The organism is Streptomyces sp. NPDC024555 (assembly GCF_055559335.1).
Genome location: NZ_JBVHKV010000009.1, coordinates 1 through 56521 on the forward strand (window position 1 = coordinate 1; position 56521 = coordinate 56521).

General features: G+C 71.7%; 51 protein-coding genes. 23 read left to right on the forward strand and 28 right to left on the reverse strand.

Annotated features, from left to right (window positions below; all coding sequences use genetic code 11):
* Nucleotides 1-160: 160 nt before the first annotated feature.
* Complete coding sequence (locus tag ACZ4FH_RS16815; RefSeq protein ID WP_467305391.1) at nt 161-1687, reverse strand: ricin-type beta-trefoil lectin domain protein; 1527 nt, start codon at nt 1685-1687, stop codon at nt 161-163.
* 114 nt (nt 1688-1801) lie between these two features.
* On the opposite strand from ACZ4FH_RS16815, the gene ACZ4FH_RS16820 reads away from it, so the two are divergent.
* The 4 genes from ACZ4FH_RS16820 (at nt 1802) to ACZ4FH_RS16835 (ending at nt 7856) form a co-directional block, all read left to right on the forward strand.
* Nucleotides 1802-3205 (forward strand): class II fumarate hydratase, encoded by a 1404-nt coding sequence (locus ACZ4FH_RS16820; RefSeq protein ID WP_467305393.1) that lies wholly within the window; start codon nt 1802-1804, stop codon nt 3203-3205.
* A 45-nt stretch (nt 3206-3250) separates the two neighbouring features.
* Nucleotides 3251-3970: a cytidylyl-2-hydroxypropylphosphonate hydrolase gene (fomD, locus tag ACZ4FH_RS16825; protein ID WP_467305394.1), complete on the forward strand. Its 720-nt coding sequence runs from the start codon at nt 3251-3253 to the stop codon at nt 3968-3970.
* A 393-nt stretch (nt 3971-4363) separates the two neighbouring features.
* Nucleotides 4364-6268, forward strand: a complete 1905-nt coding sequence (locus ACZ4FH_RS16830; RefSeq protein WP_467305396.1) for a SpoIIE family protein phosphatase — start codon at nt 4364-4366, stop codon at nt 6266-6268.
* A 121-nt stretch (nt 6269-6389) separates the two neighbouring features.
* Nucleotides 6390-7856 (forward strand): catalase, encoded by a 1467-nt coding sequence (locus ACZ4FH_RS16835; protein WP_467305397.1) that lies wholly within the window; start codon nt 6390-6392, stop codon nt 7854-7856.
* 91 nt (nt 7857-7947) lie between these two features.
* Here the strand turns inward: ACZ4FH_RS16835 and ACZ4FH_RS16840 are convergent, their stop codons facing one another.
* Nucleotides 7948-10245, reverse strand: coding sequence for a transglycosylase domain-containing protein (locus ACZ4FH_RS16840; RefSeq protein ID WP_467305399.1), 2298 nt, complete (start codon nt 10243-10245; stop codon nt 7948-7950).
* A 221-nt stretch (nt 10246-10466) separates the two neighbouring features.
* Here ACZ4FH_RS16840 and ACZ4FH_RS16845 point away from each other — a divergent pair, with 221 nt between their 5' ends.
* The 5 genes from ACZ4FH_RS16845 (at nt 10467) to ACZ4FH_RS16865 (ending at nt 15402) form a co-directional block, all read left to right on the forward strand.
* A complete protein-coding gene (locus ACZ4FH_RS16845; RefSeq protein WP_383650456.1) occupies nt 10467-11438 on the forward strand; it encodes an SPFH domain-containing protein in 972 nt (323 codons plus the stop codon).
* A complete protein-coding gene (locus ACZ4FH_RS16850) occupies nt 11435-11713 on the forward strand; it encodes a type II toxin-antitoxin system antitoxin (protein ID WP_467305401.1) in 279 nt (92 codons plus the stop codon). The genes ACZ4FH_RS16845 and ACZ4FH_RS16850 overlap by 4 nt, the downstream gene beginning before the upstream one ends.
* Before the next feature lie 94 nt (nt 11714-11807).
* Nucleotides 11808-12332 carry a PadR family transcriptional regulator gene (locus tag ACZ4FH_RS16855; protein WP_467305403.1) on the forward strand — a complete coding sequence of 175 codons (525 nt, stop codon included), beginning with the start codon at nt 11808-11810 and terminating at the stop codon, nt 12330-12332.
* On the forward strand, nt 12329-13015 hold the full coding sequence (locus tag ACZ4FH_RS16860) for an ABC transporter ATP-binding protein (protein ID WP_467305405.1): 687 nt from the start codon (nt 12329-12331) through the stop codon (nt 13013-13015). Before ACZ4FH_RS16855 ends, ACZ4FH_RS16860 begins: the two co-directional genes overlap by 4 nt.
* The gene (locus ACZ4FH_RS16865; RefSeq protein WP_467305407.1) at nt 13012-15402 is read left to right on the forward strand and encodes an ABC transporter permease; all 2391 of its coding nucleotides are present in this window, start codon (nt 13012-13014) and stop codon (nt 15400-15402) included. Before ACZ4FH_RS16860 ends, ACZ4FH_RS16865 begins: the two co-directional genes overlap by 4 nt.
* A 30-nt stretch (nt 15403-15432) precedes the next feature.
* Here ACZ4FH_RS16865 and ACZ4FH_RS16870 read toward each other — a convergent pair whose 3' ends face one another.
* A complete protein-coding gene (locus ACZ4FH_RS16870) occupies nt 15433-16398 on the reverse strand; it encodes a hydrogen peroxide-inducible genes activator (RefSeq protein ID WP_467305408.1) in 966 nt (321 codons plus the stop codon).
* 132 nt (nt 16399-16530) lie between these two features.
* On the opposite strand from ACZ4FH_RS16870, the gene ACZ4FH_RS16875 reads away from it, so the two are divergent.
* Nucleotides 16531-17085 (forward strand): peroxiredoxin, encoded by a 555-nt coding sequence (locus ACZ4FH_RS16875; RefSeq protein WP_164636257.1) that lies wholly within the window; start codon nt 16531-16533, stop codon nt 17083-17085.
* A 12-nt stretch (nt 17086-17097) separates the two neighbouring features.
* A complete protein-coding gene (locus ACZ4FH_RS16880) occupies nt 17098-17631 on the forward strand; it encodes an alkyl hydroperoxide reductase (protein WP_385109898.1) in 534 nt (177 codons plus the stop codon).
* A gap of 75 nt (nt 17632-17706) precedes the next feature.
* On the opposite strand, the gene ACZ4FH_RS16885 is transcribed toward ACZ4FH_RS16880, so the two are convergent.
* The 4 genes from ACZ4FH_RS16885 to ACZ4FH_RS16900 all read right to left on the reverse strand — a co-directional run bounded on the left by ACZ4FH_RS16885 (nt 17707) and on the right by ACZ4FH_RS16900 (nt 22689).
* The gene (locus ACZ4FH_RS16885) at nt 17707-19089 is read right to left on the reverse strand and encodes an AI-2E family transporter (RefSeq protein WP_467305411.1); all 1383 of its coding nucleotides are present in this window, start codon (nt 19087-19089) and stop codon (nt 17707-17709) included.
* Between the two features lie 131 nt (nt 19090-19220).
* Nucleotides 19221-19922, reverse strand: coding sequence for an aggregation-promoting factor C-terminal-like domain-containing protein (locus ACZ4FH_RS16890; protein ID WP_383650435.1), 702 nt, complete (start codon nt 19920-19922; stop codon nt 19221-19223).
* Between the two features lie 389 nt (nt 19923-20311).
* A complete protein-coding gene (locus ACZ4FH_RS16895) occupies nt 20312-21634 on the reverse strand; it encodes a PhoH family protein (RefSeq protein WP_383650433.1) in 1323 nt (440 codons plus the stop codon).
* Nucleotides 21635-21927: 293 nt separating this feature from the next.
* Nucleotides 21928-22689, reverse strand: coding sequence for an isoprenyl transferase (locus ACZ4FH_RS16900; protein ID WP_467305413.1), 762 nt, complete (start codon nt 22687-22689; stop codon nt 21928-21930).
* Nucleotides 22690-22882: 193 nt separating this feature from the next.
* Between ACZ4FH_RS16900 and mgrA the strand changes: the two genes are divergently transcribed.
* Both mgrA and ACZ4FH_RS16910 read left to right on the forward strand, forming a co-directional pair.
* Nucleotides 22883-23923 carry an L-glyceraldehyde 3-phosphate reductase gene (gene mgrA, locus ACZ4FH_RS16905; protein WP_467305414.1) on the forward strand — a complete coding sequence of 347 codons (1041 nt, stop codon included), beginning with the start codon at nt 22883-22885 and terminating at the stop codon, nt 23921-23923.
* 380 nt (nt 23924-24303) lie between these two features.
* Nucleotides 24304-25458 (forward strand): winged helix DNA-binding domain-containing protein, encoded by a 1155-nt coding sequence (locus ACZ4FH_RS16910; RefSeq protein WP_467305415.1) that lies wholly within the window; start codon nt 24304-24306, stop codon nt 25456-25458.
* Between the two features lie 15 nt (nt 25459-25473).
* On the opposite strand, the gene ACZ4FH_RS16915 is transcribed toward ACZ4FH_RS16910, so the two are convergent.
* The 3 genes from ACZ4FH_RS16915 to ACZ4FH_RS16925 all read right to left on the reverse strand — a co-directional run bounded on the left by ACZ4FH_RS16915 (nt 25474) and on the right by ACZ4FH_RS16925 (nt 27772).
* Nucleotides 25474-25932: a hypothetical protein gene (locus ACZ4FH_RS16915; protein WP_467305416.1), complete on the reverse strand. Its 459-nt coding sequence runs from the start codon at nt 25930-25932 to the stop codon at nt 25474-25476.
* 63 nt (nt 25933-25995) lie between these two features.
* Nucleotides 25996-26838, reverse strand: coding sequence for a class I SAM-dependent methyltransferase (locus tag ACZ4FH_RS16920; RefSeq protein WP_467305417.1), 843 nt, complete (start codon nt 26836-26838; stop codon nt 25996-25998).
* Nucleotides 26839-26905: 67 nt separating this feature from the next.
* Nucleotides 26906-27772: a prepilin peptidase gene (locus tag ACZ4FH_RS16925; protein ID WP_467305418.1), complete on the reverse strand. Its 867-nt coding sequence runs from the start codon at nt 27770-27772 to the stop codon at nt 26906-26908.
* A 97-nt stretch (nt 27773-27869) separates the two neighbouring features.
* On the opposite strand from ACZ4FH_RS16925, the gene ACZ4FH_RS16930 reads away from it, so the two are divergent.
* From ACZ4FH_RS16930 to ACZ4FH_RS16940, 3 genes are all read left to right on the forward strand, one after another.
* Nucleotides 27870-28241: a DUF192 domain-containing protein gene (locus ACZ4FH_RS16930; RefSeq protein ID WP_467305419.1), complete on the forward strand. Its 372-nt coding sequence runs from the start codon at nt 27870-27872 to the stop codon at nt 28239-28241.
* 91 nt (nt 28242-28332) lie between these two features.
* The gene (locus ACZ4FH_RS16935; RefSeq protein WP_467305421.1) at nt 28333-29943 is read left to right on the forward strand and encodes a polymorphic toxin-type HINT domain-containing protein; all 1611 of its coding nucleotides are present in this window, start codon (nt 28333-28335) and stop codon (nt 29941-29943) included.
* Nucleotides 29944-29991: 48 nt separating this feature from the next.
* Nucleotides 29992-30519 (forward strand): hypothetical protein, encoded by a 528-nt coding sequence (locus ACZ4FH_RS16940; RefSeq protein WP_467305422.1) that lies wholly within the window; start codon nt 29992-29994, stop codon nt 30517-30519.
* Between the two features lie 104 nt (nt 30520-30623).
* Here the strand turns inward: ACZ4FH_RS16940 and ACZ4FH_RS16945 are convergent, their stop codons facing one another.
* Together ACZ4FH_RS16945 and ACZ4FH_RS16950 are read right to left on the reverse strand one after the other, a co-directional pair.
* Nucleotides 30624-31397: a hypothetical protein gene (locus tag ACZ4FH_RS16945; RefSeq protein WP_467305424.1), complete on the reverse strand. Its 774-nt coding sequence runs from the start codon at nt 31395-31397 to the stop codon at nt 30624-30626.
* Between the two features lie 134 nt (nt 31398-31531).
* A complete protein-coding gene (locus tag ACZ4FH_RS16950) occupies nt 31532-32737 on the reverse strand; it encodes a hypothetical protein (RefSeq protein WP_467305425.1) in 1206 nt (401 codons plus the stop codon).
* A 274-nt stretch (nt 32738-33011) separates the two neighbouring features.
* Between ACZ4FH_RS16950 and ACZ4FH_RS16955 the strand changes: the two genes are divergently transcribed.
* Nucleotides 33012-33626 carry a hypothetical protein gene (locus ACZ4FH_RS16955; RefSeq protein WP_467305427.1) on the forward strand — a complete coding sequence of 205 codons (615 nt, stop codon included), beginning with the start codon at nt 33012-33014 and terminating at the stop codon, nt 33624-33626.
* Nucleotides 33627-33804: 178 nt separating this feature from the next.
* On the opposite strand, the gene ACZ4FH_RS16960 is transcribed toward ACZ4FH_RS16955, so the two are convergent.
* Entirely contained in the window at nt 33805-34398 is a 594-nt protein-coding gene (locus ACZ4FH_RS16960) for a hypothetical protein (RefSeq protein WP_383650401.1), read from the reverse strand.
* Nucleotides 34399-34714: 316 nt separating this feature from the next.
* Here ACZ4FH_RS16960 and ACZ4FH_RS16965 point away from each other — a divergent pair, with 316 nt between their 5' ends.
* The 4 genes from ACZ4FH_RS16965 to ACZ4FH_RS16980 all read left to right on the forward strand — a co-directional run bounded on the left by ACZ4FH_RS16965 (nt 34715) and on the right by ACZ4FH_RS16980 (nt 38751).
* Nucleotides 34715-35218: a DinB family protein gene (locus ACZ4FH_RS16965; RefSeq protein ID WP_467305429.1), complete on the forward strand. Its 504-nt coding sequence runs from the start codon at nt 34715-34717 to the stop codon at nt 35216-35218.
* A 63-nt stretch (nt 35219-35281) separates the two neighbouring features.
* Nucleotides 35282-36079, forward strand: a complete 798-nt coding sequence (locus tag ACZ4FH_RS16970; RefSeq protein ID WP_467305430.1) for a tyrosine-protein phosphatase — start codon at nt 35282-35284, stop codon at nt 36077-36079.
* A 124-nt stretch (nt 36080-36203) separates the two neighbouring features.
* Complete coding sequence (locus ACZ4FH_RS16975; protein WP_467305431.1) at nt 36204-37178, forward strand: FG-GAP repeat domain-containing protein; 975 nt, start codon at nt 36204-36206, stop codon at nt 37176-37178.
* 493 nt (nt 37179-37671) lie between these two features.
* Nucleotides 37672-38751: a peptidoglycan recognition protein family protein gene (locus ACZ4FH_RS16980; protein ID WP_467305432.1), complete on the forward strand. Its 1080-nt coding sequence runs from the start codon at nt 37672-37674 to the stop codon at nt 38749-38751.
* A 156-nt stretch (nt 38752-38907) separates the two neighbouring features.
* Here ACZ4FH_RS16980 and ACZ4FH_RS16985 read toward each other — a convergent pair whose 3' ends face one another.
* From ACZ4FH_RS16985 to ACZ4FH_RS17055, 15 genes are all read right to left on the reverse strand, one after another.
* Complete coding sequence (locus ACZ4FH_RS16985; RefSeq protein WP_467305433.1) at nt 38908-39285, reverse strand: Imm1 family immunity protein; 378 nt, start codon at nt 39283-39285, stop codon at nt 38908-38910.
* A 104-nt stretch (nt 39286-39389) separates the two neighbouring features.
* Nucleotides 39390-40034 (reverse strand): OmpA family protein, encoded by a 645-nt coding sequence (locus ACZ4FH_RS16990; RefSeq protein ID WP_467305435.1) that lies wholly within the window; start codon nt 40032-40034, stop codon nt 39390-39392.
* Nucleotides 40034-40621 (reverse strand): hypothetical protein, encoded by a 588-nt coding sequence (locus ACZ4FH_RS16995; RefSeq protein ID WP_467305436.1) that lies wholly within the window; start codon nt 40619-40621, stop codon nt 40034-40036. The genes ACZ4FH_RS16990 and ACZ4FH_RS16995 overlap by 1 nt, the downstream gene beginning before the upstream one ends.
* Before the next feature lie 30 nt (nt 40622-40651).
* Nucleotides 40652-41263 carry a pilus assembly protein TadG-related protein gene (locus ACZ4FH_RS17000; RefSeq protein WP_467305437.1) on the reverse strand — a complete coding sequence of 204 codons (612 nt, stop codon included), beginning with the start codon at nt 41261-41263 and terminating at the stop codon, nt 40652-40654.
* Nucleotides 41260-41493 carry a hypothetical protein gene (locus tag ACZ4FH_RS17005; protein WP_467305439.1) on the reverse strand — a complete coding sequence of 78 codons (234 nt, stop codon included), beginning with the start codon at nt 41491-41493 and terminating at the stop codon, nt 41260-41262. The genes ACZ4FH_RS17000 and ACZ4FH_RS17005 overlap by 4 nt, the downstream gene beginning before the upstream one ends.
* A 203-nt stretch (nt 41494-41696) precedes the next feature.
* Nucleotides 41697-42770, reverse strand: a complete 1074-nt coding sequence (locus ACZ4FH_RS17010; RefSeq protein ID WP_467305440.1) for a response regulator — start codon at nt 42768-42770, stop codon at nt 41697-41699.
* Nucleotides 42771-42831: 61 nt separating this feature from the next.
* Nucleotides 42832-44193 (reverse strand): sensor histidine kinase, encoded by a 1362-nt coding sequence (locus ACZ4FH_RS17015; RefSeq protein ID WP_467305441.1) that lies wholly within the window; start codon nt 44191-44193, stop codon nt 42832-42834.
* A gap of 52 nt (nt 44194-44245) precedes the next feature.
* Nucleotides 44246-45133: a DUF5936 domain-containing protein gene (locus ACZ4FH_RS17020; RefSeq protein WP_467305442.1), complete on the reverse strand. Its 888-nt coding sequence runs from the start codon at nt 45131-45133 to the stop codon at nt 44246-44248.
* 28 nt (nt 45134-45161) lie between these two features.
* Nucleotides 45162-46100: a type II secretion system F family protein gene (locus ACZ4FH_RS17025; protein ID WP_467305444.1), complete on the reverse strand. Its 939-nt coding sequence runs from the start codon at nt 46098-46100 to the stop codon at nt 45162-45164.
* Nucleotides 46101-46158: 58 nt separating this feature from the next.
* Nucleotides 46159-47499 (reverse strand): CpaF family protein, encoded by a 1341-nt coding sequence (locus tag ACZ4FH_RS17030; RefSeq protein WP_467305445.1) that lies wholly within the window; start codon nt 47497-47499, stop codon nt 46159-46161.
* 34 nt (nt 47500-47533) lie between these two features.
* Entirely contained in the window at nt 47534-47938 is a 405-nt protein-coding gene (locus ACZ4FH_RS17035) for a TadE family protein (RefSeq protein ID WP_467305446.1), read from the reverse strand.
* 8 nt (nt 47939-47946) lie between these two features.
* On the reverse strand, nt 47947-48414 hold the full coding sequence (locus tag ACZ4FH_RS17040) for a TadE/TadG family type IV pilus assembly protein (RefSeq protein ID WP_467305447.1): 468 nt from the start codon (nt 48412-48414) through the stop codon (nt 47947-47949).
* Nucleotides 48415-48503: 89 nt separating this feature from the next.
* Nucleotides 48504-49751, reverse strand: a complete 1248-nt coding sequence (locus ACZ4FH_RS17045; protein WP_383650346.1) for a CpaE/TadZ family protein — start codon at nt 49749-49751, stop codon at nt 48504-48506.
* Nucleotides 49752-49758: 7 nt separating this feature from the next.
* Nucleotides 49759-50469, reverse strand: a complete 711-nt coding sequence (gene cpaB / locus ACZ4FH_RS17050) for a Flp pilus assembly protein CpaB (RefSeq protein WP_383650342.1) — start codon at nt 50467-50469, stop codon at nt 49759-49761.
* A 133-nt stretch (nt 50470-50602) separates the two neighbouring features.
* Complete coding sequence (locus ACZ4FH_RS17055) at nt 50603-51463, reverse strand: hypothetical protein (RefSeq protein WP_383650337.1); 861 nt, start codon at nt 51461-51463, stop codon at nt 50603-50605.
* A 743-nt stretch (nt 51464-52206) separates the two neighbouring features.
* Here ACZ4FH_RS17055 and ACZ4FH_RS17060 point away from each other — a divergent pair.
* Together ACZ4FH_RS17060 and ACZ4FH_RS17065 are read left to right on the forward strand one after the other, a co-directional pair.
* The gene (locus ACZ4FH_RS17060) at nt 52207-53874 is read left to right on the forward strand and encodes a chitinase (protein ID WP_467305787.1); all 1668 of its coding nucleotides are present in this window, start codon (nt 52207-52209) and stop codon (nt 53872-53874) included.
* A 274-nt stretch (nt 53875-54148) separates the two neighbouring features.
* Nucleotides 54149-56482, forward strand: a complete 2334-nt coding sequence (locus tag ACZ4FH_RS17065) for a serine/threonine-protein kinase (protein ID WP_467305448.1) — start codon at nt 54149-54151, stop codon at nt 56480-56482.
* Nucleotides 56483-56521 lie beyond the last annotated feature (39 nt).

Genomic DNA, 56521 nt, shown 5'->3' on the forward strand with positions numbered 1-56521 from the left:
CCCGCCCGCGGGGGCCGGGGCGGGGGGGGGGGGGGGGGGGGGGGGGGCCGCCCCCCGGGGGGGGGGGGGGGGGGGCCCGGGGGGCGTGGGGGCGGGGGGGGGGGGGGGGGGGGGGGGGGGCCCCCCCCCCCCCCCCCCCACGGTCGTACGAGCGGTGCGGTCACGCGAAGCGCTGCTGGGCACCTCCGTCGCAGGGCTGGAGGCGGAGCGGGTCGTGGGCGCCCGCCAGGGTCGCGCACAGCCCGGTCGCGGCGGCCGGGCGCAGGGTGCCGGACTGCCGGACGAACTGCTGGTTGGCCGCGCCCGAGCAGTTGTAGAGGATCAGCGCGGCGCCCGCCTTGTAGTCGGCGCCCGGGACGTCCAGGCAGCGGTCGTGACTCAGCTCCGTGCGCAGCGTCCGGGTGCCGGAGTCGTACCACCAGCCCTGGTTGCGTCCGCCGTGGCACTCCCAGCCGGTGACCCCGGTGTTGTTGCGGGTGACCGAGGCGGGGGCGTCCAGACAGCTGCCGGTCGCCTCACCGCGCACCGGCTTGAAGGCGTCGTCCCAGGCCAGCTGCTGGAGCACCGGCTGTCCGGTGCTCGCCGGGTCGGCGCAGCTCGCCTCGCGGACCCCGGCGTTGTAGATCTGGGTCAGGCAGGAGGCGAAGGCGCCGTGGCCGGCGGCGTTGGGGTGGAAGGACTGCCGGACGGAGTTGGAGTCCGGCGGGAAGTGCGAGAGGTCGATGTAGAGGCCGCGGGCCCAGGTCGACTCGCTGCACACCTCGTGGCCGTGGAAGAGCCGGGAGTTGTCCAGGTAGACCGCACCGGTGTCGGCGGCCGCCCTGCGCATGCCGCGTTCGAAGGCGGGGACGGCGACATTGCGGCCCCAGGCGGCGTCGGAGTCGTATCCGGCGCAGCCGCCGGGAAGCTTGCCGGGGTAGTTCGGGTTGTCGTAGAAGTCCGGGCCGATGGGGCTCGGGTAGCCCATGACGACGAGCTTGTAGTCGCCGTCCGCGTATCCGGCGCCGGTCATCACGGTGCGCAGGTCGCGGACGGTCTTCTCGACCTTGGGGACGAGCCCGTCGACACGGGCCTGCCAGCCGCCGTCGTACTTGGGCTCGCAGGTGCCCTGGGACAGCACCCAGCGGGTGACGCAGTCGGTCATGACCGGTCCGAACTGGAGGTCGTCGTTGGCGCCCGCGACCAGCACGATCATCTTGATGCGGGTGTTGCGCGCCTTGATGGCGAGGTTGTCGCTCTGCACCAGTTCGTCGGCGTACTGCTTGGAGCCGCCGATGACGATGTTGCCGGTGTACGCGCCGGAGCAGGAGACGTTGTACGTGACGTCGGCGGCGATGCCGGTGCGGTGGATGGCGGAGTCGGGTGAGCGGTGGCACCAGTTGTCGGGGCCGTTGGTGCCCGCCTCGTACGTGCCGACGCCCTCGCCGGAGATCTCGCTGTCGCCGAGCGAGATGAGCCCGGTCTTGCGCTGGGCGAGCGGCCGCTCGGCCGGGTCGCCGTACAGCCGGGTGGCCTCGGCGGCGCGGATGGCCTCCAGTTCGGGCGGCAGTGCGGTGGATGCGGTAGTGCTGGACGCGGGCTGTGCCGCTCCCGCCGGTCCGGCGGCGACGGTCATGCCGCCGAGTGCGGCCGCCATGGCCGCGGCGGCCGCGACGGTACAGCGGAGTCTGTGCCTGGTGCGCCTCATTGCGCCTCCCCGGGTTGTGGTTACCCCCGGTATTTACTGGTCGGTAGGCGACTTGGGAATACATGGAACAAGACAAGTGCTCATCTTTTTGGGCGACTTCAAGGAGATTGAACGATGACGGATCAGGGAACGGGCGAGGGCTACCGGATCGAGCACGACTCGATGGGCGAGGTCAGGGTGCCCGCGGACGCCAAGTGGCGGGCCCAGACGCAGCGGGCCGTGGAGAACTTCCCGGTCTCCGGACAGCGCCTGGAGCGGGCCCACATCGAGGCCCTGGCCCGCGTCAAGGCAGCCGCGGCCAAGGTCAACGCCGAGCTGAAGGTCCTCGACCCGGACATCGCGCGGGCGATCCAGGAGGCGGCGGCCGAGGTCGCCGAGGGCCGCTGGGACGCGCATTTCCCCGTCGACGTCTTCCAGACCGGCTCCGGTACCTCCTCGAACATGAACACCAATGAGGTGCTGGCCACCCTCGCCACCGAACGCCTCGGCCGCGAGGTCCACCCCAACGACCACGTCAACGCCTCGCAGTCCTCCAACGACGTCTTCCCGTCCTCCATCCACATCGCCGCCACCGCGGCCGTGACCGGCGACCTGGTCCCGGCCCTGGAGCATCTGGCGGCCGCCCTGGAACGCAAGGCCGCGGAGTTCGCCACCGTCGTGAAGTCCGGGCGCACCCATCTGATGGACGCCACCCCCGTCACCCTGGGCCAGGAGTTCGGCGGTTACGCGGCCCAGATCCGCTACGGCGTCGAGCGGCTGCGCGCCTCGCTGCCCCGCCTCGCCGAGCTCCCGCTGGGCGGCACCGCCGTGGGCACCGGCATCAACACCCCGCCCGGCTTCTCCGCCGCCGTGATCGCCGAGGTCGCGCGGGCCACGGGGCTGCCGCTCACCGAGGCCCGGGACCACTTCGAGGCGCAGGGCGCCCGGGACGGCCTGGTCGAGACCTCCGGACAGCTCCGCACGATCGCGGGCTCGCTGACCAAGATCTCCAACGATCTGCGCTGGATGGCCTCGGGCCCGCGCACCGGCCTCGCCGAGATCAGCCTCCCCGACCTCCAGCCGGGCTCCTCGATCATGCCGGGCAAGGTGAATCCGGTCATCCCCGAGGCCGTGCTGATGGTCGCCGCGCAGGTGACGGGGAACGACGCCACGGTGGCCGCCGCCGGGGCCGCCGGCAACTTCGAGCTGAACGTGATGCTCCCGGTCATGGCCAAGAACCTGCTGGAGTCCGTCCGGCTGCTGGCCAACGCCTCCCGGCTGCTCGCGGACCGCACGGTCGACGGGATCACCGCCCATGCCGAGCGGGCCCGGGAGTACGCCGAGTCCTCCCCGTCCGTCGTCACCCCGCTGAACAAGTACATCGGCTACGAGGAGGCCGCCAAGGTCGCCAAGCGCTCGCTGGCCGAACGCCGCACGATCCGCGAGGTGGTGCTGGACGCGGGCTACGTCGAACGCGGCGACCTCACCGTGGAACAGCTCGACGAGGCGCTCGACGTGCTGCGTATGACCCGTCCGTGACATGCGTCGCTGCGACCCGGGCGGCGGCCTCATTAGGATCTCTCCATGACAGGTACCGGCGAGACGCAGCACTGGGCCCCGGGTGATCAGATCCTGTGGCGCTACCGCGGCAACGGGCCTCGGCGGCACGGCCCGGACCTGGACCCGGTGCCCAATCCGGTGCACATCTGCCGACCGGTCACCGTCGTCCAGGACACCGACGAGCTGCTCGCCGTCTGGGTGGCGCCCGGCACCGAATGCGTGAAGCCGGTGCTGGCGGACGGCACCGACGTGCACGCCGAACCGCTCGCCACCCGGTACACCGCCCCGCGCACCACCGCCCGCACCCCCTGGCTGGGCAACGGGGTGCTCAAGCTGGCCCGGCCCGGCGAGCCCTGGTCGGTCTGGCTGTTCTGGGAGCGCTCCTGGCAGTTCCGCAGCTGGTACGTGAACCTGGAGGAGCCCCGGACCCGCTGGCGGGGCGGGATCGACTCCGAGGACCACTTCCTCGACATCTCGGTCTACCCGGACCGCAGCTGGCTCTGGCGCGACGAGGACGAGTTCGCCCAGGCCCAGCGGGCCGGGCTGATGACCCCTGACCAGGCCCGGCGGGTGCGGGCGGCGGGACGGGCCGCGGTCGGGGTGATCACCGACTGGGGGGCGCCGTTCCGCGACGGCTGGGAGGACTGGCGGCCCGATCCGGCCTGGCGGGTGCCGGAGCTGCCGGCCGACTGGGACCGGCTCCCCGATGACTGGGACCGCACCCCTTCCGCCATGCCGACATGAGACCCTTGATGCACCCCGCGGGGGCAAACGTAGGATCGTCCTCGGGAGCCACGCTCCGCCCCAACCCACGGGCGCGGGACGCGGCCTGACCGCAAGTCACCGAGTCGTCGCAGACATCGCACGCTTCATGAACCGCATCAGCCGTATGAGTCGCACGAGTTGCCCGACACCGCAGGAGCCACGACGAGGGGGTGGAGACGTGCTCGCTGTCCGACGCCCCGGCACCGGAAACGTTGTCATCGGCCCTCCCGGCCGGCGAACGGTTTCGGCCCCGCGTCCCGGGACACGGGAATCCGGCCGTTGTGACGGCCGCTCCCGCCGGGGCACAGTAGCGCCTCACGAGGCCGAACCCACTGCCTCATCCAACCGGCCCGGACGGACGGAATCCCACGCGTGACGGAGCAGCCCACCTCCCACGAAGGCCGGCAGCCGCTCGCTGCCCGGCCGCAGGAACGCACCCGGCCGCGACAGCGCGACGCCGCGGCCGCGCCCGCCCCTGCCACCGCGGCGATCCCGGCCCCGGCCAAGGGACCGAATCCGGCCCCGTCCGGACCGGCCCCCGACCCGCAGGCGGCGGCCCGTCGCGAGGGCGACCGGCTGCGCTTCGTGGGGGCCGCGACCCGGCGGATCGCCCGCGGCATAGACCTGGACGAGATCGTCCTGGGCCTGTGCCGCGCCAGCGTGCCGACGTTCTCCGACGCCATACTCGTCTATCTGCGCGATCCGCTCCCCGTCGGCGACGAGCGGCCCGTCAGCCCGTTCGTCCTGCGGCTGCGCCGCTCCGACCGGCTGCGGCTGAGCGACGAGGACACCGAGAGCCTGTCGGAGACCGAGCGGCTGCGGCCGCCCGCCGTCGATCCGCAGGGCGATCTGATCCCCGCCGCGGAGCTGTGCGAGGTGCTGGCCGGCGGCGCGCTGGCCGAGGTGCTGCGCGGAGTGCGGCCGGTCTTCGGCGACTCCGCCGCGGCCCGGGTCGCGCTGCCCGAGCTGCTGGGCGCCGACCGGGTCGTGCCCTCCGGGCACCGGGCCATCCTCGCGCCGCTGCGCGGCCGGCGCCGGGTGATCGGCGCGGCCGTCTTCCTGCGCGGCACCGAGCGCCCGCCCTTCGAGGCCAACGATCTGCTGGTCGCCGCCCAGCTGGCCACACACACCGCGCTCGGCATCGACAAGGCCGTGCTCTACGGCCGCGAGGCCTACATCGCGGACGAGCTCCAGCGCACCATGCTGCCCGACTCGCTCCCGCAGCCGACCGGTGTGCGGCTCGCCTCGCGCTACCTCCCGGCCGCCGAGACGGCCCGGGTCGGCGGCGACTGGTACGACGCGATCCCGCTGCCCGGCAGCCGGGTCGCCCTCGTCGTCGGCGATGTGATGGGCCACTCCATGACCTCCGCCGCGATCATGGGCCAGCTGCGCACCACCGCCCAGACCCTGGCCGGTCTCGACCTGCCGCCGCAGGAGGTCCTGCACCATCTGGACGAACAGGCGCAGCGGCTGGGCAGCGACCGCATGGCGACCTGCCTGTACGCGGTGTACGACCCCGTCGCGCACCGGATCACCATCGCCAACGCCGGCCATCCGCCGCCCGTGCTGCTGCACCTCGGGGGCCGGGCCGAGGTGCTGAAGGTGCCGCCCGGGGCCCCGATCGGGGTCGGCGGGGTGGACTTCGAGGCCGTGGAGCTGGACGCGCCCGCGGGCGCCACGCTGCTGCTCTACACCGACGGCCTGGTGGAGTCCCGGCTGCGGGACGTGTGGACCGGGATCGAGCAGCTGCGCGAGCGGCTGGCCGCCACGGCCCGGCTCACCGGTCCGGACCACTCGCCGCCGCTGGAGGCCCTCTGCGACGACGTGCTGGACATGCTCGGGCCGGGCGACCGGGACGACGACATCGCGCTGCTGGCCGCCCGGTTCGACGGGATCGCGCCCAGCGACGTGGCGTACTGGCATCTGGACCCGGAGGACTCGGCCCCGGGCCGGGCCCGCCGGCTGGCCCGCCGGGCGCTGAGCCGCTGGGGTCTGGACGAGCTGGCGGACTCGGTGGAGCTGCTGGTCAGCGAGGTGGTGACCAATGCCGTGCGGTACGCGGAGCGGCCGGTGACGCTGCGGCTGCTGCGGACCGACATGCTGCGCTGCGAGGTCGGCGACGACGCCCCGCAGCTGCCCCGGCAGCGGCGCGCCCGGGACATGGACGAGGGCGGCCGGGGGCTGTTCCTGGTCAACCGGCTGGCCCGGCGGTGGGGGGCGACCCGGCTGTCGACCGGCAAGGTCGTCTGGTTCGAGATGCCCGCCCGGGGGCAGTGACCACCGCCCCCGATCGCCGTCACCCTGAGTGACCGAAATGTTGCCGACCCTCCCGTCCCGGAGTTGACTTCAGTCGTGTGCCACGCGGCCTGACCGAAACCCCACCGACGGGAGGCGCCCGGTGACCGAGGAACCCAGGACCAAGAACACCGCCTACACCACGAACAACGCAGGGATTCCGGTGGAGAGCGACGAACACTCGCTCACCGTCGGCCCCGACGGGCCGATCCTGCTCCAGGACCACTACCTGATCGAGAAGATGGCCCAGTTCAACCGGGAGCGGGTCCCCGAACGGGTCGTGCACGCCAAGGGATCCGGCGCGTACGGCGTCTTCGAGGTGACCAACGACGTCAGCCAGTTCACCAAGGCCGACCTCTTCCAGCCGGGCAGGCGGACGGCCATGCTGGCCCGCTTCTCGACGGTCGCCGGGGAGCAGGGCTCCCCCGACACCTGGCGCGACCCGCGCGGCTTCGCGCTGAAGTTCTACACCGAGCACGGCAACTACGACATGGTCGGCAACAACACGCCGGTCTTCTTCGTCCGTGACCCGATGAAGTTCCAGGACTTCATCCGTTCGCAGAAGCGCCGCCCGGACAACGGGGTGCGCGACCACGACATGCAGTGGGACTTCTGGACACTGTCCCCGGAGAGCGCCCACCAGGTGACCTGGCTGATGGGCGACCGGGGCATCCCGAAGACGTACCGCCACATGGACGGCTTCAGCTCGCACACCTATCTCTGGGTGAACGCGGGCGGCGAGCGGTTCTGGGTGAAGTACCACTTCAAGACGGACCAGGGCATCGAGTTCTACACCCAGGACGAGGCCGACGCGATGGCCGGGACCGACGGGGACGTGCACCGCCGGGACCTGTTCGAGTCGATCAAGCGCGGCGACCACCCGAGCTGGACGCTCTCCGTCCAGGTCATGCCGTTCGACGACGCCCCGGACTACCGGTTCAACCCCTTCGATCTGACGAAGGTGTGGCCGCACGGCGACTACCCGCTGATCGAGGTCGGCCGGATGACGCTGAACGAGAACCCCGAGGACTTCTTCGTCCACATCGAGCAGGCGTCCTTCGAGCCGTCGAACCTGGTGCCCGGCATCGGCCCGTCGCCCGACAAGATGCTCCTCGGCCGGCTCTTCTCGTACCCGGACACCCACCGCTACCGGATCGGCCCGAACTACGCCCAGCTGCCGCCGAACCGGCCGCGCTCCGGGCGGAACTCGTACGCCAAGGACGGCCCGATGCGGTACGAGCCGTCGCGTACGGGCGCGGTCTACGCGCCGAACTCGTACGGCGGTCCGGAGGCCGACACCGCGCGGTTCGGCGAGCCGGCGGGCTGGGCCTCGGCGGGCGAGATGGTGCACGAGGCCTACACGCTGCGCCGGGACGACGACGACTGGGGCCAGGCGGGCACGTTGGTGCGCGAGGTCCTCGACGACGCGGCGCGCGAGCGGCTGGTGGCGAATATTTCCGGCCATCTGCTGGACGGGGTGAGCCGGCCGGTCCTGGAGCGGGCGTTCCAGTACTGGCGCCATGTGGACCGGGACCTCGGCGACCGGGTCGCGAAGAAGGTCGGCGGCTGACCGGCCGGAGCGGCGCGGACAGCCGGACGGGCGGGGTACGAGGAGTGGCCTCGTACCCCGCCCGTCGGGGTTTCCGGTGCGGTCCGGCCGGTCAGCCGGTCGCCGCGTCGCCGTTCTGCGGGCGGTCGTCGCCCGGTTTCAGCGGGGGTTCGGGGGAGTCCGAGGGCCCCGGTTCGGTCGACGGCTGGGTGGGCGGCTCGCTCGTCGCGTCACCGGTGGGACTGGCCGGCGGGGTGGAGGCGGGCGACTGGCTCTGTGTGGGCGGGGTGCTGGCCGGCGGGGTGTGTGAGGGGCTGTCGGACGGGGAGGCGTCGTCCGAGGGCGAGGTGGACGCGGACGGCGAGCTGGTGTCCGGTTCCGGGGAGACCGCGGCGCCCATGTCGGTGTCGAGGTCGAACTCGGTGGACCCGCCCATCGCCTTGGCGGTGTAGTCCGCCCAGATCCGGGCCGGGAAGCCGCCGCCGTTGACGCGGCCGCCGCCGCCCGCGCCCTTCAGGGTCACCTGGGCGCCCTTCTGGATCTTCTTGCCGTCGTCGTCGGTCCGCGCGAAGGCGGCCTCGCCGAAGAGGCCGACCGAGGTCACCAGGTCCGGGGTGTAGCCGGTGAACCAGGCGGACTTGTTGTCGTCCGAGGTTCCCGTCTTGCCGGCGATGTCCTGGTCGGACAGGCCCTCGGCACCGCGCACCGCGCGCTGGGCCGTACCGTCGTCGACCACACCGGTGAGCACGGAGGTCACGGAGTCCGCGGCCTGCCGACTGATCACCTGGTCGCCGATGGCGGCGGGCATCTTCACCGGGTCGTCGCCCTGGTGCACGGCCGACTTCACGATCTGCGGGGTGACCTTCTTGCCGTGGTTGTCGAGCGTGGCGTAGACCCCGGCCATGGCCAGCGGGCTGGCGCCCATGGAGCCCAGCGTCTGCGCGGGCACCGCCTCCAGCTTCTCCACGTCCATGCCGAGCTTGCCCGCGGTCTCCAGCACCTTGTCCATGCCGACGTCGACGCCCATCTGCGCGAAGACGGAGTTGATGGACTTGTTCATCGCGGTCTGGACGGTGACCGGGCCGTAGTCCTGGTCGTCCTCGTTCTCCGGGGCGAAGGCGATGTCGCTGCCCTCGACGGGCCGTTTGCTGGTGCCGTCGTAGCGGGTGCTCGCGGTGATCGGCTCCTCGTCCTGGGTCTCCGACTCCTGGTCGAGCGCGGCGGCCAGGATGACGGGCTTGAACGTGGAGGCGGGCTGGTAGTCCTTGCGCTCGGCGTTCGACACCCAGTGCTCGTTCTGGCCGCGCCCGCCGTACAGGGCGACCACCGCACCGCTCTTGCGGTCCACGGAGACCGCGCCGGCCTGGATGTCCTGGTCGAGCTTGCGCTTCTTGGTGTCGAGGCTGTCGTTCAGCTGGGTCTCGACCGACTTCTCCAGCTGCGCCTGCTTCTTCTTGTCGATGTTGACCGTGATGGTCCAGCCGCCCAGGTCGAACTGGTCGCGGGTGAGGCCGGTCTCCTTGAGCACGGCGTCACGGGCGGCCTCGACGATGTAGCCCTTCTGGCCGGAGATGCCGTTGCTGGGCCTGGGGTTCTTCGGGATGGGGAACTTGAGGCCGCGGCGCATGCTCGCGTCCAGCCAGTCCTCCTCCACCATGTTGTCCAGCACGTAGTTCCAGCGCTCCTGGACGAGTGCCTTGCCGCGCGGTCCGGCGACGGCCCAGTCGTACTGGCTGGGGGCCTGGAGCAGGGCGGCGAGGTAGGCGCCCTCGGCGACGTTCAGGTCCTTGGCGTCCTTGTTGTAGTACGCCTGCGCCGCGGCCTGGATGCCGTAGGCGCCCCGGCCGTAGTAGCTGGTGTTGATGTAGCCGGCCAGGATCTCCTTCTTGCCCTTCTTCTGGTCGACCTTGAGCGAGATCACCAGTTCCTTGAGCTTGCGGGTGACCGTCTGGTCCTGGTCCAGGTAGTAGTTCTTGACGTACTGCTGGGTGATGGTCGAGCCGCCCTGCTTGCCCTTGCCGGAGAGGGTGTTCAGCAGGCCGCGCGCGGTGCCTTTGAAGTCGACGCCCTTGTCCTGGTAGAAGGACTTGTTCTCGGCGGCGACGAAGGTCATCTGGACCTCCTTGGGCACCTGCGCGAGGTCGACGATCTCGCGGTTGACCTCGCCCGTCCTGGCCAGCAGGGTGCCGTCGGAGTACTTGTAGATATTGCTCTGCAGCTTGGCCTGGGCGTTGCCCTCGGGCACGTCCACGAGCATGTAGAGCACGGCGAAGGCGCCCATGGCCATGAGGCAGAGGGCGAACGCCGTCCCCAGCATCTTCTTCCAGGTGAAGAGTCCGCGTATGCCGCCGCTCCTCCCGGCCCGCCGCGCTCCGCGCCGCTGGGCTCGTCGCGCATCCGCTCGACCCATCGCTGTGTTGCTCCCGCTTCTCTGCTCACCGGATCAGCTCGGACCTGCCAGCTAACACCGTCGGGACGGTGAAAATGCGAGCGATCCCGCATTTTCCGGACGTGACAATCAGCACCCGTCCTCAAGGGAACCGACTCATGAGAGGTGCGCAGGGTTGCGAGAACCGTTAATGTGTAATCACATTGCTAGCGAACGGCTAGCCACCTGAAACGGGGGATTCCATGACCGGTCCGCTCAACCCCGACACGCCCGACACCTCTCCCGCCGACCTCGCCCCGGATGCGCCCGAGATGCCGGAACCGCAGGTCCGCGAGGTTCCGGCGCACAGCATCCCCGGCGGCCTCGGTCTGCTGCTGACCGTGATCGGCGTGGTCGTCGGCGTCTTCCTCGCGATCATCGGCGGGGTCATCGGGTCGAACGGGAGCAACGCCGTGGGCATCCCGGTGTGCGTGCTCGGCATCCTGCTCGCCCTCGCCTCGTTCTTCTGCATGGGCGGCGTGAAGATGGTCGCACCGGGCGAGGCCCGGGTGATCCAGCTCTTCGGCCGGTACGTGGGCACGATCCGCGCCGACGGTCTGCGCTGGGTCAACCCGCTGACCTCCAGCCGGAAGATCTCCACCCGGGTCCGCAACCACGAGACCGCGGTCCTCAAGGTGAACGACGCGTACGGCAACCCGATCGAGCTGGCCGCGATCGTGGTCTGGAAGGTCGAGGACACCGCCCAGGCGCTCTTCGAGGTCGACGACTTCCTGGAGTTCGTCGCCACCCAGACCGAGTCCGCCGTCCGGCACATCGCCCTGGAGTACCCGTACGACGCCCACGAGGAGGGCGGCCTCTCGCTCCGGGGCAACGCCGAGGAGATCACCGAGAAGCTGGCCGCCGAGCTGACCGCCCGGGTGCAGGCCGCCGGGGTCCGGATCATCGAGTCCCGCTTCAGCCACCTCGCGTACGCCCCCGAGATCGCCTCCGCGATGCTCCAGCGCCAGCAGGCCGGGGCGGTCGTGGCGGCCCGTCAGCAGATCGTCGAGGGCGCGGTCGGCATGGTCGAGATGGCGCTCACCCGCATCGCCGAGCAGGACATCGTCGAGCTGGACTCCGAGCGCAAGGCGGCCATGGTGAGCAACCTCATGGTGGTGCTGTGCGGCGACCGGGCGGCGCAGCCGGTCCTCAACACGGGCACGCTCTACCAGTGACCGACCAGCCCCCGCGGCGCCCCGCGCCGCCGTCCGGGCCGCAGCGGCGCAAGCAGATGCTGCTGCGGCTGGACCCGGCGGTGCACGACGCGCTGGCCCGCTGGGCCTCGGACGAACTGCGCAGCGCCAACGCGCAGATCGAGTTCCTGCTGCGGCGGGCGCTCGCCGAGGCCGGCCGGCTCCCCGGCGGCGCGGCACCGATCGCGCGCCGGGGCCGTCCGCCGAAGCGTCCGGAGCCGGAGCCCCCGGACCGGGAGGCCCCCGGCCGGGACTGAGCCGACGCGGAGGCCGGACGGCTCCCGCCGGGGCCGTCCGGCCTCCGCCCCTCGGTATACATGGCAGGTATACACACGGTGTACAGTCCTCCCCATGTCTATCGGCCACACCCTGCTCGGGCTCCTTGAGTCCGGGCCCCGCCACGGTTACGACCTCAAGCGGACCTTCGACGAGAAGTTCGGGCACGACCGCCCCCTGCACTACGGGCAGGTCTACTCGACGATGTCCCGGCTCCTGAAGAACGGCCTCGTCGAGGTCGACGGCGTGGAGACCGACGGCGGCCCGGAACGCAAGCGCTACGCCATCACCGACGCCGGGATCACCGATGTCGCCACCTGGCTCGCCCAGCCCGAGAAGCCGGAACCGTACCTCCAGTCGACCCTGTACACCAAGGTCGTCCTGGCCATGCTCACCGGCCGGAACGCGGCCGACGTGCTCGACGCCCAGCGCTCCGAGCACCTGCGTCTGATGCGCATCCTCACCGACCGCAAGCGCAAGGGCGATCTGGCCGACCAGCTGATCTGCGACCACGCGCTGTTCCATCTGGAAGCCGATCTGCGCTGGCTGGAACTGACCGCGGCCCGGCTGGGCCAGCTCCAGAAGGTGGTGGCCCCGTGATTCCCGACGGCTCCCTGCTCAGCGCCCGCGATCTGCGCAAGACCTACGGCTCGACCCCCGCGCTCGACGGGGCCTCGTTCTCCGTCCACCCCGGTGAGGTCGTCGCCGTGATGGGCCCCTCCGGCTCCGGCAAGTCCACCCTGCTGCACTGCCTGGCCGGGATCATCACCCCGGACTCCGGCACCATCACCTACGCCGGCCGTGAGCTGTCCGCGCTCTCCGACGCCGAGCGCAGCGCCCTGCGCCGCAGCGACTTCGGCTTCGTCTTCCAGTTCGGCCAGCTCGTCCCCGAGCTGACCTGCGTGGAGAACGTCGCCCTGCCGCTGCGGCTGAACGGCACCCGCCGCAGGACCGCCGAGCGCACCGCCCTGGAGTGGATGGAGCGCCTGGAGGTCGACACCATCGGCGACAAGCGCCCCGGCGAGGTCTCCGGCGGCCAGGGCCAGCGGGTCGCCGTGGCCCGCGCGCTCGCCGCCTCCCCGAAGGTGATCTTCGCGGACGAGCCGACCGGCGCCCTGGACTCCCTCAACGGCGAACGCGTCATGCAGCTGCTCACCGACGCCGCCCGCTCCGCCAACGTGGCCGTGGTCCTGGTGACCCACGAGGCCCGTGTCGCCGCCTACTCGGACCGTGACATCACCGTCCGCGACGGCCGCGCCCTCGATCTGGAGCACACCGGATGACCCTGCTCGACCGGTCCCGGACCACCACCCCCACGGCCCCGGAGCCCCCCACCCGTGTCCCCGTGGTGCTGCGCGACCTCTGGCTCGGCATCCGCTTCGCCGCCGGCGGCGGACGCGAGGGCTGGATACGCACCCTGCTCACCGGACTCGGCGTGGGCCTGGGCGTGGCCCTGCTGCTCACCGCCGCCTCCGTACCGCACATGCTGGACGAGCGCTCCGCCCGCGACCAGGCCCGCTCCGAGACGAGGATCTCGGAGTCCCCGGACGCCCAGGCGAAGAAGTCGGACACCTCCGTGCTGCGGATCGAGGCCAGCACCGAGTACCACGACCGCTCGATCACCGGCTTCCTGATGCGCGCCGACGGCGCCCGTCCGGTCGTCCCGCCGGGCGTCCGCGCCTTCCCCGCCCCCGGCACGATGGTGGTCTCCCCCGCCCTCCGCACGCTCCTGGACGACCCGGGCAACAAGCTGCTCAGGGAACGGCTGCCGTACGAGGTGACCGGCACGATCTCCCAGGCGGGCCTGCGCTCACCGGGCGAGCTGTGGTTCTACGCCGGCAGCGACACCCTGACCGGGGCGGCGGGCGGCCACCGGATCTCCGGCTACGGCAACCCCGGCCCCTCCGACCCGATGCCGCCGATCCTCATCGTGCTGAGCATCATGGTCTGCGTGGTGCTGCTGGCCCCCGTGGCCATCTTCATCGCCACCGCCGTACGCTTCGGCGGCGACCGCCGCGACCGCCGGCTCGCCGCGCTGCGCCTGGTCGGGACGGACATCCGCTCGACGCGCCGGATCGCCGCGGGCGAGGCGCTGTTCGGCTCGGCGCTCGGTCTGCTGATCGGGGTGCTGCTGTTCGCGGTGGGCCGTGAGTACGTCGACCGCGTCGAGGTCTGGGACGCCAGCGTCTTCCCGTCCGACCTCTCCCCCGACACCCGGCTCGCGCTGCTGATCGCGGTCGCGGTCCCGCTCACCGCCGTGCTCGTCACCCTGACGGCGATGCGCTCGGTGGTCATCGAACCGCTCGGCGTCGTCCGCAACGGCCGCAGCCGCAAACGCCACCTCTGGTGGCGGCTGGGCGTGCCGGTCGCCGGGCTCGCGGTGTTCGCCCTGGCCGGCAAGGTCGAGGAGTACGGGCCGGTCAATCCGTACCCGGTCGCCGGGGGCGCGGTGCTGGTCCTGGTCGGGCTGGCCCTGCTGCTGCCGTGGCTGGTCGACGCCCTCGCCGGACGGCTGCGCGGCGGTCCGGTGCCCTGGCAGCTGGCCACCCGCCGGCTCCAGCTGAACAGCGGTGCGGCCTCCCGCGCGGTCAGCGGCGTCACGGTCGCGGTGGCCGGGGCGGTGGCGCTCCAGATGCTGTTCGCGGCGATGAACGACGACTTCAACAAGGTCACCGGGCAGGACCCGTCCCGCGCCCAGTTCTACGCCGCCTCCGAGATCGTCCGCGGCGACGCCGCCCTGCGCTCCATCAAGGAGTTCCGGGCCACCGAGGGCGTCACCAAGGTGATCGGCACGGTCGAGGCGTACGCCACCAAGCCCGGGAAGTACAGCGACGACGAGATCCAGCCCACCACCTCGTTCACCGTCGGCGACTGCGCGACGCTGCTCGAACTGGCCCGGATCACCTCCTGCCGGGACGGCGACACGTTCGTCTCGCACCCCAAGGACAAGGAACAGGCCGGCTGGGTCGACCAGACCGCCCGCAAGGGCAAGGTCCTCGAATTCGACAGTTACGGGGCGGCGAAGCCGCTGCACTGGACGCTGCCGGCCGACGCCCGCACCGTCCCCGCCCGGACCGATCCGTACGGCGAGGAGCGCTCGGGCATCCTGGTGACGCCCGGCGCGATCGACGCACGGACCCTGCCGGGGGCCCGGACCATCGTCCAGGTCCGCGTCGACGAGAGCGTCCCGGAGGCCGCGGAGTACGTCCGCAACACGGCCGCCCGGCTCGACCCGGGGATGCGGCTGGTCACGCTCAACTCGGTGGAGCGCGACCGGCAGTACGCCAGCATCCAGACCGGCCTCCAGGTCGGCGCGACCGCGACGATGCTGCTGATCGCCGCGTCCATGCTGGTCTCCCAGCTGGAGCAGTTGCGCGAGCGCAAGCGGCTGCTGTCGGTGCTGGTCGCCTTCGGCACCCGCCGGTCCACGCTCGCCTGGTCGGTGCTGTGGCAGACCGCGATCCCGGTGGTCATCGGGCTGGTGGTGGCCGTGGCCGGCGGTCTGGCGCTGGGCGCGACGCTGTGCTGGATGGTGGACAAGCAGGTGTCCGAATGGTTCCTGTTCCTGCCGATGGCGGGGGTGGGCGGGGCGCTCATCCTGCTGGTCACGCTGTTGTCGCTGCCGGTGCTGTGGCGTCTGATGCGGCCCGACGGGCTGCGCAGCGAGTAGTCCCGGCGCGACGGCCGGCCGGAGCCCGGTTCAGCTCCGGCCGGCCGTCGCCACGCGGACCGGCAGTGCCGTCATCGCCTCGCGGAGTGCCGCGGCGAACTCCTCGAACTCCTCGTGGCGGGCGGTCCCGGTCCGCATTCCCAGGGCCACCCGCCGCGCGGGCGCCGGGTCCGCGAAGTAGGCGGTGGCCAGGGCCTCGTTGCGGCCGGTCTCCACGGTCACCGCGGTGCGCGGCAGCAGGGTCACCCCGAGCCCGCCGGCGACCAGCTGCACCAGGGTGGAGAGCCCGGCGGCGGTCGTGGTGACCGGGGCGCCCTCGGTGCGTCCGGCCTCGCGGCAGATGTCGAGCGCCTGGTCGCGCAGGCAGTGCCCCTCGTCGAGCAGGAGCAGCGGCAGTTCCCGCAGGGCCTCGCGCGGTATGTCCTGCCGGCCGCCGAGCCAGTGGTCGCGCTCCATGACCAGGACGAAGTCCTCGTCGAAGAGCGGGAGTTCGGTGACGCCGGGCGCGCCGAGCGGGACGGCGAGCAGCAGCAGATCGAGCCGCCCGGCGGCCAGCCCCTCCAGCAGCGAGGCGGTCTGCTCCTCGTGCACCTGGAGGTCGAGGTCCGGGTAGCGCTCGTGGACCAGGCGCAGCACGGTGGGCAGCAGATACGGGGCGACGGTGGGGATGACGCCGAGCCGGAGCACCCCGGTGAAGGGCGCGCGGACCGCCTCGGCCTCCTCCATCAGCTCACCGACGCAGGCCAGCACCGCCCGTGCCCGCACCGCGAGCCGTTCGCCGGCCGGCGAGAGCAGCACCTTGCGCGTCGTACGCTCGATGAGCTGGACACCCAGTGCCTCCTCCAGGGCGGAGACGGCGCCGGAGAGCGCGGGCTGACTCATCCCGATCGATGCCGCCGCGTCCCGGAAGTGCAGATGTTCCGCCACGGCCGCGAAGGCGCGCAGCTGCGAGAGGCTGGGTTGTTTGGGCCGGTTGCCCGGTATGGACTGGGCCACTGATAGGCACCTCCGATCATCACGACCGAGTGTAGCTATTTCCGCGATCAATGCACTCTGTGCCAAGGTGGAGACCGTCCAACCCTCAGGAAGTCCCCCAAAAAGGGTCTTCCTACGCTGCAAGGAGAGCGCGTGCTCACTGTCGGTGACAAGTTCCCCGAGTTCGACCTGACCGCTTGTGTCTCGCTGGAGAGCGGCAAGGAGTTCGAGCAGATCAACCACAAGACCTACGAGGGTCAGTGGAAGGTCGTCTTCGCGTGGCCGAAGGACTTCACCTTCGTGTGCCCCACCGAGATCGCCGCGTTCGGCAAGCTGAACGACGAGTTCGCCGACCGTGACGCGCAGATCCTCGGCTTCTCCGGTGACTCCGAGTTCGTGCACCACGCCTGGCGCAAGGACCACCCGGACCTGACCGACCTGCCGTTCCCGATGATGGCCGACTCCAAGCACGAGCTGATGCGCGACCTCGGCATCGAGGGCGAGGACGGCTTCGCGCAGCGCGCCGTCTTCATCGTCGACCCGAACAACGAGATCCAGTTCACGATGGTGACCGCCGGTTCCGTGGGCCGTAACCCCAAGGAGGTCCTGCGGGTCCTCGACGCCCTGCAGACCGACGAGCTGTGCCCGTGCAACTGGACCAAGGGCGAGAACACCCTCGACCCGGTCGCGCTCCTCTCGGGCGAGTGAGCTGATCCGACCATGGCTCTCGACGCACTCAAGTCCGCCATACCGGACTTCGCCAAGGACCTGAAGCTCAACCTGGGCTCGGTCATCGGCAACAGCGAACTGCCGCAGCAGCAGCTCTGGGGCACCGTCCTGGCCTGCGCGATCGCCTCGCGCTCGCCGAAGGTGCTCCGCGAGCTGGAGCCGGAGGCGAAGGCCAACCTCTCCGCGGAGGCGTACACCGCCGCGAAGTCGGCCGCCGCCATCATGGCGATGAACAACGTGTTCTACCGGACCCGGCACCTGCTGTCGGACCCGGAGTACGGCAACCTCCGGGCCGGTCTGCGGATGAACGTGATCGGCAAGCCGGGCGTGGAGAAGGTCGACTTCGAGCTGTGGTCGCTCGCCGTCTCCGCGATCAACGGCTGCGGCCAGTGCCTGGACTCGCACGAGCAGGTGCTCCGCAAGGCCGGCGTGGACCGCGAGACGGTCCAGGAGGCCGTCAAGATCGCCGCGGTGATCCAGGCGGTCGGCGTGACCCTCGACGCCGAGGGCGTGCTCGCCGAATAGCGGTACCCCGTACAGGAGAGGGGCCCCGGACGACCGACCGTCCGGGGCCCCTCTCCGTCGTCCGCGCGGGGCGGCTCAGCGCGCCTTCGGCGGCTCCGCCGCAGGCTCCTCGTCGCTGCCGTCGTCGATGTCCTCGGGCGGCGAGCCGGGCGCCGGGGTGGGAGCCGTGTCCAGGGCCGTGGCGCCGTGCGGCGGCGGCGAGTTGCGCAGCGCCTCCTCCTGTCCGTACGCCCGCAGATAGCCGACCACGGTGTTGGTGACGGCGACCAGCGGGACGGCGACGACCGCGCCGCCGATGCCGGCGATCATGCCGCCGGCGGCGACGGAGAGCACCACGGCCAGCGGATGCACCCGCACCGCCCGTCCCAGGATGAACGGCTGGAGGATGTGGCCCTCGATCTGCTGCACCGCCAGGACCACCACGAGCACCATCAGGGCCGTGAAGACGCCCTCGGTGACCAGCGCGACGACCACCGCGAGCGCCCCGGAGACCACCGCCCCGACGAGCGGGATGAAGGCGAACAGGAAGATGAACACGGCCAGCGGCACGGCCATCGGCACATTGAGGAAGTAGATCCCGAGCCCGATGAAGATCGCGTCGATCAGCGCGACTATGACGGTGCCGCGCACATAGGCGGTGAGGGTCCGCCAGGCGCGCGGTCCGGCCCCGGCGACGCCCGGCCGGGCCTGGGCGGGCACCAGTTTGAGCACCCAGTGCCAGATGCGCTTGCCGTCGTAGAGCAGGAAGAGCGTGGAGAACATCGCCAGCAGCATCCCGGTGAGGATCTCCACCATGACGGTGACGCCCTGGAGCCCGGCGGAGGTGATCGCCTCGGTGTTGGTGCCGACCGTGTCGCTGAGGTTCTTCGCGATGTCGTTGATCTGTTTGTCGGTCACATGGAACGGGCTGTCCAGCAGCCAGTTCTTCAGGTCGTCGATCCCGGTCCGCACCTTGTCGGAGAGGGTGTCGATGTTGTCCATGACCTGCCAGACCACGAACCAGCCGACCAGGCCCATGATGACGAAGCCCAGGACCGCGGTGACCGCGGTGGCCAGTCCGCGCGGCAGACCGTAGCGCCTGAGCCGGGCGACGGTCGGCTGGAGCATCGCGGTGACGAGCAGCGCGGCGACGAAGGCCAGCACCACCAGCTGCACCGCGCTGATGACCCGCATCAGTACCCAGAGCGTGCCGGCGAGGACGAGCAGCCGCCAGCCCGCCTCGGCCGCGACCCGCATCCCCCAGGGAATGGCGGCGACCGGATCGGGGCGGGCCGTGACGGCGGGGGCGTACGCGGGCGGCGGCGGCACGGCGGCGGCCTTCGCGGGCGGCGGGGCGGGTTCGGACAGTCCGCCGGACGGGGTCATGTCCTCGTCCTCGGCGCGCCGTTCCTCCAGGCGCTCCCCCAGTCTGGTCAGTTCCGCACCCAGTTGTCCGAGCCACCCCGGCAGTTTCGACATTCGGTTCCTCTACCCCCGTCCGCTCTCCCCACCGCTCCCCGGGAACGGCTCCCCGACCGTACACGCGCGAAGCCCCTCACCGTAGGACGGTGAGGGGCTTCGTGAGGTTGAGACCGGAACCTCGCGGGTTCCTAGTACCAGTGGTTGGCCTGCCAGAAGGACCAGGCACCGCACGGGCTGCCGTAGCGGCTGTCCATGTAGTTGAGGCCCCACTTGATCTGGGTGGCCGGGTTGGTCTGCCAGTCGGCACCGGCGGACGCCATCTTGGAGCCCGGCAGCGCCTGGACGAGACCGTAGGCACCGGAGGACGGGTTGCTCGCCCGGTAGTTCCAGCTCGACTCGTGGTTCACGATGTTGCTGAAGCACTGGAACTGGTCGCCGGGGATCATCTGGCGGGCCATCGCCTGGACTTCGGCCACGGTGTACGAGCCCTGGGAGGCGAACGAGGAGGCGCTGCGGACGGACGACCGGCTGGCGCGCTCGGCGTCCTCCTTGGCCTTCCGGTCCTTCTCCAGCTTCTCCTCGGCCGCCGCCTTCTTGGACTTGGCGTCCTTGGCGGCCTGCACACGGGCGGATTCCTCGGCGGACTTCTTCGCCGCCGCGTCGGCCGCGGACGCCTGGGCGTCGGCCTGCTGCGTCAGGGAAGCGGTCTGCACCTGGGCCTGCTGGCCCGCGGGGATGTCTGCGAGCAGCGTGGTGTCGGCTGCGGTCGCCTCGAAGTTGTTGTCGTCCGCAGCGGGAGTGCTGCCCGACGCAACGCCGACGACGGCGCCTACGGTGGTGACCGCGGTGGCGGATGCCACGGCGAACCCCCGGACCGAAATCCGGCTCACACGGTGTCCTTCCAGCATCGCCCGCTTAGGTGACCTCGCGGGCGCAATCGTGCCCCTGGCACTGGCCTCCCTACTGCTTGGGTCACGGGAGGCACGGGCCCGGTGGGCGACTCCCCGGAGGGAGCGCCGCGTGGTGCTCGCGGGCGGCATACGGACGGCGATTGTTGAGTTGTGTGGTGCGTGGCGCCTGTGGAGGTGCCGGTGTGCCGTATGCGGGGCCTGACGGAAGCAAGACTCTGCCGGAACGCCCCGCCGCGAAGCAATTCTCTCCTGCGTGTGAAAGCTCACACCTCGTTTGGAGCACGTGAATCGAGGAAAAGGTGCCGCAACACGACGCCGCCCGGCTAGGCTCTTCGGCCCGCCGGGCGGCTCAACGCGTGCAAGGCGTATCAGATCTGGACGTCCTCCAGCATTTCGGTCACCAGTGCGGCGATACGGGAGCGTTCCGAACGCGTGAGCGTCACATGGGCGAAGAGCGGATGCCCCTTCAGCTTCTCGACGACGGCGACCACACCGTCGTAGCGGCCGACCCGGAGGTTGTCCCGCTGGGCCACGTCATGCGTGAGCACCACCCGGGAATTCGCCCCGATCCGGGACAACACGGTCAGCAGGACGTTCCGTTCGAGGGACTGGGCCTCGTCCACGATCACGAACGCGTCGTGCAGCGACCGGCCCCGGATGTGGGTGAGCGGCAGGACCTCCAGCATGCCGCGCCCCAGCACCTCCTCGATGACCTCGCGGCCCGAGACCGCCGAGAGCGTGTCGAACACGGCCTGGGCCCAGGGGCTCATCTTCTCGGCCTCGCTGCCGGGGAGATAGCCGAGCTCCTGCCCGCCCACCGCGTACAGCGGCCGGAAGACCATCACCTTCTTGTGCTGGCCGCGCTCCAGCACCGCCTCCAGGCCGGCGCAGAGCGCCAGCGCGGACTTGCCGGTGCCGGCCCGGCCGCCGAGCGAGAGGATGCCGACCTCCGGGTCCAGCAGGAGGTCCAGGGCGATGCGCTGCTCGGCGCTGCGGCCGTGGATGCCGAAGGCCTCCCGGTCGCCGCGGACGAGCCGCACGTTGCCCTCCGCCGTCACCCGGCCGAGCGCCTTGCCCCGCTCGGACTGGAGGACCAGCCCGGTGTGGACGGGCAGTTCGGCCGCCTCGGGGACGTACAGCGTCTCCTCGGAGAAGAGCAGGTCCACCTGCTCCCCGCTGAGGGTGAGCTCGGACATGCCCGTCCAGCCGGATTCGGTGACGGCCAGCTCGGCGCGGTACTCCTCGGCGAGGAGGCCGACGGACGAGGCCTTGATGCGCAGGGGCAGGTCCTTGGAGACGACCGTGACGTCGTACCCCTCGGCCTGGAGATTGCGTGCGACGGCGAGGATCCGTGAGTCGTTGTCCCCCAACCGGTAGCCGGCGGGAAGGACGCCGGGATCGGAGTGGTTGAGTTCGACACGGAGCGTCCCGCCCAGGTCCCCCAGGGGGATCGGGGCATCCAGCCGGCCGTACCGGACCCGGAGGTCGTCCAGCAGGCGCAGGGCCTGGCGGGCGAAGTACCCGAGTTCGGGGTGGTGCCGTTTGGCCTCCAGCTCCGTGACCACGACGATCGGGAGCACGACCTCGTGCTCGTCGAAGCGGGTCAGGGCGTTGGGGTCGGCCAGCAGGACGCTGGTGTCGAGAACGTAGGTGCGCCGGTCGGGCATGCGGCGCTTTGTGCTGGTCACCACGGAAGGACGTACCCCCTCGGACGAGGTTGGGGTGCGACGGCGTCGCGGAGCATCCCAAAGGGAGAGGACGGACCGGGCTCCGGCCACCTTGCGCGGGCCGAGCGCCGGCCCTCCGCGTCAGCCGCACTGTATGTACGGTCCTTCGTGTGCAAAGGGCCTCCCGGGCGAGCGGACTGGGAGCCGCTCACTTGGACACGACGTCCGCCTGGTTGGCGACCGGACGTCGACCTGTCTGGGGTATGCCCTCGAACGCGCCGTGCCATGCCGATCCGGCCGCGTCCGGACGAAGAGGTTCAGCCGCCGTAGCGGCGGTGACGGGCGGCGTAGTCGCGCAGCGCCCGCAGGAAGTCGACCCGGCGGAACGCCGGCCAGAAGACCTCGCAGAAGTAGTACTCGGAGTGCGCGCTCTGCCAGAGCATGAAGCCGGAGAGGCGCTGTTCGCCACTGGTGCGGATCACCAGGTCGGGGTCGGGCTGGCCCCGGGTGTAGAGGTGCTCGGAGATCAGGTCGGTGGAGACGATCTCGGCCAGGTCCTCGAACGAGGTGCCCTTCTCGGAGTGCTCCAGGAGCAGGGAGCGCACGGCGTCCGCGATCTCCTGGCGGCCGCCGTAGCCCACGGCGACGTTCACCAGTATTCCGTCGACCCCCGCCGTGGCCTCTTCGGCCTCCTTGAGGACCGTCTGGGTGTGCGCGGGCAGCAGATCCAGGGTGCCGACGTGGTGGACGCGCCAGCGGCCGTCGGCGACCAGGTCGCGCACGGTGTTCTCGATGATGCCGAGGAGGGGGATCAGCTCCGACTCGGGCCGGTCGAAGTTGTCCGTGGAGAGCATCCAGAGCGTGACGACCTCGACGTCGGTCTCGCTGCACCAGCCGAGCAGTTCCTTGATCTTGTCCGCACCGGCCTGGTGCCCCTGCGCGGCCGTGCCCCCGGACGCCTTCGCCCAGCGACGGTTCCCGTCGAGGATGACTCCGATGTGCTTGGGCACCTGGGCGTGATCGAGGCGGGCCTCCACCCGGCGCGCGTAGAGCCCGTACACCAGGTCGCGCAAGTTCACTGAGTCCACCTCTCGGTTCCGTGCGGGGCCGCCCGCCCCTGTGCCCCGGGCTGTCCCCTGGGGATCGGATCGCCGCACCGGAAGGGGGCCGTCGCCCCGCCGTGCCGTGGCAGTCCCGAAGCCGCCACATTACTGCGCGGGCGCCGCACCGGCCCAACCCGGGCTGTCACAAGTCCGTGATAAGGAGTGAAACGTGACTGATTCCTCCTCCCCCTACACGGCCGCCGGTGACCGGTACGACTCCATGGAGTACCGCCGCACCGGCCGCAGCGGCCTCAAGCTCCCGGCGGTCTCCCTCGGCCTCTGGCACAACTTCGGCGACGACCGCACGCTGGACTCGCAGCGCGCCATCCTGCGCCGCGCCTTCGACCTCGGTGTGACCCACTTCGACCTGGCCAACAACTACGGGCCGCCGCCCGGCTCCGCCGAGCTGAACTTCGGGAAGATCTTCGCCCAGGACTTCGCGCCCTACCGGGACGAGCTGATCGTCTCGACCAAGGCGGGCTACGAGATGCACCCCGGCCCCTACGGCGAGTGGGGCTCCCGGAAGTACCTGCTCTCCTCGCTCGACGCCTCGCTGCGGCGCACGGGCCTGGAGTACGTCGACATCTTCTACTCCCACCGCTTCGACCCGGACACTCCGCTGGAGGAGACGATGGGGGCGCTGGCCTCCGCCGTGCACCGGGGCAAGGCGCTGTACGCGGGAGTGTCCTCGTACACCTCCGCGCAGACCGCCGAGGCGGCCCGGCTGCTGAAGGAGATGGGGGTGCCGGCCCTGATCCACCAGCCGTCCTACTCGATGATCAACCGCTGGACCGAGGACGACGGGCTGCTGGACACCCTGGAGACGGCCGGCATGGGCTGCATCTCCTTCGTGCCGCTCGCCCAGGGGCTGCTGACCGGGAAGTACCTGAAGGGCATTCCGGAGGGCTCGCGGGCCACCCAGGGCAAGTCCCTGAACCCGGACCTGCTCTCGGACGAGGTGGTGCGCCGGCTGAACGGGCTGAACGCCATCGCCGCCCGCCGCGGCCAGTCGCTGGCCCAGCTGGCCCTCAACTGGGTGCTGCGCGACCCGCGTATGACGTCGGCCCTGATCGGGGCGTCGAGCGTGGCGCAGCTGGAGGAGAACGTCGCGGCGCTGTCCGGGCCGGAGCTGTCGGCCGGTGAGCTGACGGAGATCGACGCCTTCGCCGTGGACACCGAGGGCACCAACATCTGGGCCGGGCGGGGCTGAACGGCCGCCGGGGCGCGGAGCCCGCGTCCCGGCCGTGTCCGGGCCGTGTCCGGGCACAAAAAAACGGGCCGGTCCGTGGGGGGGGGTTACGGACCGGCCCGAGGGGGGGTTTCCACCATAACCCTTCGTAAGTGATGCTGCGTGCCACGGCGCGAAATAATTACTCTCCGAATGTGCGGAACTGCGCTGCGGACACAGAATCCGGCCTTCCGCACCCCTCCGAACTGCACGGACGTCCCCGGGCGCCGCATTGACGCCCGGCCGGCTCCCAGGACGTACACAGGATGTGCACATTCCGCGTGTCGGTGACCGTCCCCTTCCGGTTCGCGCGGCCGGCGGCGGGGCGGGTTCCGGTCCGGCGGGCCGGTACGTTCCCTGTCATGACGTCACGCCGCACCACCGTGTCCTGGACCGGGGCGAACGCCCGCCGGATGGCCCGTCAGGGGCTGACGGACCGGCTGACGGCCGGGCCGGACGGGATCGTCGCGGCGATGCCCGCCGCGCAGGCCCAGATCCTGTCGGCGGCCGAACTGTCCGTGGGGCTGCGCGGGCGCGGGCTGACCCGGGCCGATGTACGGGCGGCGCTGTGGACGGACCGCACCCTGGTGAAGACCTTCGGGCCGCGGGGCACCGTGCATCTGGTCGCGGCGGCCGATCTCCCGATGTGGACGGGCGCCCTGTCCGCCCTTCCGGCGGGGCGCGGCGGTCAGCCGGAGGGCGTCCGGATGAGTCCGCGGGAGACGGAGACCGTGCTGGCCGCGATCGGTGACGCGCTGACGGGTGCGGAGCTGACCGTGGACGAGCTGACGGACGCGGTGGTGGAGCGGGCGGGGGCGTGGGCGGGCGAGGAGGTGATGCCCGCCTTCGGGACGATGTGGCCGCGCTGGCGGCAGGTGACCCATCTGGCGTCCCACCGGGGGCTGCTCTGCTTCGGCGCGGACCGCGGCCGCAAGGTCACCTACACCCGCCCCGACGTCACCCCGCTGGACGGTCCGGCGGGCGTGGCCGCGCTCGTGCGCCGCTATCTGTACGCGTACGGGCCCGCCGCCCCGCAGGACTTCGCCCGCTGGCTCGCCGCGCCGAACCGCTGGGCCGCCGAGGTCTTCGACCGGGCGGCGGCGGCCGGGGAGGCCGAGGAGGTCCGCTACGAGGACGGCACGGCGGCGTGGGTGGCGGCGGGCGACACCGTCTTCCCCGGGGAGCCGGTGCGCGGGGTGCGGCTGCTCCCCTACTTCGACGCGTTCGTCATCGCCTCGCAGCCGCGCGCCCGGCTCTACCCGGGGGCCGCGTACGAACGGGCGCTGGCGGGCGGTCAGGCGGGGAACTTCCCGGTGCTGCTGGTCGACGGCGTGGTGGCCGGGGTGTGGCACCAGCGCCGCTCGGGGCGGCGGCTCGCGGTGACGGTGGAGCCGCTGTCCCCGCTGACGGACGGACAGCTCCGGGAGCTGGACGAGCAGGTGGCCCGGGTGGGCGAGGTGGGCGAGGCCCGGCCGGAGCTGACCCTGGGGGCCGTGACGGTGGGGCCGCACGCGTAAGGGCGTGTCCCCCGGTCAGTTCGCGGCGGGCGCGCCCCGGTGGCCCCGGGTGAAGCGGAGGGAGACCGTGTCGCCGCCGGTCACCACGAACCGGCCGCCCTCGCAGTGGATGACGGCCTCCTGGACCGCGCCCCACGCGTCCGCGCGCTCCTCGGTGCGCAGCACGGTCCAGCCGCCGTCGGGCGGAGGGGTCAGCGAGGCCAGGGGGGCGTACGTCCATTGGGCGGCCGGCACGCACCAGGCGGGCAGGTCGGGCCAGGCGCCGGCGCCGATGTGCAGACTGCCGTCGGAGGCGCAGGTCAGCAGCACGGACTGGCCGTCCACGAGCAGGAAGGCGACCGCCTCGGGCTCGCCCATGGGTCCTTCGGGACGGTAGAAGATGCCGAGCACACCGACGATCCGGGCCCCCGCGAGCCATTCGGAGCCGCCCTGCCTCGCGCCGCGTACCGCTTCCCCGCCGTTGCCGTCCGTCATCGCGCGCTCCCTCCCCTGGGGACCAGGGTGCCACTCTTCGGGCCCGGGGAGGGGGGCGCCCGCTCACTCGGTGGTGCGGGTTTCCCCCGGGGCGCCGGTCCGCCCCGGCCGGCGGGCCTCGATGAGGAAGCGGGTGGTGTGGGCGACGAACGGCCCCCGGGTCTCGATGCGGTGGTGCAGGGCCTCCAGCCGGTCGCGGTGGGCGTCGACGGTGAAGCCGGGCACCATCCAGATCACCTTGCGCAGGAAGTAGACGACGGCCCCGATGTCGAGGAACTCGGTGCGCAGCCGCTCCGCACGCAGATCGACGACCTCAAGCCCGGCGGCCTCGGCGGCGGTGCGGGCGGCTTCCGGGTCGCGCCGACCCCGTACCTCGGGCGGCTGCGGCCCAAGGACGTACTCGACGAGTTCGAAGACGCTGGCCGGGCCGACCTGCTGGGAGAAGTACGTGCCGCCGGGGGTCAGGACGCGGGCGATCTCGGACCACCAGGTGGTGACGGGGTGGCGGCTCACCACGAGGTCGAAGGCGTCGTCGCCGAAGGGCAGCGGGGGTTCGTCGGTGTCGGCGACGACGACGGCGCCACGGGGGTGCAGGAGGGCGGTGGCGCGGGCGACGTTGGGCGGCCAGCCCTCGGTGGCGACGGTCAGCGGCGCCAGCTTCGGCGCGGAGGCCAGCACCTCGCCGCCCCCGGTCTGGATGTCGAGCGCGGCGTGCGCCCGGCCGAGGCGTTCGGCCATGGCGCGGGCATAGCCCCAGGAGGGGCGTTCCTCGGTGGCCCGCCCGTCGAGCCAGGAGAAGTCCCACCCGTCCACGGAGACGGCGTCGGCCTCGGCGACGAGGGTCTCGAAGCGTTCCCTGCTGTCCGGGGTCAGGGCGGTCCGTGCGGTGCGGGGGCTGTCGGTCATAGGGCGCATCGTCGCAGCCGGGCGCGGACGCCCGCGACCGCGTTTCGCGGCGGCGCGGGACCGGCCGTCAGGCGGCCAGGCCGCCGAAGAGCAGGCCGAGCAGCGCGCCCGCGATCATGAACGGGCCGAACGGGATGCCGGTCTTGCGCCCGGCGCGCCGCATGATCACGAGTACCAGCCCGTACAGCGCGCCGAACAGGAACCCGGCGAACCCTCCGGCGAACACGACCGCCCAGCCGTACCAGCCGAGCGCGACGCCCAGCGAGAGGGCGAGTTTGACGTCGCCGAAGCCCATGCCGTTCGGGTTGATGAGGAAGAGGACGAAGTAGAAGGCGCCGAGGGCGGCTCCGCCGAGGAGCGCGGAGAGCCAGCTGCCCGCGTGCTCGGGCAGCAGGGCGGCGGCGCCCAGGAGGACGGCGGCGGCGGCCGCGGCCGGCAGGGTCAGCTGGTCGGGCAGCCGGTGGACGCGGCGGTCGATGGACGCCAGGAGGACGCCGACGGGCGCGAGCAGCAGCCAGACGGCGAGTTCGGGGCGGGTGCCGGTGGCCGCGGCGAGGGCGGCGCAGCCGAGGGCGGTGACGACGGGGGCGAGGAGGCGCGGGGCGTAGCGGCCGTCGCGGCGGGGGGTTTCGGGTGTCCCGTCCTCGTCCTCGGGGGCCGCTTCGGCGTCCCCGGCCGGTTCCCCGGCGGCGGGCGCGTCCGGTGCGGGGGCGGCGGCGGTGCGTACGGCGATGGCCGCGCCCACCTCGGCGCAGGTGGCGCAGCGCGTGGAGCCCAGCCAGCCCCCGGCGGGCCCGGTGAGGGCGTGGCCGGCGGGGCAGGTGTCCCGCCATGCCTCCTCCGGTTCGACGGAGAACCGGTAGGCGGCGCGCGGGACCAGCAGTCCGGTCGCGGCCCCCCAGAGGGCGGCGACCCCTATCAGGATGGCGTACACGTCATCGACCCTAGGGGGCGCGCGGATACGGGTCATGGGCCCTGGGGCCCACTGCGGGCCGATACGGGCCCAGAGGCCGTCACGTGGCGCTACCGTCATGGCCATGGCTCGATGGCGCAATGGAACAGGAACGCTGACGATCACGGACGGGGACCGGGAGACGGAGGTGCCGCTGCGGATCGCGGCCTCGTACCGGCACCGGGCCCGGGGGCTGCTCGGGCAGGACGGGGTGGACGGGGCACTGCTGATCACCCCGTGCGGGAGCGTGCACTCCTTCCGCATGCGGTTCACGATCGATGTGGCGTATCTGGACCGGAAGTTCACCGTGGTGGCCGTCCACACGATGAAGCCCGGCCGGCTGGGCCTCCCCCGGCTGCGCGCCCGGCACGTCATCGAGTCGGAGGCCGGTGCGATGGCCGCCTGGGGGCTGCGGCCCGGCACACGGGTGCGGATCGAGCAGAACGGCTGAACGGGGGCCCCGCGCGAGCCCGGTGGGCGGGGCGCGGGGTTGGGACCCTGGGCCCAAGACGCCGCGCCCGTGGCCCCGTAGGGTCGAAACCATGCCATTCATGGGGGAGTTGCGTCGTCGGGTCCGGCGCGGAGTGCCGCGCACCAGTGTGCGGCTGCCGGGCGCGCGGCTGCGCGGGCGCCGGGACCGTGGCCAGGGTGCTCTGGAGTACGTCGGCCTGACCCTGGTCGTCGTCGCGATCGTCGGCGCCCTGATGGCCACCGGTGTCGGCCCCGATCTCGCGAAGAAGTTCGGGGTCGAGATCTGCAAGGTCACCGGCGGCGGGAACTGCGGTGGCGGGGGCGGCGACGAGGCCGACGGGAGCAACAGCCCCGGCCAGGGCGATCCCGCCTCGGACACGAACCCCGACGGGTCCGCCAAATCGCCCGAGCAGATCGCCTACGACCAGGCGCTCAAGGACCTCCAGGACGCCCAGGCCGAGGAGAAGTCCAACGGCGACAAGGCCCTCGAAGCGGCCAAGGAGCTGGCGAAGATCCTCGCCGACGAGCTGGGGATCACGGACGCGCTGGACTGCATCACCAAGGGCGACATGGGCGCCTGCACCGAAACCCTCGTGAACATCCTGCTGAGCCTCATCGGCGGCGCGGTCGGGAAACTCGCCGCGAAGTACGGGGCGCCCTGGAAGTGGAAGAAGGCCTACAAGCTCATCCAGGCCCTCAAGAAGCACGGCGGCGACCTCTACGACGGCCTCAAGGGCCTCATCAAGAGCAGAAAGAAAGTCAAGGACGCCGAGAAGGCCCTCGAAGACGCCGGCAAGAAACTCGACGACGTCAAGAAGCCCAAGAAACCGGACGAGAAGAAGCCCGACGAGAAGAAGCCGACCACCTGCGCGGTGAAGCACAGCTTCCTCGCCGGCACCCAGGTCCTGCTGGCCGACGGCCGTACCCGTGCCATCGAGGCGGTCCGCCCCGGCGACCGGGTCGTCGCGACCGATCCGGTGAGCGGCCGGACGGTGGCGCGCCGGGTCGAACGGTCCATCACCACGTACGACGACAAGCACTTCACCCGGCTCACCGTGCTCGCCGGCGGTGTCCCGGCCCGGCTCACCGCCACGGACACCCACCCCTTCTGGGTCAAGGGCGACGCCGGCTGGACGGACGCGGGCGACCTGGTCCGCGGGGACGCCCTGCGCACCGAGACGGGCGGCACGCTGACGGTCACCGGCATCACCCGGTACACCCAGCGGCAGACCACGTACGACCTCACCGTGGACGGCATCCACACCTACTACGTGGGCATCGGCCGGGCGAACGCGCTCGTCCACAACAACGACTGCGACATGTCGCCTGACGAGGTCAAGGCGGCGAAGGAGCCGAAGGTCGGCGAAGGGGACCCGAAGAAGTTCAAGGACCACTTCCAGCGGCACAAGAAGCTGATCGAGGACGCGCTGGGCACGAAGTACAAGAAGCTCAAGGAGGACGGCCCGCGCTTCCGCCAGGACATCGCGGACGCCATCAAGCGGGGCGACTTCCAACTGGTCGGCAAGGGCACGTTGAAGAAGGGCGAGCCCGAGGGACTGATCTATCGTGGCAAGGGCGTGACCGTCGTCCTCAAGGAGAACGGTGACTTCTGGACCGCTCTCAAGAGCGGCGAGGGCATGGACACCGGCATTCAGATCACCAAGAAGGTGCCCACGCCGTAGCCCCGCCCCCGGGCGGGCACGGTGTGCGGCGGAAGCGGGAGAGCGGACATGAGCGGCTGGCGTACGGCCGAGGAGGCACTGCGCGACCACCCCGTCCGCGACGTCCTCGTCCCGGGGTTCCTGGACCGGGACGACGACGTCCCCGAGGTCCGGCCGCAGCCGCTCGTCGTCTGGCTGCGGCTGGACGAGGGGCTGCTGCGGTTCGCGTCGGCCGGCCAGTTCGACCGGCTGGAGGCCGTGGCGGCGGACGGTTTCGACTGGAGCGACGTCGACCTGCTCGCGGACGCGGAGGACGAGGTCGTCGTCACCCGGTGCGGGGAGCAGCTCTTCGGCGACGGCCGGGACGAGCTGCGCTGCACCGCGCTGCGGGTCTACCGCGCGCCGGGCGCCGGCCCCGGGGTCTGCACCTGTCTCGCCCTGGACTTCGAGGGCGGGCACACCCTGTTCCTCGATCCGACCTGGACCTTCGGCATCCGGGTCGGCAACGCGGCGGACGAGCGGCGCTGGCGCGAGCTGTACGACGAGGCGGGGACGGCGCTGGCGGCCGAGGTGTCACCGGCCACGGCGGACGGCTGACTCCCCCGCACCGGCACGCGGACACGGCTGCGGCCCGGCACCCCGGAATCCGGGGGTGCCGGGCCGCAGCCGCGTGGGGTTCGCGGGGCGGTCCGGACGCGGGCTCAGGGCAGTTTGGCGGCCTGGGCGGCGACCAGATCGGCCGGGAGCTCGGGGGTCTTTCCGCCGATGAAGTCGGCGACGTAGAACGTGACGACGGTGGAGCCGGTGCGCACCAGCTGGAAGACGAGCGGCACCTTGTCCCCCTCGATGCTGCCGGTCACCTGATAGGCGATGCTCTCCTGGCCCGCCGGGGCGAGCGGGAGCTGCTTGACCTCGCTGTACGTGGACGGTCCGTCCTCGCCCGACGTGCGGAAGCCGCCCGCACAGGCCCGGACCGCGTCCCGGACGTCGCGCATGAGCTGCCGCGCCCCGTCCCTGGGGTGCGAGGTGAGGATCTCGGTGACGACGGTCTGGTCGTCCTTGCCCTCCTCCGCCTTGTCCATGACGGTCCGGAAGACGGTGGCCGCCGGGGCGGGCTCGGGCGCTCCGTTGATCACGGAGACGAGCGGCCGGCACTCCTTCTTCTCGGAGCGCTCGGTGCCGGTCTCGTCGCCGCCCTGCATGGGCGTGACCTCGTACGTGCCGGCCTCGCCGGTGGTGAGCGCCGCCGCGGCGAGTCCGGCCCTGTCGAGGACCTTGCCGCTGCTGGTGGGGGGCGAGGTGGGTGACGGGGCGGCGGAGGGCGTGGAGGCGGTGGCGGGCGCGGAGGCCGGGGCGCTCGTCCCGGCCGCCTTGTCGCCGTCCTTCCCGGACGGCTTGTCGTCCGGACCGCAGGCGGCGGCCGCGAGGCAGAGCACCGCCGTGGTGGCCGCCATGGCTGCCGTACGTGCCTTCATCACTGACCGCTCCTGACCGGCGGCGGTTCCCCGCCGACGCTGTTCCCCCACCCACGGACACCGCACGGTAACAACCCGGAGCCACCGGGCGCTTGGGCCCACGGGCCCAACCCTTCGCCGCGGGCGGTCGCGGCTCAGGGCGGTCCGGAGCCGAGGAGCGTCCACGCCCCGTACGCCGCCGACGCGGCGGCGACCACCGCGAGGGCGGCCGCGGTGCGGGCGGTGGAGCGCAGCCGCAGCAGGGCGAGGGCGGGCGGCAGGAACAGCGGGAAGGCGGGCATCATCAGCCGGGGCCGGGAGCCGAAGTACCCCGAGCCGATCAGCGAGACGACGACGATCGCGACGGTGTACACGAGGACGGGCAGCGGCTGGCGCTGCCGTACGCACAGGCTCACCAGCCACCCCAGCGCGGCCAGCGCCGCGCACAGCCCGAGCGTGGCGGGCCACGGCAGCCCGAGGACGAACGCGGCCAGCGCGGCCCCGCCGTCGATGCTGTTGCCCCACTGCGCCTGGACGTCGAAGTACGCGAACGGGTCCCCCTCGCGCACGGCGACGAACACCACGTACGCCAGCCAGCCCAGCGGGGCGAGGGCCGCACCGGCGAGCATCCGCCCGTTGCGCCGCAGCAGCCCGGCCGGGCCGCCGGACCGGTGGTCGCGGACGAGGGCGACGACGGCGGTGACCACGAGGGCGGCGATCAGGGCGGCGGCCGACGGGCGGGTCAGCCCGGCGAGCACGCACAGGGCACCGGCCGTGATCCACCGCCGGGTCAGCACGGCGTACAGCGTCCAGGCGGCGAGCGCGGTGAACAGCGTCTCCGTGTACGCCATCGACTGCACGAACGCCGTCGGCCCCGCCCCCCAGAGCGCCGCCAGCACCACCCCGGCGCGCCGCCCGGCCAGCCGCGCCCCCACGGCGTAGATCCCCCAGGCGGCGGCCAGCGCGGCGGTCCACGCGACGAGGAGTCCGGCGCCCGCGAGGCCGAGCGGGGTCACGGCGGCGATGCCCCGTTCCAGGGCCGGGAGCAACGGGAAGAACGCCAGGTCGGAGTGGATGCCGCCGTCCGGGAGGACGACGGTGTACCCGTAGCCGTGCGCGGCGACCCGCTGGTACCAGACGGAGTCCCAGCGCTCCGCGAGCACATGCGCCGCGTCCTTGCCGGACGCCTCGGCGGCCGCCCGGAGCACGGCCAGCCCGACGGCCCGCACGGCGGCGTACGCGGCGAGCGCCGGTGCGGCGGAGGCGAACGCGGCGGCGAACCGCCCCCGGACCGGTCTCTCCCCGTCCCGCCTCGGCCGGGGCAGGACGGGGGCGGTCCGGGTGGACGGGTCGGTGGGCATACGGCCGATTATGTCTGCCGCCGCGCGGGGGCCGGCGGGCGGATGCGGCGGGAGGCGGCGGGCCGGAGGCGGCGGGGGCGGGGGGACCGTGGGCTCGCGGGCACCACGCCTGTGTCCCGGGGGCACAGGGGGGCTCCCGGGACCAGGCTGGGCCCGAGGTTGGGGCCCCGGGCCCAGGTCAGGGCCACCGGACCGGCCGTACGCTCACGCCACACCCGAGGAACGGCAGGGCAACGGAAGCCGTCGGGACGGCGTCGCAGAGGGAGGAAGCACCGTGAGCGGTGGCAGCGGCTGGGGAAGCGGAAGCGCGGGGCAGGTACCCCCGGGGCACGGTCCCGGCCGGACGGGCAGACCGGGCGGGGGCGGGGCCGGCTCCGCGCTGGCGCTGGCCCGCAGCTGGATCACCGGGGCCCTCGTCTACGTGATCGCCGGGTACGTGATCTCCCGGGGGCTCGTCGACCTGCTGGCCAGCGACGAACGTCTCGACGACTTCACCTGGCGCCTGGCCCTGGAGCACGTCCCCGTCGTGCTCGCCACGGTGCTCGCGGTCCTGGCCGCCGCCCGCGTCCTGCCCTACGAGCAGCGCGCCTCGCGCGCCCTGCACCTGTCGGCCGCCCTCGGCGCCCCCGTGGGCGCGCTCGTCTACCTCTATGCGACGCAGTCGCACGCCTCGGGCTCGGAGGGCGTGCTGATGCCGGTCGTCGCGCTGGCCACCGGGGCGGCGATCGGTCTCGCCGTGGACGGGCTCATGGACGACACGGACACGGTGTCGCCGCACGCGGCCCCGTACTCGTGGCGGGACGGCGGAGCGGGTGCCGCGGACTACATCGGCGGGATCAGCGTGGCCACCGGGGTCCTCGCGGCGCTGGCCGTCGCCGGGGTCGCGTGACGCGGGTCGTCCGAAACCTGGCCCCTGACCCCTGTCGCGGGCCGCGTGACGCGGTTCGTCGAGCCCGGCCCCTGTGGCGTGTCGCGGTTCGTCTCACGAGGGAACGCACTGCTCCGGCCCGTCCTCCGTCTGCTTCCTCCCCGGTCCTGCCAGGGAGGAGACAGACGGAGGACGGGCGTCACCGGTTGGGCACGTCGCTCCCGTACACCACCCAGGGCGACTGCGGGAACGAACCGACCCCGGTCAACTGGGGCTGCACGGCGGCTACTTCGGGCCGCACCGCGAGGGTGTCCGGCCAGTGGTCGAAGTAGACCGTGCCCTTCTCGATGAACCCCTGCCAGTCGGTCGCCGCCGAGGCCCCCTCGCGGTCGACGACGAATCCGACGCAGAGCACCGACGCCCGGCCCACGGCTTCCCGTGCGGCGCGGACGACGGTCTCCCCCTCGTCGCGGCTCAGCCGGGAGAGGGAGAAGCAGAGTGCGACCGTGCCGGTGTCGGTGCGGCGGACCCGGGTGGGTATGCCGGCCCCGGTGCGCAGCCAGAGCAGGAAGTCGACCCGGTCCAGCCGTTGCAGACCGGCCAGCAGGACGAGTTGGTCGCGGGTGACCCAGGACTGGGTTCCGGTGTGCTGGGCGCCGGTGCCGACGAGGGTGATGCGCCGGGTGACCGGGTGGTCGGGCCGTACGCCCGCCGACTCCAGATCGCCGAGCAGCGACTCGGCGTCGGGGCGGCTCCAGCCCAGGTGGTAGGAGGAGAAGAATCCGTCACTCATCGACACGTCCCTCGCGAAGAAAGTGCGGACGCACCGATCCTTCCGGGCACATGCCGGAGGGGACTGGGCCGCCCTGCTGGTCAGGTAGAGCGTGAAGATCCTTGTGCACGCGCCCGCCCTCGTACGGCCGCCTTCCGGCGGCGTAGCGAGAGGTTCACGTTCGGTCGTCATGAGCGTAATGAGCGGCGCGGCGCGGTGCGTGGGCCCACGGGCCCACGGCCGGACCCCAATGCGGGACGCGCCCCTCCGCTCCGCCGGCCCCGGCCCGCGGATAAGCCGTGGACAGCGGCGCGCCGTGCCGTCAGGGTGTACGGCGATGACACGTACTGACGCACCCTCCGCCTGGGACGAACGCACCCAGCTGACCACCTTCCTCGACTACACGCGCGCCACCGCCCTGGCCAAGTGCGACGGGCTCTCCCAGGAGGACGCGGTCCGCGCCCCGCTCCCGGGCTCGCCCCTGATGACCCTCGCCGGAATCGTGAACCACCTCCGCTGGGTCGAGTACTACTGGTTCGAGGTCGTCTTCCTCGGCGGCGAGGACGAGGGCCCCTGGACCGACGAGGACCCCGACCGCGAGATGCGGATCGCGACCGGCATGCCGCTGGCCCGGGTCCTCGCGGAGTACGAGGAGCAGAGCACCCGCTACCGCGCGCTCGTCGCCTCCCACGACCTGGACGCGCGGGCCGAGCGGGCCCGCAGCAACGGCCGCTGTCCCGATCTGCGCTGGATCCTGCTCCACCTGATCGAGGAGACCGCCCGGCACAACGGGCACCTCGACATCATCCGGGAGACCGTCGACGGCACCACGGGCTCCTGAGCCGCGCCCCCGCGCCCGGCCGGGGTCCGGGCGGGGTCCGGGCGGGGTCGTACCCTTCGTCCGGTGAGCACACGGACCGAAGGCACCGCCCCCGCACCCCCGCCCCGCCCGCCCGTCCCCGGCGGTCCCGGCACCCCGATCGACGTGCCCGGCGTCCGGAACCTCCGCGACGCGGGCGGGGTCGGTGAGCTGCGGCCCGGGATCCTGTACCGCTCGGGGGCGCTGGACGCGCTGACCGCGCGGGGCGCGGAGCGGCTCGGGGAGCTGGGGCTGCGCACGGTGATCGATCTCCGCAGTGCGCCGGAGGTCGCGGCGGCCCCGGACGTACGGGACGGGCTCGGCTTCACGTACCGCCACGCCCCGGTCTTCGTGGAGCGGCGGTGGCCCGCGGAGCAGCGGGAGCTGTACCCGGCGATGGCCGGAGAGGCCGGACGCTCCACGGTCGCGGTGATCCGCGCGATCACCGCCCCCGGGGCCGTGCCCGTACTCGTCCACTGCGCCTCGGGCAAGGACAGGACCGGACTGACCGTCGCCGTGCTCCAGACGCTGCTCGGCGCCTCCGAGGCAGAGGTCACCGAGGACTTCCTCCGCTCGAACGAGGCCCTGGGCCTGGGGGCGCCCTCGGCGGGGGACGGGGCGGTGGCGGGCGGCGGGCCGGTGGTGGGCGGACGGCCCGGGGGCGGTCCGCCGCGGCCCGGTCACGGTGCGCTGCCCGTCGCCGCGACGCATCTGTTCCACGCGCTGCTGTGGATCCGCAGCCACCACGGATCCGTACCGGACTGGCTGCTGGCGCACGGCGCGACGGAGTCCGGGCTGGCGGACCTGCGCGCGATCCTGTCGGGGCGGCCCCGGACCCCGTGATCCCCGGCAGCCCCCCGTCCGGGTGTCAGAGGGCCGTGAGAGGGTGTTGATCAACGGCGGGAAACACTCGCCCTGTTGAGCGGATCAGTGTTTCCCAAAGGCCACATCCCAGGGGGGACTCTTCATGACCAGTAGTCGACGCAGGCGTGCGCTGAGAGGCACGCTCGCCACGACCGCCCTCACGGTGGCGCTGGCCACCACCGCAGGCACGGCCACCGCGGCGGACGACCCGTCGGCCGCCGACCGCGCGCGTGCCTCGGCGGAGGCGCGGGCCGGAGCGGCCGCGCAGAACGGCGCGGACGGCCGGTCCGCCGCGAGCGCGGCCCCGCAGGCCGCCGCCGGGCCCGTCGTGGCGACGCCGACCTTCTCGATGACGGCCGTCCACAAGCGGACGGGCAATCTCTTCCTGTACTTCTCGGACCGGCAGGGCGGGTTCGAGCCGCAGTACGACGTGGGGGTGAACTACGACTTCGCCGCCGGGTCGATCGACGTCGACAACGACAAGGACGGCTACAGCGACGGGACCTGGAACCTGCGCAAGGACGGCACCCTGCACTACACCTGGATCGACGACGACGACTTCCAGGCGTACACGAAGCAGGTCGGCAAGGGCTGGAACATCTACACGACGGTCCTCTCGCCGGGCAACCTCGGCGGGGCGCCCGAGGCCGACCTGATCGGTCTGGACAAGGCCGGTGTGCTCTGGGGCTACCTCGGCTACCCGGACGGCACGGTCACCTCGCGCACGCGGATCGGCGGCGGCTGGGGCCAGTACACGCAGCTCGCCGGCCAGGCGGACCTGACCGGGGACGGCAAGGCCGACATCGTCGCGCGGGACGGGTCCGGCGTCCTGTGGCTGTACAAGGGCACCGGCGACTACAAGGCCCCGTTCGCCACCCGTGAGCGCATCGGCGGCGGCTGGAACGTGTACGACCGCCTCCTGTCGATCGGTGACATGGACGCGGACGGCAAGACGGACCTGATCGCCCGCAAGCCGAACGGCGACCTGTTCCGGTACTCGGGCACGGGCAACGCACCGGCCGTGTTCAAGAGCGCGGTCCAGATCGGGCACGGCTTCCAGGCGTACAACCTGCTGTAGACGCCCGCGCGGGGCCTGTACGGGGCCTGTACGGACTTCATGTGCACGAGGCGGGCCCCGCGGCTCCCGGGAGGGGTCGCGGGGCCCGCCTCGTGCACGTCCACCGGACCGCCCACGTCCGCGCAGGTCAGGGCCGCGAGAAGGCCCGTCCCAGAGGCGTCCCAGGCGAACCCGGGACGGCTCCCCGGCCACCCGGGACGGCGGATCGTCCGGGAGCCCGGAGAACGGTCGGTAGATTCCATGGAGTCGGCCCGGCCGCCGCGTTGTGCGGCGCACCCGGGGCCGCGCATCTCCGCTTCCTCCGCCTCCTCCGCCTCCTCCGCCTCAGCGTCGCGCACCGGAACCACGCGCCGGACGGCTCCGGACGGCTCGGGCGGAGAGGAGGCCGGGCACCGTCGCCCGGAACCGCCGGGCACCGTCGCCCGCACCGCCCCGGACCCGCTCGCCGACCTGTCCGCCGTCCCGTTCGCCACGCCCGAAAGGGAGCTCCGCCATGACCGCGCACGCACGCCCCGGACCCGGTCCGCGCCGCCGCACCGTCCTCACCGGAACATTCGCGGCGGGGGCCGCGGTCCTGCTGCCGTTCGTGGCACCGGACCGGGCGCGCGCCGCGTCCGGCCCGGTGATCGCGGACTGCGCGACCTGGGGCGCGAGGCCGCCGAGCAGCCCCGTCAATCTGCTCCCCACCCCGCCCCAGAAGATCATCGTCCACCACACCGCGGACCCGAACGTCACGGACTACTCGCAGGCCCACGCCTTCGAACTGGCCCGGTCCATGCAGGCGTACCAGATGGACGTGGAGCAGTGGACCGACACCGGCCAGCACTTCACGATCAGCCGGGGCGCGTACGTGATGGAGGGCCGGCACGGCAGCCTCGCCGCCCTGACCGCCGGGACCCGGCAGGTGGAGTCGGCGCACTGCACCGGGCAGAACACGGTGGCCATCGGCATCGAGAACGAGGGCAGCTACTCCACGGTCGACCCGCGCGGCGCGCAGTACGCGGCGCTCGTGGACCTGTGCGAGCTGGTGTGCCGTCAGTACGGGCTGCCCGCGTACCAGATCTACGGGCACCGCGACTTCAACAGCACCCTGTGCCCCGGGGACCGCCTCTACGCCCTGCTGCCCCAGCTCCGCCAGGACGTCGCGGCCCGGATCGGCGGCGACCCGACCCCGCCGCTGTGGCCGGTCCTGTCCTCCGGGGACAGCGGCGAAGGCGTCCGCACCCTCCAGCTCCTCCTCAACACCCGCGGCGCCGCCCTCACGGCGGACGGCGACTACGGCCCCTCGACCGAGGCCGCGGTGTACGCCTTCCAGGACACGGAGCACGCCACCCCCGACGGTGTCGCCGGCCTCCAGACCTGGAACCAGCTCGCCTCCCCCGCCCGCCAGGGCGACTCCGGTACCGCCGTCGAGGCCCTCCAGCTCCAGCTCACCGCCCACGGCATCCCCACGGACACCGACGGCGACTTCGGCCCCGCCACCCGGACCGGCGTCACCCGTTTCCAGACCACCCGCTCCCTGCCCGCCGACGGCATCGCCGACGCCCGCACCTGGAGCCGCCTGGTGGCCTGACCCACCGCACGTCCGTTCCGGCCGGAACTCCTTCCGGCACGAGCGGCAGCGGGAGTGGTGGACTGCAGGGGGGTCCACCAATCCCGCGCGCACAGGCGATGTCCGGCGCCCCTGACCAGGGCGCCGGACATCCCTCTTGCGGTCATCAGTACGGGCTCAGCGGTCCACCGTCCACGCCGCGTCGGCGGGAGGGCGGCCGTGGGCGACGATGTGGTGGACGATCCGGTGCGCCTCGTCCACGGGGACGGTGTCCGTGTCGGGGTACTCGTCGTCCTGGCCGTTCGCGAGGACGAAGCCGTCGCTCCATTCCTCGCCGGCCGCCGGGTCGGAGGCGTGTTCTCCCGGGTCCCCCTGGCCCGCGAGGAGCATCACCATGGCCCGTTCGGTGTTGGTGACGAAGGCCAGGCTCCGCCCGTCCGTGCTGGTGAGCCACGACTCGCGTACGCCGGCGTCGGTCCTGCGGCGCAGTTCGGCAACGGCCTCGTCGGCCGGCACCGTCGGTCCGCCGTCGGTGAAGGCCCAGTTCTCGGTCATGGGCTCGACCTTCCCACGTCCGACCGGGCGGGGGGCGCGGTGCGCAGCACAAACGCCCGGCCCCCGCGATCAGCTCGCGGGGGCCGGGCGCCGGAAGCGGTGGCTCAGCTCTTCGAGCCCTCCGCGCGCGCGAAGGAGACCTCCACGCGGCGGTTCTTCTTGCGGCTCTCCTCGGTGGCGTTGCTGGCGATCGGGTACTGCTCGCCGTACCCCTTCACCTCGAAGGAGATTCCGCTGCCGGACAGCGCCTTCTGCAGCACACCGTGCACGGCCTCGGCACGCTGCTTCGAGAGGACGTCACCGTGGGCGGACGAGCCCAGGTTGTCCGTGAAGCCGAACACCCGGACCTTCTTGGCGTCCTGCTTCTTGATCTCCTGGGCGATCTCGTTGATCCGGCCGTTGGCCGCAGCGCTCAGTGTGGCGCTGTCCTTGCCGAAGAGGACCTCGGCCTGGAGAGCGAACTTGATGTCCGAGTTGGTGTCCTCGCGGCGCTCCTCCCCGCCCATGTCCTCGATGACCGACTTGATGTCGAGCACCTTGGCGGGAGCGAGCGTGGCGCCCTCGGGGAGCTTCAGATCGGAGTCGTTCGGATCGATCTTGACCGGCGGCTCGGCCGAGGCCGACGGGTACGGACTGTCGTCCGCGAACGCCTGCGGGGCACCCATGACCCCGAAGGCGAGCGCACCCGTCAGAACCGTGACCGCGAGGTGGGCGGACGCCCGACGGGCGCCGGTGGTGACGGCGCTCATCAGGAGATCTCAATCGGTGCGGGGGCGAAGCCGTTGAACTGGAGCTCGACCTTGGTGGTGGACTCCGGCGGGGCCGGGAACTGGGCGAAGAACGTCATCGTCTGCCCCGCCTTGAAGAAGACGTTGTAGTCGATGGTGGTCAGGGCTCGATTGTCCGTGTCACGCAGAACGTAGTACCGCTTCTTACCAGCGGAGTCCACCAGGGTCATGTCCGCGAGGGACCTCCCTTTGAGGGAGACTGCAACCTCCTTGCCGTTCCAGCCGATCGGAATACTGAAGGTCTTCCCGGTCGGGTTCTTGAACTGGCCGGTGACCGTAAGGAATCCGCCACTGTCGCGCTTGGCCGAGTTGATGGCCATCTCGATGCCGGCATCGTTCTTCGACGTCACCATCACGGTGCTCGTGTCCGGAACGGTCTCGCCGCCACCTTCGCCCTTGTCGGACGGGGAGTTGGATGCCTGGGAAGCGGCGTCCTTCGGCTTCTTCCCGTCGTCACTGCCGCAAGCGGTCAGCGAGAGCGCCAGGGTGGCAGCCAGAGCGGCGGCACCCCCGGCACGGCGCATGGTCCTCATGTGCGGATTACCCATCGGTCCAGTTTCCTTTGCGTGTGATCGTGGTCAGTCTTCGACGAGGCGTACGGAGAACAGGTCGGGCATGTCAGGCATGGAAGCCAGGGCCTTGGGGCTGACCACCCAGGTCAGGCCGCTGCTGCACATCACCGTGCCAATGGACGTCGAGGTCCAGTCCGGGTTCGGGATGAACTTGCACCGGGACTCGATGACGGCCGTGGCATGCGACTTCGCGCGCTTGCCCTTCGCACCCGAGACGAGCTTCGCGGTCATCGGGGTCTTGCCCCGCACATCGACCCGTGCGCCCCAGTCCCCCGTCCTCGGGGGGCTGCAGCTGTCGACGGTGGCGTTGTTGTGCTCGGCGAACTCATACGCCTTCCAGCAGCCATTACCGATCCCGCTGCCGCCGAACGGCGTGTTGAACACCTTGGTGTAGAAGACCCTGTCCATGACCATCGCCTTCAGTTCCAGCTGCATCAAGCTCCGCGACTGCTTCGCCGCAGCGAGGGCGGACGCGTCCGCCGCGCTCTGCGCGCCGTTGCGCTTGACGTCGGCCTCACCGAACGTGAAGAAGATCAACGCAAGGAAGAGCAGGCCCGTCACCGCTGTGATGTACAGCGGTGCGGCCTGCCCTGCCTCGGACCTCAGTCGACGAATCACCCGCCGAGCACGGAGTTGATCGCGTCGGAGAAGGCGCCGGCGATGGTGTCGCCCAGGTTGGTGTTGAGCAGCGCCACGACGATGGCCACCACGAGGATCGTGATGCCGACGTACTCGATCGCGCCCTGACCCTTGTCGCTGCGACGCTTGATCGCGTCCACGGCGGTGTTCTTCCAGCCGTTGATGTAGGTCTGGGTGGCGGCGGCGGCCTTCAGGGTGATGTTCGACATGGTGTTCCCCTCCGAGTTCGGCCGACCGGGAGTCGGCCGACGCTGATACGTAAGTCTTCGTGTCGTTCGCGCTTCCGGCTTCCTCCTGGCCGGTCTCGCTGGCGACATGAGAAACGTACGCCGGGGCAACACCCACTCGCATGGGCCTGCGGGCCCAACTACGGGCCCACTCCCTCAGTTGGGCCTTCGGGCCCATCGTGTGCTCAGCCATGCCTCGTCGACCCCCCGGACGACATCCGGTGCCAGACGGCGATGGCCTCGCCCCGGCTGCCGGCGTTCAACTTGGCGAAGATGCGGTTGATGTGGTTCTTGACGGTCTTCTGACTGATGAAGCAGGTGGCCGCGATCTGCTGATTCGTCATGCCCGACGCGATCAGGTCCATCACTTCCACCTCCCGTTCACTCAGATCTCCTGGCACACCCTGGGGGGCCGCAACGGGAACCCCCTGGGAAGAATGTGCCACAGATGGTTGCGGAAGCGAAGCCTTTTGCGGGAATCCGCGCGCCCCCAACTCCTCGCGCACAGCCCCGACCTGGTGGTTTGATCCCCCATGGGAAGGCCATGGTCCGTGCGTGTCGTGTGCGGGTGCAGATACATGGCCCTGGGGCGCGGGCCGGTAGCCGGGGCCGGTGAAGGCCGTCCCCAGGCCCTCGGGCAGCGGCCGGCCGTCCTGGCCGAGGCCTCCGCCGCGCACGGAGTCCAGCAGGGCGCTGCTGGCCGAGTAGGTGAAGTGGGCCCGGCCGTCCTTGATGTCGCGGACCGCGGCGACCAGCTGGTCGGCGGTGAACTCGCCGTGCACCAGATAGCCGCCCGCGCCCAGGCGCAGGGCCTCGTGGACGATCTCGCTCTCCCGGCTGTACGTCATCATCAGCACCGGGGCCAGCCGCACCAGATGGGGCAGGGCGGAGATGCCGTCGACGCCGGGCATGCGGACGTCCAGCAGGACGACATCGGGCCGGTGCTGGACGGCCATCTCGTAGGCCTGCCGGCCGTCACCGGCCTCGGCGACCACGTCGATGTCGTCGCGGCCCTGCAGAAGCACGGTCAGACCGGCCCGTACGACCGGGTTGTCGTCGGCGACGACCACTCTGAGGGCCTGTACGGCGGGCATGGCTTCCGGGCCGGGGAAGGCCGGGAGACCGCCTGAAGGGGTGGGTGCGGGGACACCGGCGGTGGGGGGCGAGCTGAGCGGGCTGGAGTGCGAGGACGTGTGCTGCGAGACATGCGGCTGCTGCGTCCACTGCTCTCCTGAGCTGCGGGAGATCTCGTCCGGCATGGTGCGGGCCTCCTCTCTCAAGGATGGGGACTGTGGGGCGGTCTGGAGCGGTTACGCGTATTCAGTTGTCGAGCCGCACGGGCTGTCCGGGGACCTGCGGCAGCAGGGGCGGGGGTGGTGCGGTGGCCGGAGGGGCCAGGTTCATCGCGGCGAGCGACAGATCGAGGCGGACCTCGGTGCCGCGCTCCGCCTTGCCGCGACCGATGCGGATGCGCGCCCCGATGGAGGCGGCGCGCTCGACCATGCCGACGAGGCCGAAGTGGCCGGCCTTGCGGAGGTCGTCCAGTGAGGTGCCCCGGGGCAGGCCGTCGCCGTCGTCGTACACGCTGATGCGCACCACGTCGCGGACCAGTCCCGCCGAGACCTCGACATAGCTGGGGCGGGCGTGGCGCTGGGCGTTCTCCATGGCCTCGCTGGCGATGGTGAGAGCGTGCCGGGCGACGGCGTGCGGGATGAGGGGGACGGCGCCGTCGCCGATCCGGCGGTAGACGGCCTTGACCCCGTGGCGGCGTTCGAAGTCGGCGGTGCGGGCGCTGAGTTCGTCCAGGACGTCCACGCCGCCGTCGAGACCGGACTCGCGCCGCAGGTCGGAGAGGAGTTCGCGGGACTCGGCCGCCGCGCGGCGGGCGGAGCGTGCCACCAGTTCCGCCTGGTGCTTCACCGTCATGGGGTCCATGCGGTCGGCGGTGCTGGCGAGACCGTCGGCCGCCATCGCCAGGCCGTGCAGGGTCTTGGCCACGGAGTCGTGCATCTCGCGGGCGAGACGCGCGCGCTCCTCCTCGACCGCGCCGCTGACGGCCAGCCGGGCCCGGGTCTCCGTCAGTGCCTGGGACGCGGCGCCGAACCTGAGGAGCAGACCCCGCAGGGAGGCGCCGACGGCGCCGGCCATGATGCAGAGGCCCACTACGAGAAGGGCGGAGACATCAGCCTCGGCCTCCCGGCTGACACCGTACGAGGCGGCCAGCAACAGGGACTGCAGGATGGCGAAGATGGCCCCACCGCGCCAGCCGTAGACGAGTCCGGCCAGCAGCGGGGTGCAAACGGTGACGTAGGAGAGGGTTGAACCCGGCGTCGCGGCGAACAGCAGCATGGCGCCGAAGAGCATGTCCACCGCCAGCAGCGCGGGGTGGCGGAGCAGCACCGGGCCGAAGCGCTCCCAGTCCCGCATCAGCAGGTAGGAGACCATCACCGTGACCAGCACGGCCGCGCCCACGAGCCAGCTGCCGAACTCCTCGTGCACACCGCGCAGGGCGAACGGGGTGGCCAGCAGCGTCATGGCGAGCCGGAATCCGAAGAGCTGGCGGCACAGGGCCTGCAGGGCGTTCAGCTGGATCGGCAGGGCCGGCACATGACCGGGGTTGTCCTCGGGGGTCTGTGCGTCGGGACCGCCGGTCAGGGCGGGTCCGTTCGGGCGGGGGGCCATCTGTTCCTCTCACCTCCTCGTCGGGTCCGGTCCTCGGCCGGCCGTACGTCGGTCAGCCGCCGAAGACGTCGCCGACGTTCACGTCGGCGGCGTAGTAGAAACCGACCGCGATGAGGATCATCGTTCCCGGCAGCATGAAGCTGGTGACGATCAGCGTCGCCTTCGGCACGGCCTTCGCGGCCTTCCGCCGGGCGTTCTGGGCGTCGGTGCGGCGCATGTCGTTGGCGATCTGGATCAGCGTGTCGACGATGGGGGCGCCGAGCTCCTCGCCCTGCTGGAGGGCGGAGACGAACATCGAGACCTGCTCGGACTCGTTGCGCTTGCGGAGCTGGTCGAACGCCTCGCGGCGGCTGACACCCATGTCCATCTGGCGCAGGGTGATGCGCAGTTCGTCGGCCCAGGGGCCCTGGTACTTCTCGGCGACGCGCTCCAGGGCCTGGCGGAAGCCGAGACCGGCCGACACGACGACCGCGAGGACGTCCAGGAAGTCGGGGAGCGTGCGGTCGATGTCGTCCTTGCGCCGGATGATGGCGGACCGGATGAGCACGTCCGTCCAGAAGAACCCGTAGACGAGAAGGATGACCGCCAGAACGGGCTGGCCGTTCATCAGCATCGCCAGGGCCGCGAGGGCGCCGAGGCCGCCGTAGAACGCGCGGCGGGCCGCGTAGCGGTCGATGGTCATACCGCCGGGGTTACCGGCCATGTCCAGCTTGCGGCGCATCTTGTCGACGCGCTTGGGTCCCATCATGGACAGGACGCGGGGGGCGTAGCGCATGCCCATGCGGTCCGCCAGGCCGCCCGCGGCGGACGTGCGGGTGGAGCCGACCTCCAGGGCGAGTTCGATGTCGCCGGGGAGTTTCGCCTCGGCGCGGTACATGCGGATGCCGTGGAAGGCGCCGTAGACGGCGAGCCCGAAGACGGCAGCTATCAGCAGGTTCATGATGTCCTCTCCGTGTGGGTCCGGGCCGTCAGATGCGCACGCGGGTGAGCCGGTTGATGAAGAAGAATCCGAGGCCGTAGAGCCCGGCCGCGATGAGCACGGAGATACGGCCGACCGTTGATCCCGTCATGTCGTCGAGGGCGCCGTCCCGCATGCCGTTGATGATGAGCAGGAAGCCCATGCCGAGGATCGGAACGGCCACGGCCGTCACCTTCACTTGGGACAGCAGGGTGGTGACCTCGCGGCGGGTCTCCTTGCGCTCCTCCAGCGTTCCCGTGAGGTTGCGCAGCGAGGAGACGATGGTGCCACCGGCCCGGTTCGAGAGGATGAGGGTCGAGACCAGCACCGTGAGCTCGCGCGAGGGCAGCCGCTCGACGAGCTCGTTCATGGCGTCGTCGAGGGAGTGCCCGACGGCGAGCCGGTCGGCCACTCGCTGGAGCTCCTCGTGGGCCGGCTCGTCGAGCTCGTCCACGGCCATGCTGATGGCGGTACGAAGCGCCAGACCGGCCTGGGTGGCGTTGGCGAGCACACGGGTCAGCTCGGGGAGCTGGTTGATGAAGGCCTCGGTGCGCTTGGCGCGCTGGTAGTTCAGGAAGGCGTTGCCGCCCCAGAGGCCGATGAGGGCCGCCAGCAGGCCGAAGAACGGGGCGAAGATCGATCCGACGATGAAGTAGAGGGCGAGCAGCGCCGCCACCACGTAGACGAAGTACTCGCCGGGGGTGAGGTCGAGGCCGGTGGCCGCGATCTTGCGCTCGATGCGCTTGCCCAGCCCCGTCTTGCGCAGTCGCCGGTCGACGCCCCGGAACCGCCGGCTGCGGCCGCCGATGGTCAGCTGTCCCGTGTGGGACATCCGGTCCACGAGTTCCTGTTGCTGAGCTTTGCCCGAGGTGAAGATGTGCACGCCAATCACGGCGAACAGACCGGCGAACAGTGTCACGCCGATCGTCAGGAGCGGAAGATTATCCATGTCGGGCGAGGCCTTCTGAGTGAGCGGCGGGCTGGGGACGGTGCGAGGGGCGGCGGGGTCAGGCGACGGACTTGCGCATCTGGAGCTGCTCCTCCGACTGGGCGACGCCGAAGGCCGCCGGGATGGCCTCGCTGGTGGCGTAGAGGCGCTGGGCCACCCGGCGGGGCAGCGGGTAGTACTCGAACTGCCCGTAGATCCTGCCGTCCGCCGCCATCGGCTGTGCGGCGAACCGGCAGACCGAGATGATCCGGTAGTCCTCCCGCCCGTGGGAGTCGACGACGGCGATCTCGGTGATGCGGCGCGATCCGTCGGAGTGACGGGTCAGCTGCACGATGACGTCGACGGCGCTGTTGATCTGGTCGTGGATCGCGACGAACGGGATCTCGACCTCGGACATGGACGCCAGGGTCTGCAGACGCATCAGCGCGTCCTCGGCGTTGTTGGCGTGGACCGTGGCGAGCGAACCGTCGTGACCGGTGGACATGGCCTGGAGCATGTCGAGCGTCTCGCCGCCACGGACCTCACCGACGATGATGCGGTCGGGGCGCATACGCAGGGAGTTGCGGACCAGGTCGCGGATGGTGACCTGGCCCTTGCCCTCGACGTTGGCCGGACGGCTCTCCAGGGTGATCACGTGGGACTGCTGGAGCTGGAGCTCGGCGGAGTCCTCGATCGTGACGATGCGCTCGCCGTTGGGGATCAGTCCGGACAGGGCGTTGAGCAGCGTCGTCTTCCCGGTACCGGTGGCGCCGGAGACGATGACGTTGAACTTGGCGCGCACCAGTCCGGCGAGCAGCATCAGCATGTGCTCGTCGAGCGAGCCGAGGCCGATCATCTCCTGGAGCGTGAACGCCCGGGGGAACCGTCGGATCGTGAGGATCGGGCCCTTGAGCGACAGCGGCGGGATGATCACGTTGACACGCTCGCCGGACGGGAGACGCGCGTCGACCATCGGGTTCGCCTCGTCCACGCGGCGGTTGACCGTGGAGACGATGCGTTCGATGGTCTGCATCAGCTGCTCGTTGGACGAGAAGCGCATGGGGAGCAGCTCCAGGCGCCCGCCGCGCTCCACGAAGACCTGTTCGGGTCCGTTGACCATGATCTCGCTGATGGAGGCGTCTTCGAGCAGGGGTTCCAGGATGCCGAGTCCGAGGGACTCGTCGACGACCCGGCGGATGAGCTGGGCGCGCTCCATCGGGGAGAGGACCGGGCCCTCGCGGCTGATGATGTGGCCCAGGACGCGTTCGAGCCGCGCCCTGCGCTCGGCCGCCGCGAGGACGGACATCTCGGCGAGGTCGATCTCCTCCAGGAGCTTGGCGCGGTAGACCTGGACCAGCCGGCTCTCTTCGCTCATCCCGTTGGCCGGCTCGGGACTGGTGATGCGCGCCCGCAGGCTCATGTCGTCTACTCCCTGGTGTGGTGCGTGGTGCGGTTCAGCGGTGGTCGCGAGGCATGGTGACGCGCTTCTCGACGTTGCCGAAGTCGAACATCGGCACCACCGAAGGAATGTGGATCTTCACCTTGACGGAGACCGAGTCGTACCCCCTGTCCACACGCAGGTCCTCGACGTCGTCCCTCAGCCAGTTGCTCAGCGACGCGAGGGCGACCGGTTCACCGCGTCCGCTCTGGCCCTTGTCGGATTCCACCCGGGCCCCCGCGCGCGCGGCCGTGCTGGCCTGCTGCTTCGCGTAGACGGCGACGCCGAGCTGGACGACGGCCATGGCGGCGATCAGGAGCAGGGTCAGCACGCCGACGTACTCGACGGCCGCCTGGCCGCGCTGGCGCGCGGACCGGGAGGCCGGGCCCTCCATCGCCCCGGAGGCGATCGGGTGGCTCATCGTGCGGGTCACCATCCGAATCCCCCCGTTTCCTTCTTGGCCTTGGCATCGCCGGTCGCCGACCACGGCAGGTCGAAGGCTCCGGGGAAGAGGAGCGGCACCTTCACCTTCACCTTCGCGGTCACCAGTCCGCTGAAGCCGGTCTGGCAGTCCTGGACGACGACGTCCCAGGCGTCGGGAACGTCCTCGCGCGCCGCCTGCCGGCAGGCCTGCCACGATCCGTACTCCGCGACGGCGGCCGCTCTGACGCCCTTGTCCGCCGCGTTGCCGGCGAGGATCCACGTGTAGCAGACCAGCCCGGCCTGCCACATCACGGCCAGGGTGACCAGGATGGCCGGCAGGGTGCCGACGAACTCGATCGCGCTCTGCCCCCGGTCCCCCCGCTTCCGTCCCCGCTTCGTACCGGTATCGGGAACTATGCCCGCGCTACCGCTGTCCGCCGCGGTCGGCGGCCGGTCCGTTCGTAGAAGAGTCATGGCTCAACGGTCCCCCTCGGTCCCATCGTTTCGCTGGTGACGTCACGTGTGCGTATCGGTCGGCTTCGTATCGCTTCGTCCTCCGGGGCTCACTTCGACCGGCCTCGCCGGCCGCCGACCGAACCCCGGTCTCCCTTGAACTTGCCCTGTTTATCGGCGCCTTCGGCGTTCTTCACCAGACCGAGATCTCCGGCGAGGCCCCAGAGGGCCTGCTTCACGGTGGATTTGGCCTCCAGGTCCTGCATGCGGCCGGCGTCGACGACCGCCTGGAGCTCCTTGAAGTTCGCCGGGACGGCGATCCGGGCCACCTTGGTGGCGGTGATCTTCTCGACGAGCGGCGGCTGGATCTCCGTGTTGCGGGTGAAGCGGTTGATCACGGTGACGGTCTCCTCGGCCTTGCGGACCTGGAGACGGTCCCAGAGGCGGACCATGCGCTTGGCCGCACGGACGGTGATCACGTCCGGGGTGGTGATGAGCAGGGTCCGGTCGGCCATCTCGATCGCCGCGGCGTTGGCCGAGTTCATCTGCGTACCGCAGTCGATGATCACGATCTCGAAGCGGTGGCGCAGGGCGCTGATGGTCTGGCGTACGACCCGGTCGCTGACCTCCTCGCCGCGCTCGCCCTCGGCCGGCGCGAGCAGCAGGGCGAGCCCGCTGTCGTGCATGAAGAGGGCGTCCTGGAGCACGCGGGGCGAGATGTCCTGGATGGTGGAGAGGTCGACGATGGAACGGCGGAACTGCACGTCCAGATAGGACGCCACGTCCCCCGACTGGAGGTCGAGGTCGGCGAGGGCCACCGAGTGTCCGGAGGCCGCCGCCGCCAGGGCGAGCTGGACGGCGGTGACGGTGGTGCCGACGCCGCCCTTCGCGCCGCTGACGGTGACGACGGTGCCGCCGGGCCCCGTGAAGACCTCGGGGCCCTGGCCGAGGTGGCGGCGGACGCCGACGGACCAGCCGGCGGCGGCCTGGACGCGCTGGGCCAGCTCCTCGTACGAGAGGGGCAGGCCCACCAGACCGCGGGCGCCGGAGTCCATGGCCGCCGAGAAGAGCCCGGGGCTCGCGTCGGCGGTGACGAGCACGACCCCGACCGCGGGAAAGCGCAGGGCCACCTCCCGGATCAGCTCAAGGGCTGGAACCGGACCGATCCGCTCGTGCACCAGCACGACCTCGGGCAGCTCGTCCAGGGACTCGGAGGCGAGCCGGGCCAGGGTGTCGAGCAGGGAGGTCGAATCACCCAGCGGCCCGGCCGGCTCCGCGTCGGGGAGCTGGGCGAGCAGCGTGGTGATGGATCGGGCGGCGTCGGCGTCACCGACCGCCGGGAGGATTCGCGTGCTCATCCAGTCCTCACTTGTTCTTGTCTTCGTCGAGGTTGTAGCTGCCCTCGCCCGGACGGAGCGTGGTCGGGCTGTCGTCGGGCAGCAGGGCGAGACGGACGTGTTCTGCGAAGGACTCGGCGTACGCGACGCGCTGGGCGTCGGTGGTGTCGAGGGCGAAGGTGATCGGCACGGCCTGCTTCGGGCCGCTGCGGTCGTCCTCCTTGGGCTCCAGCGCGGTGAGCTGGCCGACGTCGATGACCTTGGCGTTGGGGACGATCACGCGCGAGGTCGGCTTGTCCTTGTCGGTCTGGCCCGCGAAGGTCGCGTAGATGTTGACCAGGTTGCCGGGCCGGATCTTGCCGGCGACGCCGGTGGCGGCGTCGATCATGATGGCGATCTCCTGCTGGCCGTTCTCCAGCTTGGGCCGCTTGACGAGCATGTCGTCCTGGAGCAGCGAGCCCTTGCGGAGGTTGGTGACGGCGATCTTGCCGTTGAGGACCGAGAGGTCGGTGACCGCGTTCTTCGACAGCCAGCGCTTCGGCATCGAGACCTTCTCGAACTGACTGGGGTCCAGGGGCCGGTACGGGGCTATGTCGTTTTTGACCTGGTAGGCAGTCACCTCCGGACCGACCTTCGAGTTCACATCACTGATCACGGAGAGCACACCGGCGAACGCACCGAAGGCACAGAGGACCGAGAGAAGGAGAAGGATGACGCCGCGGCGTTGCCGTGAGTTCATGAGCGGAGCAACCTCGTTGGGAGACGTGGGCCGATGAGCGGACAGAGCGGGTGGAGCAAAGCGTGGGCGGAACGGCGCGGCGCGCCGTTTCCCGGGCCGCGGGCGCGCCGGTGGGGCACGGGCGCCGCGGTGGCTACGAGCCTTGGCGCATAGGTGCTCCCTGGTTCAGGACACCGGATCCGTACGTTTGGTTCTCCGGCGGCTTCAGCGGGGCCGAGCACAGGCCGCACCGGTCGCCGATCAGCTCATTTCCGCACCAGGTGCAGACCTCCCTGCGCACCGAGGAAACCAGCTGATAAATCAGGGAGATGTCGGGCAGGAACGCGGCGAATTCGATCATCTTCGACGTGCCCCACCAGCGCGGTGATTCCGCGGGCAGGGCGGCGTCGTGCACTGCCTGGACCTGCCAGGCCGGTGCGATCGTGTTCGCCACCCAGTCGGACTGCAACTGCCCCTTGGCGACCAGGAGATGGGTGCCGAATTCGGGTCCGGTGAGATCACCGTTCCCGATCTTGATGAGCTGCGGGGTCGGGTTGGCGACCACCCCGAACTGGGATCCCGGGACCCAGGACTTCGCATGGGTCTTCAGGCTGACGGGCACCCGGTCGAGTTTGGTGACCGAGTTGAGGAGCGCACCCGAGTAGATGTAGTGGGAGAGCAGCCGCGCGGCGGAGGCGACAACTCCGGCACTGAAGTCACAGATGGACAACTGCCGCAACTGACGCACCAGCACAGCAACGCCCAAGGGGGGCAGATCCACCTTGAGCAGGGCGATACGGTCGCTTTCCAGCACGGACCGGATGGTGTGCAGCCGCCGTTCGTGCGTGGGCGCGATGCTGGCCGGATAGACCGCGATGACGTATCCGTGCTGCTCAAGCAGCATGTGCATATCACTGATGGCCTGTTCGAGCGGCTGCTCGTCGGGAGCGCGCAGCACGACGGCCGTGGGTGTCTGCTGATCGGTCGGCGGCAGCACGAGGTCAGCACTGGTCACTGCTATTGCTGTCGGCACGCTGTTCCCCGTTCGGCTTCCGGCCGCCGCGTACAGCCGGCCGCAATCGTCCTGCCTTGTGCTCCTCGTTCGGGCACCCCTACCTCTGCACTTTATCCACGTACGGGGAGGCAGAGAACACCCTTCAGGGCCCAGTGAGGTGGGGCTCACCCACTCACGCCGGGGCGTTCGCATGACAAATCGACCCAAGTGGCTTGTTGTTAAATTCCGTACGATTCAGCGGCTTAGTCGTGCCCACCAAGGCAATTCATGATCCATTCGGCTTCCGCGCACGTCAGGCGCGCGTGAGCGCTTTCATTCCCGGGGCCCTTCCGGGGCGGGTGGGCCCAAGGTGAACTCTGGGCCCTGATTGGGGCCCCCGGGCCCAGAGCGCGGACCCGGGATCGGATCCGCATCCGGCCGGGATGTCCGCCGCGGTCGCACGGGGTGCCCGGTCGCGCTCCCACGCGCACCCGTCGCGAGCCGCCCGCACCCCTTCCCACCACGCACGTTGCGAGCCATCACTGCCAGAGGTCTTGACAACTTGATTGGTCTGGACCAGTTTTAGCGCCCAGCGGTGGCCACCGTTCCTCGATTCCACACCCCCGACACCCCCGTGTCGCTCCCCTCCCCACATCCCCGTCTTCCCCCCGACTCCCCCACGGAGGCAGCAAGTGGAACGTTCCCCGGCACCCAGCGCGCCGCTCCACCGCAGACGGCACACCCGTCCGCTCCTCGGCTCCGCCATGGCCGTGGTGGCCGCCGGCGCCCTGACCCTCACCGGCCTCGTCGGCAGCGCCCAGGCCGCGGACGTCAACGTCGCCAAGAACGCCGGCTTCGAGTCCGGCCTCGCCAACTGGACCTGTTCCGGCGGCTCCGGCACCACCGTCTCCTCCCCCGTGCACGGTGGCACCGCGGCCCTCCAGGCCACCCCGGCCGGCCAGGACAACGCCAAGTGCACCCAGACCGTGGCCGTGAAGCCCAACTCGACCTATGCGCTGAGCGGATGGGTCCAGGGCGGCTACGCGTACCTGGGTGCCGGCGGCACCGGCACCACCGACGTGGCGACGTGGTCCCCCGGCTCCAGCAGCTGGACGAAGCTCTCCACCAGCTTCACCACCGGGCCCAGCACCACCTCCGTCACCGTGTACACGCACGGCTGGTACGGGCAGGCCGCCTATCTGGCCGACGACATCTCGGTGACCGGCCCCGACGGCGGCGGCGGCACGGACCCGGGTCCGTCGATCCCCGGGGCCCCCGCGGGTCTCGCCGTCGGCGCGGCGACCACCTCCTCGCTCGGCCTGACCTGGAACTCCGTCTCCGGCGCGACGAGCTACACCGTCTACAAGGACGGGGTGAAGGCCACCACCTCCACCGGGACCTCGGCCACGATCACGGGCCTCGCGGCCGACACCGCGTACCAGTTCGCGGTCACCGCGACCAACGCGGCCGGCGAGTCCGTCAAGTCCGCGACGGTCACAGGCCGTACGGCCAAGGACGGCGGCGGCAACCCGAACCCCGGCACCACCGTGCCGAAGCACGCCGTCACCGGCTACTGGCAGAACTTCAACAACGGCGCGACCGTGCAGAAGCTCAGCGACGTGCCCGCGAACTACGACATCATCGCGGTCTCCTTCGCCGACGCCACGTCCACGCCGGGCACCGTCGCCTTCAACCTGGACTCGGCCGGCCTGAACGGCTACACCGTCGACCAGTTCAAGGCCGACGTCGCCGCGAAGAAGGCCGCCGGGAAGAACGTCATCATCTCGGTCGGCGGTGAGAAGGGGTCCGTCGCGGTCAACAGCGACGCCTCCGCCACCAACTTCGCCAACTCCGTCTACTCGCTCATGCAGGAGTACGGCTTCACCGGGGTCGACATCGACCTGGAGAACGGCATCAACTCCACGTACATGACGAAGGCGCTGCGTTCGCTGTCGCAGAAGGCGGGCTCCGGCCTCGTCATCACGATGGCCCCGCAGACCCTCGACATGCAGTCGACGGGCACCGAGTACTTCAAGACGGCGCTCAACATCAAGGACATCCTGACCGTCGTCAACACCCAGTACTACAACAGCGGCGCGATGCTCGGCTGCGACGGCAAGGTCTACTCGCAGGGTTCGGTGGACTTCCTCACCGGGCTCGCCTGCATCCAGCTGGAAGGCGGCCTCGACCCCTCGCAGGTCGGGATCGGCGTCCCCGCCTCCACCCGCGGCGCGGGCAGCGGCTACGTGGCCCCCTCGGTCGTCAACGCGGCCCTGGACTGCCTGACGGCGGGCACCAACTGCGGCACCTTCAAGCCGTCGAAGACCTACCCGGGTCTGCGCGGTGCGATGACCTGGTCGACCAACTGGGACGCCACGGCGGGCAACGCCTGGTCGAACGCGGTCGCCCCGAAGGTCCACGGCCTCCCGTAGCAGGTGTGTGACGCGGGGGCGCGGACCGCGCGTCCCCGCGTCACCTCCCCCGGCCACCGGCCGGCCGGCGCCCCCGGCGCCCCGGACCACCTCTGACCAGCAGCGCCGCCGCTCCCCCGGTGGCGCTGCTGCATGTCCGGGGTCCCGCGGTCCGTACCGGCCCTGTCCCGGACGCGCAACAGTGTGTCCGGGACGGGCCGGTTCGATGGCTGTTCGGGCGCACGCGTGGCACCTTTGTGGGGCCCGAGGGTGGTGCGGACAGGGGGTAAGTGACATGGCCGGGGCGCGAGTTCAGGCGCTGGGCGGGGACGATCCGGCGACGCTCGGACCGTACCGGCTGATCGGACGGCTGGCGTCCGGCGGCATGGGGCGCATCTATCTGGCCCGTGCGCGGCCCGGCGGGCGCGGGCTCGTCGCCGTGAAGACGCTGCTGGCCGAGGGCACCGTCGGCGACGTCGACCGGCGCCGCTTCGCCCGCGAGGTCGCGCTCGCGCAGCGCGTGGACAGCGCGTTCACCGCCCGGGTGCGGGACGCCGATCCGGACGCCGAACGGCCCTGGATGGCCATCGACTACATCGCGGCCCCGCCGCTCTCCGAGCTGGTGCGCTCCTGCGGGGTGCTGCCCGCCTCCGCCGTCCGCTGGATCGCCGCCGGTACGGCCCAGGCCCTGGTCACCCTGCACGGCGAGGGCATCGTCCACCGCGATGTGAAGCCGCAGAACGTGCTGCTGCCGCTGGACGGCCCCCGGGTCATCGACTTCGGCATCTCGCACGCCAGCGACCTCACCCTCACCGGGCTCACCCTCGGCACCATCGCGTTCACCTCGCCCGAGCAGGCGCGCGGCGAGGCCTCGACGGCGGCGTCCGACGTCTACTCGCTGGGCGCCACGCTGTTCCTGCTCGCCACCGGGCGCCCGCCCTACCGGGCCGACGGCGACACCCTGCGGCTGCTGGCCCGGGTGCAGCGCGGCGAACTCGACCTCACCGGGCTCCCCAAGGAGCTGGTGGCGACCATCCGGCCCTGTCTGGCCGTCGATCCGAAGGGCCGTCCGACCCCGGCGGACCTGCTCACCCGCTTCCGCCGCGACCAGGCCCATCTGCCGGCCTCGCACAGCGGGACGCGGTGGCTGCCGCCGCGCTGGACCGAGCTGATCGGTACGTACGCCGCCCAGGGCCTGGAGCTGGCGGGCGGCCCGGCGGCGGGCGGCGGCGCACCCACGGCGGCGACCGTCCCCGGGCCCACCCGGGTGGGTGCCGCGCCGCCCCCGCCCACGCTCGTCTACCCGCCGGAGCGGCTGGCCCGCGCGGCCCGGGACCGGGCCCGCAAGGAGCGCACGCGCACCGACCGGGCGCGCCGGGAGATGGCCGCCCTGGCCGAACTGGCCGAGCAGCGGCGGGCGGAGCAGGCCGAGCAGGAGCGGGCCGAGGCCGAGCGGGCGGAGGCGGCCCGCCAGGAGGCCGAGCGGCTGGCCGCCCAGCGCGCCGAGGCCGACCGCGCCCGGCGTGAGCGGGAGCGCGCGGCGCAGGAGCACGAACGGGCCGAGCGCGAGCGCGCCCAGCGGCGGGCGGAGCGGGAGCGCCTTGAGCGGGAGCGGGCCGAGCGGGCGCGGGAGGCGCGGGAGCGGGCCGCCCGGGAGGAGGCCGAGCGCCAGCGGGCGGCGCGGGAGCGGGCCGAGCAGGAGGCGCGGCGCCGGGCGGCGCGGGCCCAGGCCCGTGCGTCGTCGCCGTCGTCGTCCGGTGGCACACCGTCCTCGTCCGGGTCCGGACGTCCGGCGGCCCCGGGCACGCCGTCCTCGCCGGGGTCCTCCGGCGGTTCGACGGCGCTGGGGTGGCTGGTGGCGGTCGGGCTCGTCGTCGCCCTGCTGGTCTGGCACCCGTGGGAGACGACGAGCGGTTCGGGGGGCGGGAGTTCGTCCGGGGGCAGCAGTGCGGGCTCCGTCGCCTCGGGCGGCCTCGGCACCCACACGGACGACAGCGACACCGATACCGATACGGACAGCGCCGGGAGCACCACGGGCTCGACGGACGACTCCCCGGACGATTCCGCGGACGACGAGGAGACGGAGGAGCCGACGCCCACGCCGACGCCGACCCCCACGCCGACGCCCACCCCGGACGCCACCGACCGGGCGTTCGCGGCGGTGCGGGCCGGGGACTGTCTGAACGTGTACAACGACGGGCACGACAACATGAGCGCCGACCGCCCGATCCGGGTCGGCTGCCGCGCCTCGAACGCGTACATGCACGTCAACCGGGTCAGCACCCGGGACGGCGCCTCGGCCTCGTGCGACACGGGCGCGGGGTTCACCTGGTGGAGCCGGTCCGGCGACGACGGGATCACGCGGACGCTCTGCCTGGACCGGGTGTACCAGGTGGGTCAGTGCTTCCCCGCGAAGGTCCGGGGCGCGACCAACGCGGACCTGACCGTGGTGTGGAACTGCAACGCGTCCACCGTTCCGAAGGCCGGGCAGTCCATCCTGCGCATCACCGGCTTCTACCGGGCGCCGAAGGCCGGGGAGAACTGGACGTGTCCGGCGGGGCGGGGCGAGCAGTTCTGGTACTGGCCGGTGAACCAGGGCCGGAGCATCATCTGCGCCTCGGCCGCGTAGCCCGCGCGGGCCCCGCAGGAAGAAGGACCCGGCACGGCG

What these genes read in the sequence shown, in the direction of transcription:
- ACZ4FH_RS17025 (WP_467305444.1), bottom strand. Translation starts at nt 46,100, where the DNA reads ATGGATAATCTTCCGCTCCTGACGATCGGCGTGACACTGTTCGCCGGT.
- ACZ4FH_RS16995 (WP_467305436.1), bottom strand. Translation starts at nt 40,621, where the DNA reads ATGGGTAATCCGCACATGAGGACCATGCGCCGTGCCGGGGGTGCCGCC.
- ACZ4FH_RS17060 (WP_467305787.1), top strand. Translation starts at nt 52,207, where the DNA reads ATGGCCGTGGTGGCCGCCGGCGCCCTGACCCTCACCGGCCTCGTCGGC.
- cpaB (WP_383650342.1), bottom strand. Translation starts at nt 50,469, where the DNA reads ATGAACTCACGGCAACGCCGCGGCGTCATCCTTCTCCTTCTCTCGGTC.
- ACZ4FH_RS16980 (WP_467305432.1), top strand. Translation starts at nt 37,672, where the DNA reads ATGACCGCGCACGCACGCCCCGGACCCGGTCCGCGCCGCCGCACCGTC.
- ACZ4FH_RS16865 (WP_467305407.1), top strand. Translation starts at nt 13,012, where the DNA reads ATGACCCTGCTCGACCGGTCCCGGACCACCACCCCCACGGCCCCGGAG.
- ACZ4FH_RS16880 (WP_385109898.1), top strand. Translation starts at nt 17,098, where the DNA reads ATGGCTCTCGACGCACTCAAGTCCGCCATACCGGACTTCGCCAAGGAC.
- ACZ4FH_RS17040 (WP_467305447.1), bottom strand. Translation starts at nt 48,414, where the DNA reads ATGACTCTTCTACGAACGGACCGGCCGCCGACCGCGGCGGACAGCGGT.
- fomD (WP_467305394.1), top strand. Translation starts at nt 3,251, where the DNA reads ATGACAGGTACCGGCGAGACGCAGCACTGGGCCCCGGGTGATCAGATC.
- ACZ4FH_RS17030 (WP_467305445.1), bottom strand. Translation starts at nt 47,499, where the DNA reads ATGAGCCTGCGGGCGCGCATCACCAGTCCCGAGCCGGCCAACGGGATG.
- ACZ4FH_RS17035 (WP_467305446.1), bottom strand. Translation starts at nt 47,938, where the DNA reads ATGAGCCACCCGATCGCCTCCGGGGCGATGGAGGGCCCGGCCTCCCGG.
- ACZ4FH_RS16910 (WP_467305415.1), top strand. Translation starts at nt 24,304, where the DNA reads ATGACGTCACGCCGCACCACCGTGTCCTGGACCGGGGCGAACGCCCGC.
- ACZ4FH_RS17045 (WP_383650346.1), bottom strand. Translation starts at nt 49,751, where the DNA reads ATGAGCACGCGAATCCTCCCGGCGGTCGGTGACGCCGACGCCGCCCGA.
- ACZ4FH_RS17010 (WP_467305440.1), bottom strand. Translation starts at nt 42,770, where the DNA reads ATGCCGGACGAGATCTCCCGCAGCTCAGGAGAGCAGTGGACGCAGCAG.
- ACZ4FH_RS16840 (WP_467305399.1), bottom strand. Translation starts at nt 10,245, where the DNA reads ATGGGTCGAGCGGATGCGCGACGAGCCCAGCGGCGCGGAGCGCGGCGG.
- ACZ4FH_RS16920 (WP_467305417.1), bottom strand. Translation starts at nt 26,838, where the DNA reads ATGACCGACAGCCCCCGCACCGCACGGACCGCCCTGACCCCGGACAGC.
- ACZ4FH_RS16815 (WP_467305391.1), bottom strand. Translation starts at nt 1,687, where the DNA reads ATGAGGCGCACCAGGCACAGACTCCGCTGTACCGTCGCGGCCGCCGCG.
- ACZ4FH_RS16855 (WP_467305403.1), top strand. Translation starts at nt 11,808, where the DNA reads ATGTCTATCGGCCACACCCTGCTCGGGCTCCTTGAGTCCGGGCCCCGC.
- ACZ4FH_RS16935 (WP_467305421.1), top strand. Translation starts at nt 28,333, where the DNA reads ATGCCATTCATGGGGGAGTTGCGTCGTCGGGTCCGGCGCGGAGTGCCG.
- ACZ4FH_RS16885 (WP_467305411.1), bottom strand. Translation starts at nt 19,089, where the DNA reads ATGTCGAAACTGCCGGGGTGGCTCGGACAACTGGGTGCGGAACTGACC.
- ACZ4FH_RS16965 (WP_467305429.1), top strand. Translation starts at nt 34,715, where the DNA reads ATGACACGTACTGACGCACCCTCCGCCTGGGACGAACGCACCCAGCTG.
- ACZ4FH_RS16985 (WP_467305433.1), bottom strand. Translation starts at nt 39,285, where the DNA reads ATGACCGAGAACTGGGCCTTCACCGACGGCGGACCGACGGTGCCGGCC.
- ACZ4FH_RS16930 (WP_467305419.1), top strand. Translation starts at nt 27,870, where the DNA reads ATGGCCATGGCTCGATGGCGCAATGGAACAGGAACGCTGACGATCACG.
- ACZ4FH_RS16950 (WP_467305425.1), bottom strand. Translation starts at nt 32,737, where the DNA reads ATGCCCACCGACCCGTCCACCCGGACCGCCCCCGTCCTGCCCCGGCCG.
- ACZ4FH_RS16940 (WP_467305422.1), top strand. Translation starts at nt 29,992, where the DNA reads ATGAGCGGCTGGCGTACGGCCGAGGAGGCACTGCGCGACCACCCCGTC.
- ACZ4FH_RS16990 (WP_467305435.1), bottom strand. Translation starts at nt 40,034, where the DNA reads ATGAGCGCCGTCACCACCGGCGCCCGTCGGGCGTCCGCCCACCTCGCG.
- ACZ4FH_RS17015 (WP_467305441.1), bottom strand. Translation starts at nt 44,193, where the DNA reads ATGGCCCCCCGCCCGAACGGACCCGCCCTGACCGGCGGTCCCGACGCA.
- ACZ4FH_RS17005 (WP_467305439.1), bottom strand. Translation starts at nt 41,493, where the DNA reads ATGTCGAACATCACCCTGAAGGCCGCCGCCGCCACCCAGACCTACATC.
- ACZ4FH_RS16975 (WP_467305431.1), top strand. Translation starts at nt 36,204, where the DNA reads ATGACCAGTAGTCGACGCAGGCGTGCGCTGAGAGGCACGCTCGCCACG.
- ACZ4FH_RS16820 (WP_467305393.1), top strand. Translation starts at nt 1,802, where the DNA reads ATGACGGATCAGGGAACGGGCGAGGGCTACCGGATCGAGCACGACTCG.
- ACZ4FH_RS16915 (WP_467305416.1), bottom strand. Translation starts at nt 25,932, where the DNA reads ATGACGGACGGCAACGGCGGGGAAGCGGTACGCGGCGCGAGGCAGGGC.
- ACZ4FH_RS17020 (WP_467305442.1), bottom strand. Translation starts at nt 45,133, where the DNA reads ATGAACCTGCTGATAGCTGCCGTCTTCGGGCTCGCCGTCTACGGCGCC.
- ACZ4FH_RS16845 (WP_383650456.1), top strand. Translation starts at nt 10,467, where the DNA reads ATGACCGGTCCGCTCAACCCCGACACGCCCGACACCTCTCCCGCCGAC.
- ACZ4FH_RS16945 (WP_467305424.1), bottom strand. Translation starts at nt 31,397, where the DNA reads ATGAAGGCACGTACGGCAGCCATGGCGGCCACCACGGCGGTGCTCTGC.
- ACZ4FH_RS16960 (WP_383650401.1), bottom strand. Translation starts at nt 34,398, where the DNA reads ATGAGTGACGGATTCTTCTCCTCCTACCACCTGGGCTGGAGCCGCCCC.
- ACZ4FH_RS17065 (WP_467305448.1), top strand. Translation starts at nt 54,149, where the DNA reads ATGGCCGGGGCGCGAGTTCAGGCGCTGGGCGGGGACGATCCGGCGACG.